Origin of the sequence: Paenimyroides marinum (genome assembly GCF_900108395.1) — a bacterium.
Classification (GTDB): Bacteria; Bacteroidota; Bacteroidia; order Flavobacteriales; family Flavobacteriaceae; genus Flavobacterium; species Flavobacterium marinum.
The window spans coordinates 1-57,671 of record NZ_FNXE01000008.1 but is presented as its reverse complement, the minus strand read 5'-3'; the positions used below and the strand labels follow the sequence as shown (position 1 = coordinate 57,671).

Genomic DNA, 57,671 nt, shown 5'->3' with positions numbered 1-57,671 from the left:
ACATCCGGAAATAGATGCGGTTTTACCAACAATGGGTGGACAAACAGCGTTGAACCTGTGTTTAGAGGCCGATGAAAAAGGTATTTGGCAAGATTTTAATGTAAAATTAATTGGTGTTGACATCAATGCCATTAACGTAACAGAAGACCGAGAACAATTTAAGCAGTTATTGTCGAAAATCGAAATTCCTTTTGCCCCTGCAAAAACAGCTACATCTTTTCTAGAAGGAAAAGAAGTTGCACAGGAATTCGGCTTTCCGTTAGTAATCCGCCCTTCGTTTACTTTAGGAGGCACAGGAGCTGCTTTTGTTCATAAAGAAGAAGAATTTGATGCCTTATTAACTTATGGTTTAGAAGCCTCTCCTATCCACGAAGTGTTGATTGACAAAGCTTTGTTAGGTTGGAAAGAATATGAATTGGAACTGTTACGAGATAAAAACGACAACGTGGTTATTATCTGTACCATTGAAAACATGGATGCCATGGGAATCCATACAGGAGATTCAATCACTGTAGCTCCGGCAATGACCTTATCAGACCGTACATTCCAACGCATGCGTGATATGGCAATTAAAATGATGCGTTCAATTGGTAATTTTGCCGGTGGATGTAACGTTCAGTTTGCCGTTTCTCCAGATGAAAAAGAAGATATTGTGGCAATTGAAATCAATCCGCGTGTTTCTCGTTCTTCTGCTCTGGCATCAAAAGCAACGGGTTATCCTATTGCTAAAATCGCTACAAAACTGGCGTTAGGTTATACATTAGACGAATTACAAAACCAAATTACCAAATCTACTTCGGCTTTATTTGAACCTACTTTAGATTATGTTATCGTAAAAATCCCTCGTTGGAATTTCGATAAATTTGAAGGTGCAGACCGTACCTTAGGTTTACAAATGAAATCGGTTGGTGAAGTAATGGGGATTGGACGTTCGTTCCAGGAAGCACTTCAAAAAGCAACACAATCATTAGAAATAAAACGTAACGGAATTGGTGCCGACGGAAAAGGTTACACCAATTATGACCAGATTTTAGATAAATTAGAAAACGCTTCGTGGGATCGTGTATTTGTGATTTATGATGCCATTGCATTGGGAATTCCATTAAGCACTATCCACGAAATTACTAAAATAGATATGTGGTTCTTAAAGCAATACGAAGAAATGTATGCTTTAGAAAAAGAAGTACGTACGCATAAATTAGATACTTTACCAAAAGATTTGTTGTTAGAAGCGAAACAACGTGGTTTTGCCGACCGACAAATTGCACATATGTTAAATTGCTTAGAAAGTGAAGTGCACAAATTGCGCGAACAAATGAACATTAACCGTGTGTATAAACTGGTTGATACCTGTGCCGCAGAATTCGTTGCACAAACACCTTACTACTACTCTACTTTTGAAGCAGACATTGAGAAAGCAGACGGTACGGTTTATTCTGCCAACGAATCGGTTCGTTCTGATAAAAAGAAAATAGTTGTTTTAGGTTCAGGTCCCAACCGTATCGGTCAGGGAATTGAGTTTGATTACTCTTGTGTTCACGGGGTTTTGGCTGCATCAGAATGTGGTTATGAAACCATTATGATTAACTGTAATCCTGAAACGGTTTCTACCGATTTTGATACGGCAGACAAATTGTATTTTGAACCGGTTTACTGGGAACATATTTATGACATCATCCGTCATGAAAATCCGGAAGGAGTTATTGTACAGTTAGGTGGACAAACCGCTTTGAAATTAGCCGAAAAATTAGATAAATACGGAATTAACATTATTGGAACAAGCTACGAAGCTTTGGATTTAGCTGAAGACCGCGGACGTTTCTCTGAATTATTGACCGAATTAAATATACCGTTCCCTAAATTTGGTGTGGCAACTACTGCCGATGAAGCTTCTAAATTAGCTGATCAGTTAGACTTCCCTCTTTTAGTACGCCCGTCGTATGTTTTAGGAGGTCAGGGAATGAAAATCGTTATCAATAAAAAAGAACTGGAAGAACACGTTATTGATTTATTAAAATCAATTCCGGGTAATAAATTATTGTTAGACCATTATTTAGCCGGTGCTGTTGAAGCGGAGGCTGATGCAATTTGTGATGGAGAAAACGTGTATATCATTGGAATTATGGAGCATATTGAACCTTGTGGTGTACACTCGGGCGATTCTAATGCTACATTACCACCATTCAATTTAGGTGAATTCGTTTTACAGCAAATTAAAGATCACACCAAGAAAATTGCAGTCGCTTTAAAAACAAAAGGTTTAATCAATATTCAGTTTGCTATTAAAGACGATACGGTTTATATTATCGAAGCCAACCCACGTGCATCTCGTACCGTTCCGTTTATTGCCAAGGCATACGGCGAACCTTATGTAAATTATGCTACCAAAGTAATGCTGGGCGCAAAAGTGACCGATTTTACTTTCAATCCGCAGTTAAAAGGATATGCGATCAAACAACCGGTATTTTCTTTCAATAAATTCCCAAAAGTAAACAAAGCATTAGGTCCTGAAATGAAATCAACCGGAGAAAGCATTTTGTTTATTGATAGTTTAAAAGATGATGCATTCTACGATTTATATACTCGCAGAAAAATGTATTTAAGTAAGTAATACTTTATCCACCTACCTAAAAATCTCACTTCGTTTGAAGTGAGATTTTTTATACAAATAATTTATGTATTTAATCACCTGAAAAGTAAATACAATTTCTCACTTTTTTGTATCTTGCACTTCCACAGGATGATTTCTCTCCTAATAAGTAGGAATGGCTTATTTTAAACGTAAACTAAAATCTTATGAATAGTTTATTAACAAGTAACGATGCAATTGCATTAGAAGAAAAATACGGAGCACATAATTATCACCCGCTTCCGGTTGTACTTACAAAGGGTGAAGGCGTTTTTGTTTGGGATGTAGAAGGTAAAAAATATTACGATTTTTTATCAGCTTATTCAGCAGTTAATCAAGGACACTGTCATCCAAAATTAGTAAAAGCATTAACAGATCAGGCACAACAGCTTACGTTAACTTCACGTGCGTTTTACAACGACAAATTAGGTGTTTACGAAGAAAAAGTTGCGAAACTGTTTGGTTTTGACAAAGTTTTACCAATGAATTCGGGAGCCGAAGCTGTTGAAACAGCTATTAAGCTTACCAGAAAATGGGCATATGAAGTAAAAAATCTGCCTGAAGAACAAGCGGTAATTATTGTATGTGAAAACAATTTCCACGGACGTACCACAACCATTATTTCTTTTTCTAACGATCCTGACGCACGCAAAAATTACGGTCCATATACCGAAGGTTTTGTTCGTATTCCTTACAACAACATTCAGGCATTAAAAGAAGTTATCAGCGGTAAAAACGTTGCAGGGTTCCTGGTTGAACCCATTCAGGGCGAAGCCGGGGTATATGTTCCTGATAATGGATATTTGAATGAGGCTTACCAATTATGTAAGGAAAATAATGTGCTGTTTATTGCAGACGAGGTTCAAACAGGAATTGCCCGTACAGGGAAATTATTGGCAGTTGATCATGAAAATGTTAAACCCGATGTGTTGATTTTAGGAAAAGCATTGTCTGGCGGAATGTATCCGGTTTCGGCCGTTTTGGCAAATAATGAAATCATGAACGTAATAAAACCGGGACAGCATGGTTCAACTTTTGGAGGAAATCCTTTAGCAGCAGCAGTGGCAATGGCTGCTTTAGATGTTGTTATCGATGAAAATCTTGCAGAAAACGCAGAAAAACAAGGTCGTTTATTCAGAGAAAAATTAAACGAGTACATTCAGAATTCTACTATTTGTACAACGGTTCGCGGTAAAGGTTTGTTAAACGCCATTCTAATTAATGATTCAGAAGACAGCGATACTGCATGGAATATCTGTCTGCGTTTACGCGATAACGGATTGCTTGCAAAACCTACACATGGAAATATTATTCGTTTTGCTCCGCCTTTAGTGATGAACGAAGAACAATTGTTAGATTGTGTTCGCATCATTACTGATACTTTAAAAGAGTTTGAAAAATAAAATAGTTAAAAACGCCCCGATAAATTGGGGCGTTTTTTTATATCATCTACTCTGTACCATTTTAAAAATGAAAATTTATATATTTTAGCTAACTTTAGCCCTTAAAAATATATTTGATATGTTTAAAGAAATTCCTATTATATATGTTGTCGCCCTTTTATTTTTAATGTACTTAATAGCTTATTTTGTAAAATTTAAAAATAAAAACGTTGATGCCTTTGAAAAAATGAAACTTTCATTAATTCTTTTCGGAATTTATTCTGTGGTTTTATGGCTTTGCGTTCCGTTAACACCTACATTGGAAACATTTGGGTACCCTGAAACGGTTAACGATATTAAAACCGATGCCCAAATTTTAAACCTGTTGCAAGAATATAATAAAGCCATTGTACGCACAACCGATATTTTAAAATGGTTCTTGTTTGGATTTATCTGGTTTTTTATGACCAATATCTATCTTTACACCACGCATCGTGAAAACGAATTTAATCCTAAAAATAAAAACTAACTTTTCCTGACTAAAAATGAGCTTCAAATCAAAAGCAAATATTGTTCGCAGAAAAATAATGCATTCGCTAACACATAATATCGGTAAAAAATCAATTAGCGAAATGCAGAAAAAAACCGCTAATTTTAAAGTAAACCGCGTGTTAATCAGTCGTCCAAATCACCGTTTGGGAAATATGCTTTTAATTACGCCCCTTGTTCAGGAAATCATCAACACGTTTCCCAACTGCACCATCGATTTATTTGTAAAAGGAAAAATTACCCCAATTATTTTTAAAAATTATCCGCAGGTTAAAAACATTATCGAATTACCAAAAAAACCAATGAAAGATTTTTCAGAATATCTAAAAGTTTGGTTTTCGTTAAAACGCACAAAATACGATTTGGTTATTAATGTAGAAAAAGGATCCTCATCGGGAAGGATCTCAACAATCATTCCGTCAGCTGATTTTAAATTTTATGGTGATGATTTTGAAGAATTGAAGAATAAATACGACGATTTTGATCATATTTCAAAATATCCGGTATATAATTTCCGTAAATTTATGGAAATCCTTCATCAACAACCGCAAAATGGTGGTGTTCCTGTGTTAGATTTAAAATTGTCGGCAGAAGAGAAAGAGAAAGGAAAAAATGATTTATTGGCTGTAACCAAAGGTGATCAAAGAAAAACCATCGCTTTTTTTACGTACGCCACAGGTGCAAAATGTTATCCGGTAGAATGGTGGTCGGCATTTTATGAAAAGTTCTATCCAAAATACGTAACCGATTTTAATTTAATTGAAATTTTACCGGTTGAAGATATTTCTCAATTAGAACGAAAATTACCTACCTATTACAGTAAAGACATTCGTGAAATAGCTTCTTTAATGGCAAATTGTGAAATGGTTGTAGCTGCCGATTCGGGCATGATGCATTTAAGCAGTGCCGCATTAACACCAACCATTGGGTTGTTTTCGGTTACCCGAACAGAGGTTTATGCACCTTATGGCAACAACAGCACGTTTATTAACACCAACTATCAATCGCAAGATGATATTATTGCTAAGATGGAGGAAATATTAAAAAAATAAAAACACTTTTAGTACCTTTAAAAGAAAAAAATGAAATTAAAAGACTTATCAGACCAGCTGAACATATCGTTAGAAAGTTTACAAAATTTTATTTATGATTTCAATATCGATTTAGGATTTTGTATCGATGAACAATTTAATGTTACAGAAGATTTTCATCAGTTTACGCTGAAAAATATCGATTTTTTAAAAAAATATGCCGAAGATCGTTCTAAAGAAAAAACCATTGCTGATATTGCAAAAACCATCAATGTAAAAGAAGAAGATGTTTTAAATTTCTTTGTATCAAACGGAATTCCGGCAGAAGTTGCTCAAAACATAAAAACCAATTTGTCAAGTTATTTGATTCATTTATATATCGGTGGTGAATACAAATTTATCGACGAAGCTTTTCCGGAAACAGATAACTATGCCAACAAACGTTTAGTGGGATACACCGATTTGTATTTTCATTTAAACGATATGCTTGATCCGTTTATAAACAAAGATCAGTCAACTATCTGGGGGATTTCTAAACCGGCAGGAATTGTTTTATATGGTCCGCCGGGAAGTGGTAAAATATTCTGGGCACGTAAAATTGCCCAAATGATTGGATACGATTTTGTCCACGTTTATAAGGATTATCTTGCCGGAAATTTAAAAACAAACAAAAACTCCTTCACACATTTTTTAAATTCAAAAATGCAACATCCCAAAACGCTGCTTTTCATCGATTCGTTAGATGAATTGTTGAGTAAAAAAGGGGAACAGAATTTTTTTGCAGAAAATATTGAGTTAATCAACACCATTTTACGACACACTCAAAAAGACATTCATCAGGAATTGTTAATGGTAGGATCAGCCGAAATTTTAAATTTATTTAATGATGAAGTTTTAGCTCCGGGTAGATTTGATATGCAAATACCTATATTTCCGCCAAATTCTGACGAACGTACTCAATTAATCATTTATCATTTAACCGAAAATTTGGTTGAAAACTCTCCTTTACTTGAAATTTTGAAAAAGCATAACGCTTTATCAAAAACCTTTTGGGAACCAATTGCTGCTGAAATGAGATTGTTTTCAAATACCATGATTATTGATTTTACGCAATCGTTAAAAAAGCGTTTATATGCATTGCACCGAAAAGATGAAACTAAAAATATCGAATTAAGCGACAAAGTTTTAAGAGCGTCATTTAACGAAGCAAAAGCCAAATTAACTGCCGAATATTTAAAACGTTGTGCCATTTTTCTAATAGAAGCAAAACAAAGCGTAGGACAAGATTTTCCCCACAGAGTTTTAGAATTAGAAGCGGATTTAGAATCATATCAGGCAAAAAAAGTACCGATTAATAAAATTGGTTTTAAACAAGAAAACGAAGAAAAACCAAACACCGCAGAAAGTACAAATGAAAACGATCCGTTAGATTTAATGGTTTAATACAACAATGAATACAACACAGGAACATAACGAACGAATTGCTAAAATGACCTTTGCTTCCGTTTACCCGCATTATATTACGAAGGTTGAACGCAAAGGCAGAACAAAAGAAGAGTTACATCAGGTAATTGAATGGCTTACAGGATTTGACGAAAAGAAACTGCAAAAGTTTATAAACGATAAAGCAACATTTGAAACATTTTTTGAAAAAGCAACATTAAACCCTAATGCACATTTAATAAAAGGTGTAATTTGTGGCTATCGGATTGAAGAAATCGAAAATCAGTTAACAAAGCAAGTAAGATATTTAGATAAGCTGATTGACGAGCTTGCAAAAGGTAAAAAAATCGAAAAAATTTTAAGAGCATAAAACCGCTCAACATCCTCAAAATTAGATATTTTTTGTTTTATTCGTTTATAAAACAACAATATTTCATTTTCCTTAGGCAAATTAAAACAAGTTTTATATTTTTGTACATCTAAAAAACAATAGGTAATGAATTTACACGAATTTCAAGGTAAACAAATACTTGCTAGTTACGGCGTACGTGTACAACGCGGTCATGTAGCTAATACAGCAGAAGAAGCAGTAACAGCAGCAAAACAGTTAACAGAAGAAACAGGTACAGGCTGGCATGTGGTTAAAGCACAAATTCATGCTGGTGGTCGTGGTAAAGGCGGCGGTGTTAAATTGGCAAAAAATTTAGACCAGGTAAAAGAAATTGCAGGTCAAATTATTGGAATGGATTTAATTACTCCACAAACACCTCCAACCGGTAAAAGAGTAAATAAAGTATTAATTGCAGAAGATGTTTATTACCCTGGTGATAGCGAAACTTCTGAATTCTATATGTCTGTTTTATTAAACAGAGCAACCGGGAAAAATATGATTATGTATTCTACCGAAGGTGGAATGGATATTGAAGAAGTTGCAGAAAAAACACCTCACTTAATTTTTACAGAAGAAATTGAACCATCTGTAGGGTTACAAGGTTTCCAAGCAAGAAAAATTGCTTTCAACTTAGGTTTGTCAGGTGCTGCCTTCAAAGAAATGGTTAAATTCGTTGATGCACTATACAAAGCTTATGTTGGTTGTGATGCTTCAATGTTTGAAATCAACCCGGTATTAAAATCATCAGATGATAAAATCATTGCTGTTGATGCAAAAGTTACATTAGATGACAACGCATTATACCGCCATGCAGATTACGCAGAAATGCGCGATACTACGGAAGAACGTCCAATTGAAGTGGAAGCTAAAGCAGCAGGTTTAAACTATGTTGATTTAGACGGAACTGTTGGTTGTATGGTAAATGGTGCAGGTTTAGCAATGGCTACTATGGATTTAATTAAGTATGCAGGTTTTGAACCGGCTAACTTCTTAGACGTAGGTGGTACTGCAGATGCTAAACGTGTTGAAATCGCTTTCCGTATTATTTTAAAAGATCCAAACGTAAAAGCAATCTTAATCAATATTTTTGGTGGTATTGTTCGTTGTGACCGTGTAGCTCAAGGTATTGTTGATGCATATAAAAACATGGGCGACGATATTAAAGTGCCAATTATTGTACGTTTACAAGGAACAAATGCCGATTTAGCAAAACAAATTATCGACGAGTCTGGTATGCCAATTTTATCGGCTATCGAATTCCAAGAAGCATCAGATCGCGTTAAAGAAGCGTTATCATAATTCAGATAATTCTAATCAAATATATAGTAAGTCCGATATAATATCGGGCTTATTTTTTTATTAAATAGTTTAAAATATTTTATCTTCAATAATATTATTTAAATTTTTACGTTATTTTCATAAAACTTTCTAAATAATGCGTAAAATTATAATTTATTCAATACTGCTTTTAGCTTCAACATCGTCGGCTTATTCTCAATCAAAATATAAATTTGGTGCACGAGCAGGTATAGATCTACTTTTAACCAAAAACGAACCAAATATTTTTGATATTGCAATATACCCTGCAATACCTTTAAAAGCAGGTTTCTTTATACGACGTGAACATGAATCAATAGATTTGCAGGTTTCTTTAACTTACAGTCGTCAAAAATTTTCAAAATCTTATAATTTAAATTATAAAGAATTTGAGGATTATAAATTTGACGAATTTTATACCGATAGTTACTGGGATTTAGAATTTAATATTATAAAAAAGTTAAATAATAATTTTAGACCTTTTTTTGGGATAGGTACTGTTTATAAAAGAAATCCAGGTTATTATGCACCATTTATATATGAAAATAAAGATGGGATTAAGATACTTTCGACAGAAGAAATTAGCAATGACAAAAGATTTAATTTTTATATAAATACAGGTGTAAGTTATTTGTTCAAATCAAAAACAATAAATATAGAACCTAGATTATCTTTAGGGTATACATTTGCAAACAGAGATATCACACATATTCAATTTTACGATAACAGCAATGCTACATTATCTTACAGAAAGTTATTTTATTCTTTTAGTTTTAATTTTATATTAAATTAATTAGTATAAAATATTTCAAATAAGTCCAGTAAATAAACTGGACTTATTTTTTTATATCAACTCAAAAAAATAATTCAAACCTCGCAGAATAATAAAAAACTTCTTATATTAGTTAATATCAAAACAACTGACAAAAAAAATTAAGGTACAGATTTTGATATGTTAAAGTAACAAACCCTAAATATTATAAAAATGGACGATAATTTTTCACCAAGAGTAAAGGAAGTAATTACCTTTAGTAGAGATGAAGCTTTACGTTTAGGGCACGATTATATTGGTACAGAGCATATCATGCTTGGTATTTTGCGCGAAAGCCAGGGCGAAGCAATCACGATATTACAAAACTTATCAATTGATTTAGATTTTCTGAAAAACCGCTTTGAAGCATTGATTCCGGAAAACCCTAATAAAATTATAAACACCGAAAAAAAGAACATTCATCTTACAAAACAAGCCGAAAATGCCTTAAAAAGAGCTTTTTTGGAAAAAAAATTATATAAAACCGATATGATCAACACAGGTCATATCTTAATGTCGATTCTTCGTAATACCGAAGATCCAACCACAATTCTATTAAATCGTTGCAAAGTTGATTACGACAACGCAAAACAAGAATTTGTAAGCTTGCTTTCAAATTCCGAATCGCTGAGTGAACAACCACTAAACAGTGCTTTTGATGATGATGAAAGAGGTGACAGTATGTCAGATAATTTCAACAATCCGTCAGCAGGTAACAAAGCGGGTAAAAAATCTAAAACTCCGGTATTAGACAACTTTGGTCGTGATTTAACAGAGCTTGCCGAAGAAGGCAAATTAGATCCTGTTGTGGGTCGTGAAAAAGAAATTGAACGCGTATCACAGATTTTATCGCGCCGCAAAAAAAACAATCCGTTGTTAATTGGTGAACCAGGTGTTGGTAAATCTGCCATTGCCGAAGGTCTGGCTTTGCGAATCATTCAAAAGAAAGTGTCGCGCATTTTGTTCAACAAACGTGTAGTTACCTTAGATTTAGCAAGCTTAGTAGCCGGTACCAAATACCGCGGTCAGTTTGAAGAGCGAATGAAAGCCGTGATGAACGAATTGGAAAAGAACGATGATATCATTCTTTTTATTGATGAAATTCACACCATTGTTGGTGCTGGCGGTGCAACCGGTTCGTTAGATGCCTCAAACATGTTTAAACCGGCATTGGCTCGTGGCGAAATTCAATGTGTTGGTGCAACCACTTTAGATGAATACCGTCAATATATCGAGAAAGACGGTGCGTTGGAACGTAGATTCCAAAAGGTAATTGTTGAACCTACTTCTGAAGAGGAAACCATTATTATTTTAAACAACATCAAACCTAAATACGAAGATCATCACAATGTAATTTATACACCAGAAGCCATTGAAGCTTGCGTAAAATTAACAAGCAGATATATGACTGACCGTTTTTTACCGGACAAGGCCATTGATGCGTTAGACGAAGCAGGATCGCGTGTACATATTACGAATATTGAAGTTCCGGACGATATTTTAAAACTTGAAAAAGAATTAGAAGAAGTCCGCGACAAAAAAACCGATGCCGTTAAACGTCAGAAATACGAAGAAGCCGCTGCTTTACGCGATGATGAAAAACGCATTGAAAAAGACTTAGCCGTGGCGCAGGAACGTTGGGAAGAAGATTCTAAAAACAATAAAATTACTGTTACCGAAGAACACGTTGCCGATGTTGTTTCAATGATGACAGGTATTCCGGTGAATAAAATTGCACAAGCTGAAAGTAAAAAACTGGCTACTTTACCCGATGCCATTAAAGGAAAAGTTATTGGTCAGGACGAAGCGGTGGCTAAAATCGCCAAATCAATCCAAAGAAACCGTGCCGGATTAAAGGATCCTAACAAACCCATTGGCTCATTCATTTTCTTAGGTCAAACCGGTGTTGGTAAAACACAGTTAGCTAAAGTAATTGCTAAAGAAATTTTCGATTCTGAAGATGCTTTAATACGTATTGATATGAGCGAATATATGGAAAAATTTGCGATTTCACGCTTAGTTGGTGCACCTCCGGGATATGTTGGATATGAAGAAGGCGGTCAGCTAACCGAAAAAGTGCGTAGAAAACCGTATTCGGTGATCTTGTTAGACGAGGTTGAAAAAGCGCATCCTGATGTGTTCAATATGTTGTTACAGGTTTTAGACGACGGACATTTAACCGATAGTTTAGGCAGAAAAATCGATTTTAGAAACACCATCATCATTATGACTTCTAACATTGGTGCACGCCAGTTGAAAGATTTTGGTACCGGAGTTGGTTTCGGAACCAAATCAAAACAAGAACAACAAGAAGAATTGTCTAAATCGGTTATTGAAAATGCTTTGAAAAAAGCGTTTGCACCTGAATTTTTAAACCGTATCGATGATGTAATTGTTTTTAATGCATTAGAAAAAGAAGACATTCACAAAATCATCAACATTGAAATTGAAAAATTGTACCAGCGTGTAAACAATTTGGGCTATCAATTAGAATTAACTGCTGAAGCCCTTGATTTCATTGCCGATAAAGGTTTTGATAAACAATATGGTGCACGACCTTTAAAACGTGCCATTCAAAAATATGTCGAAGATTTGTTAGCCGAAGAAATCATCAACGGAAACATTCACGAAAACGATGTATTGCTGATGGATAAAATAAAAGATGAAGATGAGTTGAAGGTAACGGTTAAAAACACCAATTCTTCTCTAAAAAATTAATATCACAAAACTTTAAGAAAGTAGTAAGAAATACCTTGCTACTTTTTTTATACCTTTTCATCAAGTAAAAAGCTATGAATCAAATCAGGAAAATTAAACGTATTGGCAGCGTAATCAGCATTTTATCAAAATATGGTTTTGATGATATTATTGCACGTACAAGTGCACAAAAATTTCTGCCAAAAGGTTTTGTAAGATCAAAACGCGGCGAAGAAATTTTTAAGTTGGGTGTTTATAAAAGAGTGCGGTTAGTATTAGAAGAATTAGGTCCTACGTATGTAAAATTAGGTCAGATGTTCAGCAACCGCGAAGACATTCTCCCGCCTGAAATGATTGCTGAATTAGCCGAATTACAAGACAATGTTCCACCAGAAGAACTGGATATTTATCAAAAACTGTCCGATGAACTTTTAATCGATCCCAAAGAACATTTTGAATACATCAATCCCACTCCCATCGCTTCCGCATCGATTTCCCAGGTTTATATGGCGCGGCTAATCAATGGTGAAAAGGTCGTTATCAAGGTAAAACGTTCCACGATCGATGAAATCATTCGGTCTGATATTATGATTATGAAGGATCTGGCATCCATCCTTGAAAAAAATTACGATGCTGCCCGAAGAATGAGTTTAAAACAGCTAATCAATTCATTCGAAAACAATATGAACCGGGAATTATCATTAACCAACGAATTTCACAATATTGAGAAATTCCGTAAAAATTTTGATTCCCGACCTGAAGTTTACGTACCTGAAACCTACAAAGATTTATCAAACAATAACGTGTTGACAATGGAATTTATTGATGGTTTTAAGGTCAACAACAAAGAAAAAATCATTGAAAACGGAATGTTGCCAAAAGATGTCGCTCAATTAGGCATTGTTTTGTTTATGAAAATGGTTTTAGAAGATGGTTTTTTCCATGCCGATCCCCATCCGGGAAATGTCTTTATAATGACTAACCAAAAGGTTTGTTTCATTGATTTTGGTTCGATGGGACAAATTATGAAAGGGGATATGGAACTGCTAGAAGGAATTATTGAAAGCTTTTTAATGCAGGATGCTAAAAAAATTATCCGTTTAACAAAACGCCTGGCAATTGAGTATCATATTGAAGATGAAAAAACATTGGAACGTGATATTTATGATATTTTCCACATGCTGGAACATTCATCGCTAAATGAAATCAATGTAAACGATATTGTAGCAAAAATAAAATCGATTATGGCAAATAACCGGGTGTTGATGCCCGAATTTATTTATTTGTTACTGCGTGGCATATCCATTATTGAAGGCATTGGCAAGCAGTTAGATCCCGATTTAAACGTTATGGAAAGCATGCGTCCGTATGCCAATGAGCTGGCTTTAAAAAAATACGGTCCCAAACAAATTGCCCAAAAATCAATAAAACACCTGAAAATACTGGCATCAAATCTTCAAAATTTACCTGATGATTTAACCATGTTGTTAGAGAAGATAAAAGACGATAAATTAAAAGTGAATTTTGAAGTAGAAGGTTTGGAAGATATGCGTAAAACGCTGCAGAATGCATCGAACCGTTTAACCTATGCTATTATTATTGCTGCTTTATCCATTGGTTCTTCTATCTTAATGATGGCAAAAATTCCACCTCTTTTCTTCGGAAATTCGTTTTTGGGTCTGATAGGATTTTTAATTTCGGGGATTTTAGGGATCGCCATTATTTATTCTATCTGGAAAAAAGACAAATAATTTTACAAAACACGAACTTTTACTACATTTGCAACATGCAAAAAAGTATAAACATATTAAACAAACGCGCTAAGTTTGAATACGAATTTATTGAAAAATATACTGCGGGAATTGTTTTGGCAGGAACCGAAATTAAATCTATCCGTTTAGGGAAAGCTTCCATTGCTGATAGTTTCTGCGAATTTCAAAACGGTGAATTGTTTATGATTAATTCGCACGTTGAAGAATATTCTTTTGGAACGCATTACAACCATAAGGCAAAAAGCGAACGAAAACTGTTGCTTAATAAAAAAGAATTAAAATCTTTACACAAAAGCGTACAAAATAAAGGTTTAACCATTGTTCCCCTGCGTTTGTTTACTAACGAAAAAGGTCTGGCAAAAGTGGAAATTGCACTGGCAAAAGGTAAAAAACTCTACGATAAGCGCGAAACCATTAAAGACCGTGAAAATAAAATTAACTTAGACCGATTGAAAAAAGCTTATTAGAAAAACTAATAAAGCTTTTTTTATTTTTTACGAAAAAAATGTGGTTCTCTGTATTTTTCTTGAAAATATAAGATTTACAATTCGTTCTTCTGTATTTTTTCATCTAAATACGAAAACAGCTCTTCTGACATTTTTTCTATTTTTCGACGTATTTTTTTCAAATCTTTAACTTCTTTCAAACGATGCATTTTATTAGGGTGTACACCAATAGGCAGGTCCGATAATTCTTTTTGTTGATTTAAAAACACATCTTTTTGTTGATTTAATTTAGCTAATTCTGATCTCAAAATGGCATTTTCTGCTTTCAATTTTTCAAAATCATAGTAATTAGAAAGTATCGTTTGTTTTGTTGTTTCAAAAATATCAAATAGTTCTTTTTTAGAATTTGCTAAAGAATTAATTGCCGCTACTCTTTTATCAAGCTGAATATTGTATTTTTTCCAATTGATAATTTTTTGGTAGGCTGTGCCTATCGAAATCACATTTTTTATATTCTTAATTTCCAATTCAGAATATTCCTCAGTATTTTCTACAACATAACTTTTTAGATTGATGTAATGTTTTAGATTAACTTCCAAATCAATTAATGTCTTTTCATCATTAGAAGCAATAATACTATTCTTAATCTTGTATAATATCTCCAGCTCGTTCATCAAAATTTAGTGTTTCAAACATTTTTTCAAAAATATAATTTTTTGCATTAACATTAAGGCTTTTACAATGTTTGGTAAGTTCGTTAATTTTAGAAAATTCTTTTTTTGGAAGAATTAATTTACAAAATTCTTTAAACAAAATAGCTTCATTTATCTGGCTTTCCAATTCTTTCTCAATATATCTTTTTTCAATTTCTAAATCATTAATGATATTTTCTTTTTTAGAATTATAATAATCGGTAATTTGCGTATATGATATATTTTGTAAAGCTAATGCTTTTTCTAAAGACGTAATAACCTTCTTTTTTTCATATTCATCATTACAAAAATGTATGATCTGATGTAATTCTGATTTTAAAAAAGCTATTTCTAAATAGATGCTCGTTAACTTTTCTATAGAAATAGAAACTAATAAATAATTTTGAAAGTCGGTTAATTTATCATTTATTTCATCAAATGTCATTTTAATACTCTTTATTAAATTTACGGAAACAATTGTTAATTATATTTTCTTTGTTAAATAAATTCTACCGCTCGTCTTTAGAAATATAATATAAACAACCTGTGGTGCAACGGGGTATAAATAGTGCAATTTAAACTTTTTTTATAACAGTACACGACAAAAAAATAAGCCACAGATTATCCTGTTTTTTAGCCACAGATACACAAATGAAATTTGATCCTTACAATCAAAAATGAACACAAATAAATGCTTTGCACTTAATTCTGAAGTCTTTAAAATTTCGACTCGTCGAAATTATCTGTGTACATTATAGTAATTTTAAAGAAATTAAAAATATAAATCTGTGCATCTGTGGCAATTATAATTTTTATCGTGTACTAAACCTTTTATTTATACTCAAAAATCACTTATTCTTATCTTCCAGCATGGGAACAAAACGAAAATCTCCAAATTCGTGTTGTTCAAAATGTGTTTCAGAAGTACGAATCAGCAACGTCATAATCTGTTTCTCTTCGCCCACGGGAATCACCAACCTGCCTCCTATTCTCAATTGTGCCATTAAAGGCTGCGGAATGTTTGGAGCACCAGCAGTAACAATGATACCGTCAAACGGTGCATCGGCAGGCAATCCTTTATAACCATCGCCAAACATCATAACACGCGGCCGATAACCCAACTTTGGCAATAAAACCGATGTTTTTCTGTACAGCTCATTTTGGCGCTCAATGGTAAACACTTTGGCACCCATTTTACACAAAACCGCCGTTTGGTAGCCTGATCCCGTTCCTATTTCTAAGATTTTATCATCGGGTTTTAACTGTAACAACTGTGTTTGAAATGCCACTGTATAAGGTTGTGAAATGGTTTGCCCGGCACCAATGGGAAACGCCTTGTCTTGATACGCAAAATCTTCAAAACCCGATTCTAAAAATAAATGACGGGGAATTTGCGACATTGCCTGTAATACATTTTTATCGTAAATACCTTTTTGAGCTAATATTTGAACCAATTGATTTCTTAATCCTTGATGTTTTGCCGTATCTTTCACTTTTATCTACTTACTTTTAAAACCAAAATTACGCAATATTTCAGAGTTTACATACGCTTTTAAACGTATTATTTTTAACTTTCGGGTAACTTTCACGTTATAAAGCCCTTCGATTTTCAAATATATTTTAACTTTGTAAAAAACATTCATTATGTTAAAAATTGGCGTTTTAGGCGCAGGTCATTTAGGAAAAATCCATTTACGGTTATTAAACCAATCGTCAAAATACGAATTGGTTGGTTTTTATGATGCTATCAACGAGAATGCTGAGAAAGTTTCTGAAGAATTTGGATACAAAGCATTTAATACCATCGAAGAATTAATTGCTGCAGTTGATGTGGTTGATATTGTTACCCCCACCCTTTCTCATTACCATTGTGCAGTTCAGGCAGTGAAGTCCGGAAAACATATCTTTTTAGAAAAACCCATTTCAAATACGGTAGAAGAAGCCGAACACATTATACGGTTGACTAAAGAATATAATGTAAAAGGACAGGTGGGACACGTAGAACGATTCAACCCGGCATTTAAGGCAGTTAAGGATAAAATCAAAAATCCGATGTTTATTGAAACACACCGCCTGGCAGAATTTAATCCAAGAGGAACTGATGTACCTGTGGTTTTAGATTTGATGATTCATGATATTGACGCCATTCTATCTGTTGTTCAATCAAAAGTAAAAGATATCCACGCTACAGGAACGGCAGTTATCAGCGATTCCCCCGATATTGCCAATGCACGTATCGAATTTGAAAACGGCTGTGTTGCCAACGTAACTTCGAGTCGGATTTCGATGAAAAATATGCGCAAAGCACGTTTCTTTCAAAAAGATGCTTATATTTCGGTAGATTATCTGGATAAAATCTGTGAAGTAGTAAAAATGAAAGATGCTCCTGAAATTCCAGGAGATTTTGATTTAATCCTTCAAAATGCCGAAGGCGTAAAAAAACAGATTTATTTTGACAATCCAAAAGTGGAAACCAACAATGCTATTTTAGAAGAATTAGAAACTTTTGCCGATGCCATCAATAACAACACAACTCCGATTGTTACATTAGAACACGGCACAGAAGCATTGAGAATTGCCCACAGAATTATTGATTGTTTTGGAAAATAAAACCTTCACAATTGAGGTTAGATACAAATAATTAAACAAGATTCTAACGAAGTCAATCACAAATTAAACAAATAAAATTCAAACTAAAATAAATGAAAACAATAGCAGTTATAGGAGCCGGAACCATGGGAAATGGAATTGCCCATACGTTTGCTCAAAGCGGATTCACCGTTAAATTAATCGATATTTCAGACGCTTCTTTAGAACGCGGAATGAAAACCATTGCAACAAACCTGGATCGCATGGTTGCTAAAGGAACAATTTCTGAAGATGACAAACACAAAACCATTGGAAACATCATTACTTATACCGATATGAAAGACGGTGTAGCGGGTGCTGATTTAGTGGTAGAAGCAGCTACTGAAAACATCAATTTAAAGCTAAAAATCTTTGAACAGTTAGAAGAACTGACTAACAGCAATGTAATTTTAGCTACCAACACCTCTTCTATTTCCATTACGCAGATTGCTGCAGTCACTAAAAGAGCAGATAAAGTAATTGGTATGCACTTTATGAATCCGGTGCCAATTATGAAACTGGTTGAAATCATCAAAGGATATTCTACTTCAAAAGAAACATTTGACACCATTTACAATTTAAGCAAAACCCTTGGGAAAGTTCCTGTTGAAGTAAACGATTACCCGGGATTTGTGGCAAACCGCATTTTAATGCCTATGATCAACGAAGCCATTGAAACGCTTTATAACGGAGTTGCCGGGGTGGAAGAAATTGATACGGTAATGAAATTGGGAATGGCACACCCTATGGGACCGCTTCAGTTAGCCGATTTTATTGGGTTAGATGTTTGTCTTTCTATCTTAAACGTAATGTACGACGGCTTTAAAAATCCTAAATATGCACCAAACCCATTGTTAGTAAATATGGTAATGGCAGGAAAATTAGGTGTAAAATCGGGCGAAGGTTTCTACGATTACGCAGAAAGCAAGAAAGCAGACAAAGTTTCGAAACAATTCAAGTCTTAAAGTTCAAATGACAAACGTCTTAAAGTCGGTTATTGTATTATTACAAACTTTAGATTTTAAGACGTTTACATAAAAAATCAAATATCATAAAGTCAAATATTATTGTCATTATAAACTTTCGACCTTAAGACTTTTTACTATAAAAACATCATGGCAGAAATAATTCCTTTTAAAGCGGTACGTCCATCGGCAGATAAAGTAGCATTGGTGACTACCCGTCCGTATGACGAATATTCCGCAGCAGAATTGGCTTCGTGGTTAGATTTTAATCCGTTTTCATTTTTACACATTGTAAATTTTGCATACATCAATCAGGAAAAAATCGATCCTATTCGTCGTTATCAAATGGTAGCAACAAAATATTCTGATTTTAAACGCGACGGAATTTTGCTTCAAGACGAAAAACCTGCTATGTTTTTGTATCAAATCAAAACAAAAAAGAACAATTTTATAGGTATTTTAGCTGGAACTTCGCTGCAAGATTATCAAAATAACGTCATTAAAAAACACGAAAATACTTTACAATATCGTGTTGAAAATTTAAAGGATTATTTTAATGAAACACGTTTTAATACCGAACCGGTTTTAATGATGTATCCCGATTGTGAAGAATTACAACACTGGATGACAAAAAAAATGTTAGATACACCTTTGTATGATTTTTCGACCACCAATCGCGAACGCCATGTGGTTTGGAAAATTGATACTGAAGAGGAGCTGAATTTTTTAAAAGATACATTTGATAAATTTCCTAATTTGTACATAGCCGATGGGCATCACCGATCGGCTACTTCAGATTTGCTGCTAAAAGAAAACGGAGAACGAGCCAGCGACAATATGAATTATTTTATGAGTTATCTGATTTGCGAAACAAAGATCCAGATTAACGAATACAACAGATTGATTCATGATTTAAACGGAATGGAATCTGATGAATTTTTACATATTTTGAAAAAGGATTTTACTGTTGAAAAAGTACACGAATATTGGAAACCTCACAAAAAATATAGTTTTGGAATGTATTTAGACGGTATTTTTTATTCGTTAACATTGAAAAACATTCCCGATTCAGACAATGTGATCGAACATTTAGATGCCCAGATTTTATATGAAACCATTTTGCATCCATTGTTAAATATTAAAGATTTAAGAACCGACAGCAGAATTACCTATATTCCGGGTAACAAAAACATTGTGGAGTTAGTCAATAAAATTGATAATGGCGAATATAAAGTAGGTTTTATTTTGTATCCGTCATCTATCGAAGAAATTAAAACATTGGCAGACAACAATTTAACCATGCCCCCCAAAAGTACTTATATTGAACCCAAATTAAGAAACGGATTAATTATTTACGAATTTCAATAGCGATTAAATATGTCTATTAGCGAAAATTTATTACGTATTAAGAACAATTTACCTGAAAACGTCCATTTGGTTGCTGTTTCAAAAACCAAGCCTGTGGAAGATTTAATGGAAGCTTACCATGCCGGTCAGCGTATTTTTGGCGAGAACAAAATTCAGGAAATGACCGAAAAATGGGAACAAATGCCAAAAGATATTCAATGGCACATGATTGGTCACGTACAAACCAACAAGGTAAAATACATGGCACCTTATGTAAATTTAATTCACGGGGTTGACAGTTTAAAATTATTGATTGAAATAAACAAACAGGCAAAAAAATGGCGACGCGTAATTCCTTGTTTATTGCAAGTTTACATAGCCACCGAAGAAACAAAATTTGGACTGGCTCACGATGAATTGTTGCAACTGATTCATTCTGATGAATTCAAAGCATTAGAAAACATTAAAATTGTCGGATTAATGGGAATGGCTTCATTTACAGACAATAACGACAAAATACGGAGCGAATTTCAATCTTTAAAAGATATTTTCGATTATTTACAACCTTACCAATTGTCAAACTGCCATTTTCAACAACTTTCTATGGGAATGAGTGGCGATTACCAGATTGCCATTGAATGCGGAAGTACCATTGTACGAATTGGAAGCAGTATTTTTGGGAGTAGATAACCAATCCAAACCTCACAGGTTTTGAAAACCTGTGAGGTTTGGATATCTAATAATTTAGAAAAAGTATGAAATCAGATAATTTTGAATTAGATAATTTTTTGTACGGATTATTATTGTTGCTACTTTCATTCTCTATTTATTTTTTTAATAAATGGTGGATAAGGAAAATGAAAAGTAAAGGAGAGGAAATAGATAGCTATGATAAATCAATAGTTTCTAAGCGAATATTAGCTATATATGTATCCACTTTATTATCAATCGTTTTCTTTTTAAAAGCTTTTAAACTATGGGATTAAACCCTGCTGATTCAAGTGTAGTACTTGAAATAAAAAAACAAAACCGTTGCTTTCACAACGGTTTTAATATTATTCCCACTCAATTGTTGCCGGTGGTTTAGAGCTGATATCGTAAGCAACGCGGTTAATACCTTTAACTTCGTTTATGATTCGGTTCGAAACCAATTCTAAAAACTCATAAGGTAATTTACTCCAGGTTGCCGTCATAAAATCAATGGTATTTGCAGAACGAACAACTGCCGTATATTCATACGTACGTTCATCGCCCATTACCCCTACTGATTTTACAGGTAATAAAACCACGAAGGCTTGTGATACCTCATCATATAAATTGTGTGCATATAATTCATCGATAAAAATCTGATCGGCTTCTTGTAAAATTCGTACTTTTTCAGCATCAACTTCACCTAATACACGAATTCCCAATCCTGGTCCCGGGAACGGATGACGATAAACTAATTCTCTTGGAATTCCTAATTCAACCCCTACTTTACGGACTTCGTCTTTAAACAACTCACGTAATGGTTCTAACAACTGTAATTTCATATCTTCGGGCAATCCGCCTACATTGTGATGTGATTTAATAGTTGCCGACGGTCCTTTTACTGATTGTGATTCAATAACATCGGGATAAATAGTTCCCTGTGCCAAGAAAGAAGCATCGTCGAACTTTTTAGATTCTTCATCAAAAACCGCCACGAAATCACGTCCGATAGATTTTCGTTTTGCTTCCGGTTCGTCAATTCCTTTTAAATTAGTAAGAAAACGTTCAGAAGCATCGACCATTTTAATGTTCATATGGAAATGCTTACCATAATTTTCCATTACTTTTTTGCCTTCGTCTTTACGCAACAAACCTGTATCAACAAAAATACACGTTAGCTGATCGCCAATGGCGCGGTGAATTAAAACAGCTGCAACCGAAGAATCTACTCCGCCCGAAAGCCCTAAAATAACTTTTTTATCGCCAACAACATTTTTAATTCTTTGAATTTCGGTTTCGATAAAATCTTTTAAAACCCAATTTTTCTCTGCCTTACAAATATTAAAAACAAAGTTTTCTAACATTTTAGACCCAAATTCAGAATGTGTTACTTCTGGATGAAACTGAACAGCGTAAACTTTTTGCTCTTCGTTTGCCAAAGCGGCAATATCTATGTTTGATTTTCCAGAAACCACAAATCCTTCCGGAGCTTTTATTACTTCATCAAAATGACTCATCCAAACGGTTGATTTTTCAGCAATACCGTTAAATAAACTATTTTGTTTTAAGACTGTTAATTCAGATTTACCGTATTCACCTTTTACACCTTTCTTAACTTCACCGCCTAAAAGATGTGAAATCAGCTGCATTCCGTAGCAAATTCCTAAAACAGGCACACCCATTTCAAACAATTCTTTATCAACCAAAGCTGCATCGTCTCCAAAAACTGAAGAAGGTCCGCCTGATAAGATAATTCCTTTTGGATCATGTTTTTTAATTTCAGAAATCGGTGTATTGTAAGGGATGATTTCGGTGTAAACCCCGAATTCTCGGATCCGGCGCGCAATTAACTGATTGTACTGCGAACCAAAATCTAAAATAATTATTCCTTGTGTCATTGTGATGTTTATCTTTATGCAAAAGTAATTTAATTCTTGCATTTTTAAAACAGTAATAGTCTTTTTTACAATTATTTTTTTGATTTGTTAAAAAATGGAATTATTTTTGATAAGCACTTAATAACTTCTATCCATACTTACTATGAGAAAAAATATTCTTGTATTAAACATAATAACTGCGATTATCTTTTTTACAAGTTGCAAAAAAGACGATAAAGCTGTTGTTGTTATTGAACAATCGCTTTTAGATACTATTTTTTGTAATACCTATGAAGGGGTTATTCCTTGTCCTGATTGCCCAGGTATTGAAACTTCACTGAGAATTTATAAAGACAGTACGGTTTCAAGAACGATTTACTATCAGGAAAGAAATGAACTGCCCGAAACAAGAATTGGTACCTGGAAACGAAAAGACAGCGTGTTTATCGCAACGTTTGACCGCGAAAAGTTATTCTATAAAATAAAAAATCAGAACATTATTTTACGTGTAGGTAGTGATTTAAAAGAAGTAAAGGGAACTTTTGCTCCTGATTATATTCTATATAAAAAGAGTTCTTTTAAACCTGAAACCATTGAAAATGTTTACTTATCAGGCGACACCATAAATTTATACAACAAATTAGTTGTAAAACACGACAAAAAAGATACTTATAATTTGCTGTTGACCCATTTTAATAAGATGGATTCTCTTAGCAATTGTACCGTAAATTTAAAAGCTATGTTAGATAAAAGGTTTCAGTTAAATGCCGCATTAAATAAGACCGAAGGTAATTTAAGGGTTATTTTTACACAAAAAGAAGCCCACGTTTTATTTGAAAAAATTCCAAAAGATTCTGTACGGTTTAAATGCAATGACAGTTTAAAATTTGCTCCTTTTAACGGATCTTACAAAAAACAAACAGCACTTTAATTAAAGTGCTGTTTGTTTTAATATGATATAAATTTAAATTTTATTGTGCCTCCATATCCACTGTGGTTTCAGCAGCAATTTTTTTGTATGTACCATCGGTTAGTTTGCTACGGATTGCTTCAAATGCAGACAAAGTTTGATCGATGTCTTCAAATGTATGAGAAGCTGTTGGAATTACACGTAGTAAAATGATTCCTTTTGGAATAACCGGATATACAACGATTGATAAGAAGATTCCGTAATTTTCACGTAAATCGTTTACCATAATCATTGCTTCAGGAATAGATCCTTCCAAATAAACCGGCGTAACACAAGTATTGGTATCCCCTATGCTAAATCCGCGATCTTTTAAACCATTTTGTAAACGGTTTACATTTTCCCACAATTTATCTTTTAAACTTGGGTTTTCTCTTAACAACTGTAAACGTTTCAGCGCACCTTTTACTAAAATCATTGGCAATGATTTTGCAAACATTTGCGAACGCAAATTGTATTTTAAATAATCGATAATATCTTTATCAGCTGCAATAAACGCTCCGATAGATGCCATTGATTTTGCAAATGTAGAGAAATACACATCAATTCCATCCTGGCAACCTTGCTCCTCACCTGCTCCGGCACCAGTTTTACCTAACGTACCAAATCCATGTGCATCGTCAACCAATAAACGGAAATTATATTTTTCTTTTAATGCAATAATTTCTTTTATTTTTCCTTGTTGTCCGCGCATTCCAAAAACACCTTCGGTAATAACCAAAATACCACCGTTTTGTTCCTTAGCCATTTTGGTTGCACGTTGCAGGTTTTTTTCTAATGATTCAACATCATTGTGTTTATAAGTAAAACGTTTACCCATGTGTAAACGTACACCGTCGATAATACAAGCATGAGAATCAACATCATAAACAATCACATCGTTTTTAGTTACCAAAGCATCAATGGTTGAAACCATTCCCTGGTATCCAAAGTTTAATAAATAAGCTGCTTCTTTATGAACAAAAGCTGCTAATTCATCTTGTAATTTTTCGTGCCAGTCTGTGTGTCCGGACATCATACGGGCCCCCATGGGATAAGCGGCACCATATTCAGCGGCAGCATCAGCATCTGCTTTTAAAACTTCGGGATGCGTAGCTAAACCTAAATAGTCATTAATAGACCAGTTTAATACTTCTTTTCCCTGAAATTGCATTCTTGGTCCTAATTTTCCTTCTAATTTTGGAAATACAAAATAACCTTCTGCCTGAGAAGCCCATTTTCCTAACGGACCTTTATTATCGTGAATTCTTTCAAATAAATCTTTAACCATTTTTATTTGTTTTTTTAACGGTGCAAAGTTAATGTTTTTTTTTAATGTAAAAGGCTTAATTTATTAAGATTACAAACTGTTTCGTTACAATTATTTAAAACTTTAGATAATGTAAAACAGTGATTGCCAAAACTAAATAAGTGCACATTACAATAAATAGTATTATGTAAGCTTTTTTTTGCTCTTTGATGTTAGTTGATTTTATTGCAGTTTTTAACTGTTTGTAGCGCAACACGCAATAAATGGTTAAGCCAATAAATAACAGATATGTTATAAGCAAAGCAATTTGAAACCCGATCGAATGTCGCAAAGCAAACGCATCATTGCCTTTAAACATTTTTATACTATTTTTAAATGGATGCTGGTAAAGGTTTACCGCTTTTTTATCGATTAATTTATTAAGACTGCGGCTATGAATATAATCGAGTTCTTTTTCAATGATTTGTTTTTTAAACAAAGGTTCAAATCCTAAAATGGCGTAATGCTTGATTTCTTCCCTTCTTGATTGCAGCTTACCATCAACATCTAAATAATTTATCGTTACAGGAGTATATGTTTTTTCTAAAAAGTTAAACGGAGTAGAAACATTACTGGTTGCTCCTCTTTGAATAGACAACACCTCTAATTTTTGCCATTTTGGATGTGAAATTTTAAATTCTAATGATCTAAAAAAGGGAGAAAATGTATAAAACAAAGCAACTATTGAGGTAAAGGCAAAAAATAAATTCAAAAACTGGTGGTCGGATCTTTTTCTTGTTCCAAAAAAAGCACGATCAATAATTACAATCATAAAACTGATTATAAACCCGTAAATGAATAACCGCAAGCTGTTTAGCAATACAAAGACCAAAAACAGTATCCAAAGAATTATTTTAAACGGATTGTATTTCATTGTAAATTATAATTTATCAAATATAAAAAAAAGCACCTAAATAAGATGCTTTAAATAACAGAAACTATTTAATAGAATTTTAAAAAAATAAACAATCAATAAGTCTTTTATCTTTCGTCTATTTTCTTTTATCTGTTTAGTATAAACTTGGATATTTTGTTGGGTTTACCTCGTTCATTATGGCATAAACTTTTTCAAAAACATCTTCTACAGATGGTTTAGAGAAATAATCACCATCGGTTCCGTAAGCCGGTCTGTGTGGTTTTGCTGCCAATGTTTCAGGTTTGCTGTCTAAAAATTTGTATCCTTCTTGAACATCTACAATTTGTTGTAAAATATAAGCCGATGCACCACCCGGTACATCTTCATCTACCACCAACAAACGATTTGTTTTTTGAAGTGATTTTACACAGTCGTGATTTTTATCAAATGGCAATAATGATTGTACATCAATGATTTCCACATCAATACCAGTCTCTAACAATTCTTTTGCAGCTTGCTCTACCAATCGCAAAGTAGATCCATAAGAAACAATAGTTAAATCGGTTCCTTCTTTAATGGTTTCTACTACACCAATTGGCGTTGTAAATTCGCCAATGTTTGCCGGCATTTTTTCTTTTAAGCGGTAACCGTTTAAACATTCAATTACCAAAGCCGGTTCGTCAGCTTTTAATAAGGTATTGTAAAAACCTGCTGCTTTGGTCATGTTTCTTGGAACCAATACGTGCATACCACGAACGGCATTGATGATCATACCCATTGGCGATCCTGAATGCCAAATGCCTTCTAAACGGTGTCCACGGGTACGAACAATTAGCGGTGCTTTTTGTTTACCGGCCGTTCTGTACTGAACAGTAGCCAAATCATCGCTCATAATTTGTAAAGCGTACAATAAATAATCTAAATATTGAATTTCAGCAATTGGTCGTAAACCACGCATTGCCATACCAATACCCTGACCTAAAATACTTGCTTCGCGAATACCTGCATCAGCCACTCTGCTTTCTCCGTATTTTTCCTGTAAGCCTTCTAAACCTTGGTTTACATCGCCAATATTTCCAGAGTCTTCTCCGAAAATTAAGGCCTCGGGATAAGTTTCAAATATTTTATCAAAATTATCTCTGATGATTAATCGTGCATCTACATCTGTTGAATTTTCATCATAAACCGGTAAAATTTCAGTTATATTTTCTGATTTATTAGATGATTGCGACATTAAATGCGAACTGAATTTCGGCTGGATTTGGTAGATGTAATCTTTAATCCAATTTGCCAAAAGATCCTTACCGTTTTCCCCCACAACCATACGTAAGATTTTACGGGCTGTGGTTAAGTTGTCTTTGCGGATAGGTTCTTTAATAGCGTTTAAATCAGCAATCATTTTTTCAATGAACACTTTATTTGCCGATGAAGACGCTACCTGATTTAAAACAGCAATTAACGATGCTCTTTCTTCTTTGATAGGATTTAAATAAGCCTCCCAAGCTGCTTTTTTACCGTTTAAAACATCTTTTTTCAGCTCTGCATCCAGCGTATCTAATTCTTCGGCTGTTGCAATACTGCTTTCAATCATCCAGGAACGCATTTTTGCAATACAGTCAAACTCACTTTCCCATTGCAAACGCTCTGGTGATTTATAACGTTCATGCGAACCAGAAGTTGAATGTCCTTGTGGTTGTGTTAATTCTTTTACGTGAATTAAAACCGGTATGTGACTGGTACGAGCTATCTGCGATGCTTTTGCATAGGTATCGACCAAGGCAGGATAATCCCAACCGTGAACCGTTAAAATCTCGTATCCGTTGGTATCCTCTTCTTTCCGGAATCCTTTTAAAATTTCAGAAATATTTTCTTTGGTGGTTTGATGGCGTGCGTGAACTGAAATTCCGTACATATCGTCCCAAACACTCATTACCATTGGAACCTGCAATACACCAGCTGCGTTGATTGTTTCAAAAAACAGTCCTTCAGAAGTTGATGCGTTACCAATGGTTCCCCAAGCAACCTCGTTTCCGTTTATAGAAAACTTTTGATCTTTATCTGCATTCGGAAATTCGCGGTAAATTTTTGATGCTTGAGCCAAACCTAACAAACGAGGCATTTGACCTGCTGTTGGAGAGATATCTGAACTTGAATTTTTTTGTTGTGTAAGGTTTTTCCACTCGCCGTTTTCATCTAAACTGTGGGTTGCAAAATGTCCGCCCATTTGACGACCACCTGACATTGGATCCTGTTCAATATCCGGATGACCATACAATCCTGCAAAAAACTGTTGGATGTTTAACGCCCCGATTGCCATCATAAAGGTTTGATCACGATAATATCCTGAACGGAAATCACCGTTTTTAAATGCTTTTGCCATTGCCAGTTGCGGCACTTCTTTTCCGTCACCGAAAATACCGAATTTTGCTTTCCCGGTTAATACTTCTTTACGGCCTAATAAACTGCATTCTCGCGAAATGCGTGCTGTTTTATAATCGTTTAAAACTTCTTGTTTAAAATCTTCGAAAGTTAACGCTTCTTTTGTAGCTGTTTCACTCATAATATATAGAAACTGTTTTAATTCTGACTTGAAATAATTTACGAATTTAGGTATTTTTTCGGTGAAAAACTAATTTTATATAAAATCAAACGCCTTAATTTGATACTTTTTTAGTATATGTGTAAAAGAAAAAACCATCCAATAGGATGGTTTTTAGCTTGAGAAATCAGTTTTTACTATGCTTCTGCTTCCTGAGCTTCGCGGTGTAATCTTTCAATTTCTTTTTTATCTTTTCTTGGCATGGTATCAACCAAAATTGGCGTTGCAAGGAATAAAGATGAGTATGTTCCTACAACAATACCTACCAACATTGCAAATACAAATCCGCGGATTGATTCTCCACCAAAAATAAACATGATTAATAACACTAAAATTAATGTTAACGATGTATTGATGGTTCTTGACAACGTGGTGTTTACCGAATCGTTTACAATGTGGTTGAAATCTCCTTTTGTTTTTCCTAAAAGGAATTCCCGTACACGGTCAAATACAATTACGGTATCGTTCATTGAATATCCAATTACCGTTAAAATTGCCGCAATAAAGTGTTGGTCCATTTCCATGTGGAACGGCATAAACTTATATAGTAATGAATAAGTTCCCAATACAAAGATTACATCGTGAACTACTGCTGCAACAGCTCCTAATGAATATTGCCATTTGCGGAACGATACCATTAAGTAAATAAACACAACGATCATAGATCCCACTACTGCATAAACCGAGTCTGTTTTAATGTCTTCAGAAACCGTAGCACTTACTTTAGAGGCAGAAACAACGCCTAATGTTTTAGTCTCTGATGTTTTAATGAAATCATCATAAGTCATGTTGCCAGTGTAGTATTTCTTTAAACCTTTATATAATAATTCGTTTACTTCCTGATCAACTTTTGCAGACTCTTCATCAACTTTATATTTAGTGATAATACGCATTTGATTTGCACTACCAAACTGTTTTGCTTCTACGGTAACACCAAATGTAGCCGATAAATCCTCACCAATTTTTGAAGGATCAACCGGTTTTTCAAACTTAACCTGGAATGTACGTCCACCTACAAAATCTACCCCTTCGTCTAATCCGTTTACTGCAAATGAAACACAACTGACAATAACTACAAGTGCAGAAATTACATAAGTTACTTTTTTCATTTTTAAGAAATCGAAATGGAAGTTTGTAAACCAGTTTTTAGTAATTGATGTACAGAAATTTACAATTCTTCCTGCGGCTGCATCTTTGTCCAGGAAGATACGTGCAATGAAAATAGAGGTAAATAACGATGTAAAAATACCAATTAACAAAGTAGTCGCAAATCCTTTAATTGGTCCGATACCAAAAATGAATAAGATAATACCTGTTAAGATATGTGTTACGTTTGCATCTACAATAGCACGCATTGCTCCGTGCCAGCTATATGACGAAGTAATGGCTTCTTTTAATGTTTTACCATGACGCAATTCTTCTTTTGCCCGTTCGTAAATAATGATATTCGCATCAACCGCCGTACCCATTGTTAAAACGATACCGGCAATACCAGGTAATGTTAATACAGCACCTAAACTTGTTAATATTCCGAATAAGAACAATAAGTTTACCATTAAAGCAATGTTCGCATACCAACCTGCTTTTCCGTAATAGAAAACCATCCAGGCAGCTACTAAGATTAACCCTACAACAGATGAAAGTAATCCGGCATCAATTGCAGCCTGACCTAATGATGGTCCAATAACTTCTGAAGAAACAATATCAGCCGAAGCCGGTAATTTACCCGCTTTTAAGATATTTGCTAAATCTTTGGCTTCTTGAACGGTAAAATCACCTGAAATACTTGAGCTTCCTCCTGCAATACCACCTTGTTGAGTTACCCCAGGTGCAGAATAAACAATATTATCTAAAACAATTGCAATATTTGATTGTTGAGCGTTTGCTTTTCTAGTTAAATCCTCCCATATTTTAGCTCCGTTAGGATTCATTTGCATTGAAACTACTGCTTTGTTAAGATTATCATAATCTTGTCTTGCCTCAGTAATAACTGCTCCTGATAAAGGCGGAACGTTTTGCGCGTTACCTCTTAAAGCATATAATTCTACAATGTTTGCATCTTTTTTAGCTTTACCCCAGGCAAATTTCACATAGCGTAAATCTCCGTTTAACAAACTGCGAACCTGTGGATCTTTCAAATACGAATTAATTTGTGCCGTATCTTTTGTTGCAAAAAAGGCAATAATCGGCGATCCCTGATAGCCCGGAGCTTTGATTAAAGAAACAATTGGTCCTAAATCTTGTTGTGCATTTGCAGTGGTATCTTTAGAAACACCAGTTAATAATTTATCAACATCTGTTTCTGCTTTTTGTTCTTTAAGCGTATCTTTTGAAACCTCTGGTTGTTTTGTTTTTCTCTCTTTTAAAACATTATTGGCAGCCATTAAAAACTGTCCGACTTCTTCACCTTTAAAAGTTTCCCAAAATTCTAACTGAGCAGTTGATTGTAATAAGTTTTTGATACGGTCAATGTCTTTAGCACCAGGTAATTCTACCAAAATTCTACCCGACTCACCTACTTTTTGAATAGTTGGCGATGCTACACCAAATTTGTCGATACGTTCACTAATTACACGGAAAGCACTCTCTACAGATTCGGCAACTTTTTTATTTAAAATAGTTTTTACCTGTGCATCTGTCATTGAAGTGTTTACCTCTTGTAAGTTTCTGTTTGCAAAAATTTCTGAAGAAGATAATTTTACGCTGCCTTTAGACAATTTATCGAAAGTAACATAAAACGATTCTAAATACGATTGATTACCTTCCCGGTTCTTTTCAGCTTCAACTAAAGCTTGATTGAACACCGCATTTTTAGAATTGTTTGCCAATCCTTTTAAAATGTCTTTAACAGAAATTTGAAGCATCACGTTGATACCTCCTTCAAGATCCAACCCTTTTTGTACCTCTTTAGAACGTACTTCAGCAAAAGTTTGACCTAAATAAACCTTTTCGTTTGCAATTGAATCTAAATAACGAGCTTCTTTGGTTAAATCACCTTTAGCAAATTCTTTTGCTTTTTTCTCGTAATGATCCGTTACAAACGTAAAGGACAATTGGTAAATACTTACCAACGCAAAAATAATCGCAATAAACTTAACGAGTCCTTTATTCTGCATTTTTAAAAAATTAATAGTTTTTAAATGATTTTGTTTGATACTTTTTTGCGTCTTAAAAACGAAAAAATGTTATAAAACGGACAAATATATAACTTCACAAAAGATTTAACAATAAAAAAAGATGTTTATTTGAACATCTTTTTAGGTATTTGTTAACAATTGTTGCAAATAAAAAACCGACAAATTGTCGGTTTTTCTAGTATTTTTAAGCGTCAATTTTTGCATAAACTGCATTTTTCTCGATAAATTCTCTTCGTGGAGGTACTTCGTCACCCATTAACATAGAGAATACACGATCTGCTTCTGCCATATTATCTACAGTGATTTGACGAAGTGTTCTGTGTTCAGGATTCATTGTGGTTTCCCACAACTGCTCTGCGTTCATTTCCCCAAGACCTTTGTATCGTTGAACAGATGACCCCTGCCCCATTTGCTCCATTAGCTCAATACGTTCTTCATCAGTCCACGCATATTGCTTCTTAGTACCTTTTTTAACCATATATAATGGTGGGGTTGCGATATATACGTATCCTTTTTCAATGAGTTCACGCATATATCTAAAGAAGAATGTTAAAATTAATGTAGCAATGTGGCTACCGTCAACATCGGCATCACACATAATTACCACTTTGTGATAACGCAGTTTTGATAAGTTCAACGCCTTACTGTCCTCTTCTGTTCCAATGGTTACCCCCAAAGCTGTAAAAATATTGCGAATTTCTTCGTTTTCAAAAACTTTGTGTCCCATTGCTTTTTCAACATTCAATATTTTACCACGTAATGGCATAATTGCCTGAAAGTTACGGTCACGACCTTGTTTTGCGGTTCCACCTGCAGAATCTCCCTCAACAAAGAAAATTTCACATTTTTCAGGATCCTGTTCTGAACAATCTGATAATTTCCCCGGTAAACCGCCACCGCTCATAACTGTTTTACGTTGTACCATTTCACGAGCTTTTTTTGCAGCGTGACGTGCCTGTGCTGCTAAAATAACCTTTTGAACAATGGTTTTTGCATCAGTCGGATTTTCTTCCAGATAAGCCTCCAACATATCAGCAACCGCTTGTGATACGGGCGATACCACTTCACGGTTTCCTAATTTGGTTTTGGTCTGCCCTTCGAACTGAGGTTCCATTACTTTAACAGAAATAATTGCTGTTAAACCTTCACGGAAATCATCACCGGTAATTTCAAATTTCAGTTTATCTAACAAGCCCGAAGCATCGGCATATTTTTTCAGTGTACGGGTCAATCCCATACGGAATCCCTGTAAATGTGTACCTCCTTCGTGGGTATTGATATTATTAACGTATGAATAGATGTTTTCTGAATAGCTATCGTTATAAATCAACGCCACCTCTACGGGAATTTCACTTTTTTCATTCTCCATACTAATTACATGGCTGATAATCGGCACACGGTTTCCGTCTAAAAAGCGAACATACTCTTTTAAACCTTCGGTAGAATGAAAAGTTTCAGATTTTGCCTGACCGTTTTCGTCAATGTTACGCAAATCGGTCAATGTTATGGTAATTCCTTTATTTAAAAACGATAATTCACGTAAACGAGCCGCCAAGGTATCGTAAGAATATTCTAATGTTTGCGTAAAAATAGAAGCATCTGGCTTAAAAGTTACCTTGGTTCCGGTTACATTTGTTTCACCAATGCTGCGAACCGGGTACATTGCTTTACCTCGCTCATATTCCTGTTCCCAAATTTTACCTTCGTTGTGAACTTCGGCACGTAAATGGTCAGAAAGCGCGTTTACACAAGATACACCCACTCCGTGTAAACCACCGGAAACTTTATAAGAATCTTTATCGAATTTACCACCGGCACCAATTTTGGTCATTACCACTTCTAATGCCGATACACCTTCTTTTTTATGAATGCCTACCGGAATACCACGACCATTGTCCTGAACGGTAATAGAATTATCCTGATTTATGATTACCTGAATAGAATCGCAATAGCCTGCTAAAGCTTCATCGATTGAGTTATCAACAACTTCGTAAACCAAATGGTGCAATCCGCGAACGCCTACATCACCAATATACATTGACGGACGCATCCGAACATGCTCCATTCCCTCCAATGCCTGAATACTGTCGGCAGAATACGAATTTTTCTTTATTTCTTCACTCATAATAATATGTGTACTAAATAATAACTAAACTACAAATATACGAAATTTTAATGAATTTTTGATATTTAAACGCTTTTATTCCTTTTGAAGTTATCAACACTTAAAAGAGTGGAAACTAAAAAATTTCAAGGATTTTATAGGTTAAATTATTACAGTTGATTTCTGAATGGATTTCCTTGTTTAATATTTTTTGAATTAAAGGTGCTTGTGCAGATACACAAATAACGGTTTCATTTTGATATACAAACGATTGTATGGGTATGCTGATATAAAATACCGCATGGTTGGTTTTCACCACAGATCCTAAAGTAACCTTGTTTATCGTTTTTTCTTCTGGCAATTGTTTTGCGAATTGTTCTAACTGTAACAGTTGACTTAGCTTGTTATTGAGTTTTTCCTGTTCTAAATGCATCATTGCTAATCCGGTTTCATGCTTATCGCCTGCGGAACTTTTGGCATCGTTTTGTGCATCTTCTGCCAAAGCTGCAATTTGATTTTGTATATTAACTATCTGGCATTTTAAAGCCGTTAACACTTGCTGTTTTAATTCTTTTCTATTCATTGGTAGAAAAAAAATATTTTTAACTGTTAAACTTTTGGATGTAACCCAAAACAGATTTAACGCATTAGAAATTCGGACTTAAATTGTATTTTTTATAGAAACTGTCAATTATTGCTACCACTTCATCTGCTGTATCAACAATTTTAATCAAATTCATATCTTCAGGTGAGGCGTTGAAATATTTTTCCAATAAAACGGTTTTGATCCATTCAAACAAGCCTGACCAAAATTCGCTTCCTACTAAAATAATTGGAAATTTCCCTATCTTTCTGGTTTGAATAAGCGTGATTGCTTCAAACATCTCATCTAAAGTTCCAAAACCGCCGGGCATTACTACAAATCCTTGCGAATATTTTACAAACATTACCTTGCGGACAAAGAAATAATCGAACTGCAGGTTTTTATCGTGATCAATGTACGGATTAAAATGCTGTTCAAAAGGCAAATCGATATTTAGTCCTACCGATGCTCCACCACCTAAATGTGCGCCTTTATTAGCTGCTTCCATAATTCCGGGACCGCCACCAGAAATCACACCGTAACCAGATTTGCTTATCTTAAACGCAATCTCTTCTGCCAGTTTATAATACGGATTGTCGCTTTTTGTACGAGCCGATCCAAAAATAGAAACACACGGACCAATACGTCCCATTTTTTCATATCCATTGACAAATTCAGACATCACTTTAAAAATTGCCCACGAATCGTTTGATTTTATTTCGTTCCACGATTTTTGTGTAAAACTTTCTTTTATTCTGATATCTTCTTCTGATAAATTCTCCTCCATATTTTCTGTTTTATTTTCTGATTGCATGATATTTTTATTATTCAACTTTGAAATGAAAGTTGATTTTTCTACTAATTTAATTCATTTTTCAAAAAACGTGCCGTATGGCTCTTTTTACTTTTAGCAACTTGTTCGGGTGTTCCTTTTGCGACTATTTCTCCTCCGCCTTTTCCGCCTTCAGGACCAATATCAATGATATAATCAGCCATTTTTATCACATCAAGATTGTGTTCGATGATTAACACCGTGTTTCCTTTATCAACCAATTTTTGCAACACTTCCATCAATACCCTTATATCTTCAAAATGAAGTCCGGTTGTAGGTTCGTCTAATATATAAAAGGTATTTCCGGTATCTTTTTTAGATAATTCGGTTGCCAGTTTTATACGTTGTGCTTCTCCGCCCGATAGCGTTGTACTTTGCTGACCCAATGTTAAATAACCTAAGCCAACATCTTGAATGGTTTTTAATTTACGGTAAATTTTAGGGATGTTTTCAAAAAATGGTACACTTTCGTCAATCGTCATATCTAAAATATCTGCAATTGATTTTCCTTTGTAGCGAATTTCAAGCGTTTCCCTATTAAAACGCTTACCCTGACAGGTTTCACATTCCACATAAACATCTGGCAAAAAGCCCATTTCTATTGTTCTTAAACCCGATCCTTCGCAGGTTTCACAACGACCACCTTTCACGTTAAAACTGAAACGGCCGGGTTTGTAACCACGAATACTTGCCTCAGGTGTTTTGGTAAATAAGGTTCTTATTTCTGAAAAAACTTCGGTATATGTTGCCGGGTTTGATCTCGGTGTACGTCCAATCGGGCTTTGATCAATACCTATGACTTTATCAATGTGTTCTAAACCTATAATTTTATTGTAAGGCTGCGGAACTTTTACAGCGTGGAAAAAATGAGTATTGAGAATGGGATACAATGTTTCATTAATCAAGCTAGATTTGCCCGAACCCGATACGCCCGTCACACAAATCAACGTTCCTAAAGGAAATTCTGCCGAAACATTTTTAAGGTTATTACCTTTTGCACCGGTTAGTTTTAATAATTTTCCATTGCCTTTGCGTCGTTCTTCAGGTACCGGAATTTCTAATTGACCGTTTAAATATTTTGCTGTAATGGTATTGCTCTTCAATAATTCTTTTGGTGTAGAGGCACTAATAATTTGTCCTCCGTTGGCACCTGCTTCCGGACCGATGTCAATTACATAATCGGCTTCTTCAATCATGTCTTTATCGTGTTCAACCACTAAAACAGAATTACCTACATCGCGCAACTGCTTTAAAGAACGAATCAATTTTTCATTGTCTCGCTGATGTAATCCTATACTTGGTTCATCTAAAATATACAATACGCCAACCAATTGCGACCCTATCTGTGTTGCCAATCGAATGCGTTGCGCTTCACCACCCGACAAGGTTCTGGACGAACGGTTTAAAGTAAGGTAATTTAAGCCCACGTCTAACAGAAAGGACAAGCGAGTTGAAATTTCTTTAATTATCTCGTTTGCAATTGTTTTTTGTTTAACACTTAAATGATTACTTAAATCATTAAACCAATCGCTCAACTGGTCTAAATCCATCAAAGCAAGGTCGGAAATATTTTTATCATTAATTTTAAAATACAATGATTCCTTACGCAAACGGGAGCCATTACATTCAGGACAAACGATTTCATCCATGAAATCAGATGCCCAGCGTTTAATAGCAGATGTAGGTGCATCGTTGTATTGATTTTTGATAAAATTCGATATTCCTTCAAAATCAATTTTATACTCTTTGGTAATTCCTAAAACTTTAGAAGCTACCGAAAAACTGTCTTTTCCACCGTTTAAAATCATTTCCATCGCATCGTCAGGAATATCTTTTATGGCATCTGTCAGTTTAAAATGGTATCGTTGCGCAATGATTTCCAGCTGTTTAAAAATCCAGGTACTTTTTTGCTCACCAATGGGAACAATACCACCCGATTTTATGGATAATTCGTTATTTGGAATGATTTTTTTAAGATTGATTTCATTGATGGTACCTAAGCCGTTACACACCGGACAAGCTCCTTTTGGCGAGTTAAACGAAAAACTGTTGGGTTCGGGAATAGGGTAAGAAATTCCTGATCCCGGACACATTAAATGACGACTAAAAAAACGTGGTGTATCGTTGTCGTGCGGAATGACCATTAGAATATCTTCACCGTGATACATTGCTGTTTTAATGCTTTCTGCTAATCGTTTTTGTGTTTCTTCATTGCCGTCTATCGCCAAACGATCAATGACAATTTCAATATCATGCGTTTTATAACGATCTAATTTCATACCTGAAACCAAATCACGGATCTCTCCATCAACCCGAACTTTCACAAACCCTTGCTTAATAATTTGTTCAAATAATTCACGATAATGACCTTTACGAGAACGTATTACAGGTGACAGGATATTAATTCGTTGATCTTTATAATTTTCTGTAATAAGCTCTTGAATTTGCTCATCGGAATAACTGACCATTTTTTCGCCGGTTTCATACGAGTAAGCGTCCGCAGCACGGGCAAAAAGTAAACGGATAAAATCGTAAATTTCGGTAATGGTTCCTACGGTAGATCTCGGATTTTTGTTTACCGTTTTCTGTTCAATAGCAATTACCGGAGAAAGTCCGTCTATTTTATCAACATCGGGACGCTCCAAACCACCCAAAAACTGACGGGCATAGGAAGCAAATGTTTCAATATAGCGACGCTGTCCTTCAGCATAAATGGTATCAAACGCCAAAGACGATTTACCCGAGCCTGACAAACCGGTAATAACCACCAGTTTTTCACGCGGAATGGTAACGTCTATATTTTTTAGGTTGTGAACGCGTGCACCCAGAACCTGTATGTTATCATCGGTTTTTTGCATAGAAAAATTCAAAGTGCAAATATACGAATTGCTTTGTTTTTAAGAGCTTAAAGGTTTGGTAAAATAATTTATAGTATGATTATTTACTCAATCCTTAAATTCTTTAAATTCTCGCGATACACTTCTAAAATTTTCACTTTGGTAACAAATCCAATTAATTTGTCGTGTTGAGTTACTAAAAGTTCTGTTAAATGATTTTCGTCCATTAGCTGGACTACGTTTCCTGTATTTTCTGAAAGCGAAACCGATAGCGCAGGTTTCATTTCATTTGCGATTAAAGTGGTGTTTAACTTATAGTGATTGAACAATATATCGCGGACTTCTTTAAAATAAATGATTCCTAAAATACTTCGATCTTCATTAACAACAGGAATAAACGTTTGATCAGTTGTTAGAAACAGATTTTTAACATCGTACATAGAATTTTCTACTGTTACAGATTCAATAGAATTGTTGTAAATGGTATGCAATTCGATCTTATTAAGGATGTTTTTGTCTTTATCAGAGGTGAAAACCAGACCTTTATCGGCAATGGTGAAAATATCCATCGAATAATTGTCGTATCGTTTTGAAATAGCAAAACTTATCGAAGAAACAATAAGTAAAGGAACCATTAAACCGTAACCTCCGGTAATTTCGGCAATAAGGAAAATAGCCGTTAAAGGCGAATGAAACAAGCCACTTAACACAGCTGCCATCCCCACAACGGTAAAATTTTCGATAGGCAACTTTTTTAATCCTATCAATTCAATGAATTTAGCGATTACGTATCCTAAATAAGATCCTACAAAAAGCGAAGGTGCAAAATTTCCGCCATTTCCGCCTGATCCCAGCGTTAAGCCGGTTGCAATACTTTTTATAAAAGCGGTTAGTCCAACAAAAATCAGTACAATCCACGGATTCTGATTAAATTTTTCTAACAATGAGTTTTCAAGAATTGTAGCAGCATCGTTATTTGCCAACGATTTAATACTTTCGTATCCTTCACCAAAAAGTGTAGGAAAAAGAAAAATTAAAACAGCAAGCATTCCCGCTCCAACAAATGCCTTTTTGTAGATTTTATAAGGAAGATGCGAGGTAAAATGTTCTATTTTCCGAAACATCCTTGCGTGATAGATAGAGAAAAAACCAGCTGCAATTCCCACTAAAACGTAATAAATAATGTTAGAATAATCAAAAGTAAAATTACTTTTAAAGTTTAAAAGCACGCTTTCTTTCAAAACAACACCTGATACAATGGCTCCGGTTGCCGACGAAATCATTAAAGGGATAAACGCCGTAACGCTCATATCTGCCAGAATAACCTCGATAGCAAACAACACACCTGCAATGGGCGCGTTAAAAGCCGCTGCAATACCAGATGCCACGCCACAAGCAAGTAATAAGGTGCGGTCTTTATAATTAAAACGAAAATTTTGTGCAAAATTAGAACCAAACGCAGCACCAGTTATGGTAATTGGCGATTCTAAACCTGCAGATCCGCCCATACCCACAGTTAATGAACTCGTAATTATTTGTGCAAACATCTGTTTTCGAGGCATAAATCCCGAACGTTTGGCAACGGCAATCATAATTTGACTGGTGCCTTTTTCTATGGATCCATCTAAAAATTTCTTAATTACAAAAACCGTAAGTAAAATACCTATTATTGGTAAAATACTGTTAGAAAAAGGTAGTTTTAGAAGTGTATCAACATAGGTTGCAAACTGAAAAACAGAATGTGCAAAAGTTTTTAAAAGAATTACTGCCAAAGCCGATGAAACACCAACCAATACACATGAAACATACAAAAATTGCCGTTCAGAGATAATGGTTTTAAGCAAATACAAAATACCCTCCAGATAGCGAAAGGTCTTTTTTAATCTTTTGGTGTTATTTCTGGCTGTACTCATACCGCAAAAATAATGGACTAAATTTTAAAACCAATCATTTTTTCAGCTCTTTTTCGATACGTTTTTTTTCGGTTTCGGCGTGCACCATTAAATCTTTAAAAAACAAATGAAATTCCCGTTGAAACGCCTCGTAATGTTCATACAAATCTTCAACAGCTTCGTGCATATTAGATTTTATCGAAAACCTATAATCCATTTGTTTTAAGATTTGTTGTAAATCGGTCAAATTAGCATACCGAACCAACCAGTTTTGTTGGGTTATATACGGCAATAATTCTCGGGTTTTGATGTTTAGCTCGTCTTTATATTTTTCTAAATTCTGATAGAAATCTGCTGCAAAATCCTCTAGTTGATGGTGATGATATAAATGCCATTCTTTTGCCAAAAAATGGTCATAAAACATATCGACAATAATTCCTGAAAAATGATTGTATTTTGGAACCAGACGGTATTTTGACTGACGGAAAACGGGATGAAAATCGGTAAAACTATCAATAGACCGATGCAGTAACACGCCTGTTTGTATATCGGTATGATAATGTTTGTAATCTTTTCCACGAATGCCATCACCCATAAAATTCCCGATTTGTATGCGTGGATTGGTACCCGAAAGATAAATGTGTGCCAAAAAGTTCATAGTAGCTAATTTACTGAAAAAGATTTTAACCTTTAGAGCATTGATTATTTTTTATTTTTAAAGAAGAAAACAATCCATATAGATTGCAATATAAACACTTTATTTTTATAGATAATTCTAAAACACCAAAATAAATTCCAACCTTTTTTATAATGTATTTTTATTAAAGGATAACTTTTGATATTTTTACAAAAAAAATCATGTCAGCATCTATATTAAAACTCCATAACGCAACAATATATCAAGAATCAGAACCTATTTTAACCGATGTAAACATTGATGTTCAAAAAGGTGATTTTATTTATTTAATTGGGAAAACAGGTTCAGGAAAAAGTAGTTTAATGAAAACACTTTATGCCGATTTACAATTAAAACAAGGCGAAGGTATAATTGTTGACTATGATTTACGCACATTAAAAGAAAGCGATATTCCTTTTTTAAGAAGAAAGTTAGGTATTGTTTTTCAGGATTTTAAATTATTACCTGACAGAAATGTACATAAAAACCTACTTTTTGTTTTAAAAGCTACCGGATGGACTAATGAAACAGAGATGAACAACCGCATAGAAGATGTTCTAAACCGTGTGGGAATGTTGCAACACCTTAACAAAATGCCTCATCAGATTTCAGGTGGCGAACAACAACGGGTAGCTATCGCACGTGCATTGTTAAATGATCCGGAGTTAATTTTAGCTGATGAACCAACCGGAAATTTAGATCCGCAAACTAGTGTGGAAGTGATGGAAGTGTTACAAAAAATCAATGAAAATGGCAGAACCATTTTAATGGCTACTCATGATTATGCGTTATTGTTGAAATATCCTGCAAAAACATTAAAATGCGATGAAGGAAAAGTTTTTGAAGTAGTTCAAAAAACGGTGTAAAAACCAAAAATGGTATGAATGTACTTTGTATTGGATATTACGATAAGTTTTCGCGTTTTTTTCTTCAGATAAAAAAGAAATTAAAACAACAAAACCGTCTTTCAAAATTAACTATAGAAAGTACTTATTTTAGTGGTTTTTTGTATGGTTTTATTCGTTGGCAATCTTGTAAATGGATAAATATAAATGCATGGATTAAAGCTTGGAAGCATCATCGCTATTACCAAAATCATCTGTATAAAAATACTATTTACAAAGGTTTTAATATTGATGAATTATTTTTAAACCAACAGGCTACCAATCATTTAAAATGGCAAGCAATGGCTTATATTGACCTATTTGAGAAAAAGCTTCAAAATATTGATGTTTTACTTATGATTGGTGATTTACGTTTGCCTTTTGAAATCGCAAAAAAAATTGCATTTAAAAATAATATTCCGGTTTATTTTTTAGAACAAGGTCCGTTTGCTACAACTTTTATCGATACAAATGGAGTAAATGCCAATGCAAATATTAGAGGTTACAAACCCAATTCTGCATACAATAAAAACAAAAAAGATAAAGTAACCGCTTTTTTAAACCGTAGCAAACATAAAAAATATCATCGTTCTCCTGTTTACAGAGGCTTAGATTATTTGTTAGAATTATTGTTGAAGAAAACCTTATTTTTTCCGCCTGATTTAAAAATTGATCATCCGTTATTTAAGAATTCCAGTAAACAAATTGCTAAAAAAATATTTAAAGCAACCGAACATCCTAACAAAAATGTTTATTTATTAATTTGTCAGGTGCCTTATGATGTAAATATAACGCATCACAGCCCACATTACAATAATCATTTTGATATTCTGCGTGATGTTCATCAAAATCTGCCCAAAAACAGTATTTTAATTGTGCGGGAACATCCTGTTTATTCAGGAAAATATGAAGACAACTTTTATCAATATATAGTCAGTCATGAAAATATTTATGTAGATAGCAGTAAAAATTTTACTGATGTTCTAAATGCTGCAGATGCTGTTATTATCAATAATTCTACAGTTGGTTTAGAGGCTATTTCACACAACAAAAACGTATTGGTTTTGGCAAATTCTTATTATGATAATAGTGAAATCTGTTTAAAAATGAACAATCGAAATGAGTTAAAAGAATTACTAAAAGAGGTCCTAAATTATCAGCCTGATCAAAATAAAATTATTGATTTTTTACATCAATTTTTCACCAAACAAGTAGTTGAAGGTTTTATTACAGATAAAAAATTAATTGCTGCCGATACTGTTTTTCAGCGTATTTTTGAACATTATAAACACTAAAAGATGCCTTTTTTTTCTGTTGTTATTCCGTTATATAATAAAGAAAACTTTATTGCCAATACAATTGAAAATGTTTTACAGCAAAGTTTTCAAGATTTTGAGATTGTTATTGTAGATGACGGTTCAACCGACAACAGCTTTGCCATTGCACAAAGTTTTAATGATCACCGCATTAAGATATATCAACAACAAAATTCCGGACCATCCACAGCAAGAAATAAAGGAATTGAGCTTTCAGAAAGTAACTATATCGCTTTATTAGATGCGGATGATGTTTGGCAAAGAAATCATTTAGAAGAATTACATAAAAGCATCAGTACCTATCCTAACGGAGCTCTTTTTTGTAATGCGTACCAACTTAAATTGCAACAAAACTTCACACACAATGCTACTTATAATCTCCAAAATTTACGTGATATACAAATTGTAAAAGATTATTTTAGCGCCAGTATTATTCACCCTCTTGCATGGACCTCGGCAGTGGCATTTAACAAAAGTGACTTTTGGGATTTGGGTGGATTTGACACCAAAATACCATCAGGTCAGGATATTGATTTATGGATAAAATTTGGTTTGAACAAAACAATTGTATTCAACCCTGCTTACACAGCTTGCTATGACAAAACGGTTCCCGCAAGTCTTTCAAAAAAACATATCAGAGAAGTAAAGTATCAGTTTTTGAATCGTTATAAAAATAATGACGATAAACTTCCTGGGTTTAAACAATTTTTAGACATTAACCGATACGCCATTGCTATTCAGTGTAAATATTATAACGATGATGATTTATTGAGACTTATAAAAAAAGATATTCATCCATCGTCGCTGACAAGAAAACAACGATTTTTATTAAAAAGTCCGGCATTTTTGGTGAAATTGCTTAAAAAAGCACACACTTTTTTAATTAAAAAGAATATTTACCTCACTGCTTTTAGGTAAGTTCTTTTATAAGTTTTTCCCATTTCTCAGCAATGATTTTTTTGGAGAACTTTTGCACAGAAGATTGAGCATTAGTTTTACAACGATTATATAAAACATCATCATCAACCATACGGTTCATTGCTTCTGTCAGGGCATATATATTATTATTTTCAACTAATAAACCATTGATTTCATTTTGGATAATTTCTGCCGGTCCGCTTGAGCAATTTACCGAAACAACAGGAGTACCTATCGATAAAGATTCAATTAAAGCTCTGGGAAATCCTTCATATCTGCTTGTCAATACCAAAAATAAAGCTTGAGACAGATATTCCTCAACATTCGGCGTAAAATCTATTCGTATTATATGTTCAGACAAGCCTAAGGTTTGAATTTTTTTAGCAATGATTGTTTCGTCTGGTCCGCTTCCTATAATTTTTAATTTTATACCTGCTAAAGGTACTCTTGATTTTTTATAAGCGTTTAATAAAAGAGTAATATTTTTAACATTATCATCAATTCTTCCTAAAAAAACAATATACCTTTCTGTTTTATTTAAAATATCATTATTTGTTATATTAACTTCATCAATAGGGTTGTAAATAGTAACAACATTATCTATCTTATATCTTTCTTTTATTTTATTTGTAATCTCTTCTGAAACACCTACAAAACATTTTGTTCTTTTAAATATAATTTGTTGTACTGTTTTTGAACTTGAAGGAATATAATTATCAATAAAACAACTTCTTACAACATTTATAATATTTTGTTTTTTATACAAATACAGTAAATAATATAATTCTCGTAAAGCATTATTTTTGGGACGATTATCAATAATAAAATCAAATTTTTCCTTTTTGATATATGCTTTGAATTTTTTAAACCGACCTATTTTTTTCCAAAGATTATCTTTTTCCGTTTTAAATACGCCAAGGTTTAGTAATTTACCTTTGTAGGGATAACTTATCTCATTTGTAAGAATAATTAAATGAACATCCACGCCCAAATCGTATAAAATTTGTGAAAGTAAAGCAGTCGATCGTTCCGATCCACCCTTACCTAACGATAAATTTACCAAACAAATTTTTATTTTTGGCGTATGCTGCTTTATTTGCATTTAATTAAATACTTTTGAATACAAATATAAGCAAAACAGATGAAAATTTTACTTGTAGGCGAATACAGCAGACTGCATAATTCATTAAAAGAAGGTCTTGAAGCTATCGGGCATCAGGTAACGATTATTGCCAGTGGTGATTATTTCAAAAACTATCCTGCTGATATCAAACTTCATCGTTCTTTTGATAAAGGTTTGGGAAGAAAAATTAAAATCGCTGTTTACAAACTGTTTAAAAAGGACATTACTTCGATACTTTTAATCAAACAGGCTTTTAAATACAAAAATTTATTAAAAAACCACGATGTGGTACAACTTATTAATGAACGAGCATTGGGCGCACAACCTAAAGACGAACAGAAGCTTATTCGTTTTTTAAAAGAACATAATTCTAAACTTTTTTTACTTTGCTGCGGTACCGATTATCTAAGCGTAAAATATGCTTACGATAAAAATTTCCGATATTCAATTCTTACTCCTTTTTTTAAGGGTAAAGTAACCCCAAAAGAATACAACAATGTATTGAGTTATATAAAACCGACTTATTTAAACCATCATCAGTTTGTGTATAAAAATATCCAGGGCGTCATTGCTTCTGATATGGATTATCATTTGCCTATGAAAGATCATCCCAACTATTTAGGATTGATCCCTAACCCAATAAATACCGATAAAATAAGTTATACAGAAAATCCCGTTAATGATAAAATCATTATTTTTCATGGGATTAATAAAGCGAATTTTTACAAAAAAGGAAACGATTTTTTTGAAGAGGCCCTCAAAGTCATTAAAGACAAATATCCCAACAAAACAGAGATTATTATTTCTGAAAATGTACCTTATAATGAATATATAAATTCGTACAACAAAGCACATATTCTGTTAGATCAAATTTATGCGTATGACCAGGGATACAATGCGCTAGAAGCAATGGCAAAAGGAAAAGTGGTTTTTACCGGAGCCGAAACAGAATTTTTAGATTATTACCAATTAAAAGAAGATGAGGTTTGTGTCAACACGCTGCCAAACGTAGATTATCTGGTAGAAAAATTATCTTGGTTAATTGAAAATCCTGAAAAAATAACCGAAATAGGTAAAAACGCACGAAAGTTCATTGAAAAAAACCACGATTACCGTGAAGTGGCTCAATTATATATAGAAAAATACCGGTCTGAAATTTAAACATTCAGTTTTTTAAAACCAACAGCCGTTATAAAAAGATAAACAAGCAGCGATGCAATTAAAGCAAAATAACTGCCTTTTAATCCGTAAGTTGATATAAAAATAAACGATAAACCAATATACAATCCGGTAGATATAAACTCAAAAAAGATAAAATACCTTGTTTTTTGATGAACCACAAAGAAATAACCAAAAATAAGAGAGCACGTTTTTATAAGATCGGCAACTAATTGTAAGTAAAAAACCTCTGTTATTGCTAAAAAATCCTCATTATAAACAAATAAAACAATGTATTTTTGTAAAATAAAACAAAATAAGAGTCCTACTAAAACAATGGGGACAAACTTCACAAAATATTCAGTGACGACCTTTTTTTGACCATTGGGTTTTAAATCTTTAGAAAGTTTCGGAAAAAAGTACAAGCTACATAACGACGAAATAAACAACATATAGAACCCTGAAAGTCTTACAACTGAACTCCAAATTCCGGCTTCTGTTGTATCCAGATGATTCACAATAAAGCTTCTTATAAGTATGAATGAAACAGGTGTTAGCAACGAACTACATACATTCATTAATGAAAAATCCAGAAAGTTTTTGGCTATGCCTTTATCAAAATATTTGAGAGAGAAAATGGCATATCCTTTAAGGGATTTTCGAACGGCAAAAACCGACAAAAAAGCTATAAAAAAAGGTGTTATAATAATTTGTAACATGGCTCCTTTTAATCCACCGTTTATAATGAGCAGGAATGCTAAAATAATGTTGAGCAAATAACCTAAACAATTTATCAGTATAACTTTCTTAAAAAATTGTTTCCCTTGCAGATACCCTAATGTGACTGTTTGTATGGCAATAAACGGCAAAAATAAAAGATACAGCAAGATTAAATTTTCAAATTCATCAGACTGAAACAGGTAATTTTGTATTAAAGATCTGAATAAAAATATAAAAAAAGCAATTATAAAAGTTATTGCCCACATTAAAACTACTGAAGTAGTTAATATTCGTTGATTTTGTTGTTTATCAGACGATAAAGCAAAATTCTTTATGATACCGTTTTGTATTCCGCCTTGTGCAACAGCGTTAGATGCCGTGGTAAAGTTTCTAAAAAATTCTAATGTATTAATACCCTGAACCCCTAAATAAAACGAAACCAATTTGGTAGAAACAAGCCCCATTAGTATTTTTAATAACATACTAATACTGTTTAAACCTACAATTTTGAAAAAGGTATCTTTAAATTGAAAACGCATTTATCGGTGGTTATATAATTAAATAGTTAAGAGTTTATTATCTAAATTTCATAATTTTTATGTGGCTTTTAGTTTTTTAACTTCCGTCAGTTCGAGTAAAAATCTGAAAGGTTTTGTATCGAGAACTTCATTTATAAAACTTCTCGATACGGTTTTTTGCAAAAACCTACCCGAAGTGACGAGGCTAACTTCTAATTCGTAATTTCTATGCTTCTATGTGGTTAAATATTTTTGCGAGTACTTTTTAAATTCATCAAAATCACGAATGTAATCGTCCTCACTAAATTCTTCAGACGCTATGACCAAACAAACGGCACCTGCCGAAAAATTTCTAAGTTCGCGCCAGGTGTTTATGGGAACCAACAGACCTTCGTTTGGTTTAAACAACCTGTGTACTGTTTCTTTTTTTCCGTTATTCAAAACTACATCAAAACTTCCGGCAACAGCAATAATAAACTGTTGTAACTCTTTATGTGCATGACCACCACGTTCTGCTCCACTGGGTACATCATATAAAAAATACACTCTTTTTATGGCAAACGGAATGATGTTTCCTTCAATAACCGATAAATTGCCACGCGGATCTTCAATCTTTGGAAGTGTTATTATGTTTGTTTTCATTCTATTTTTATATTAACATATACATATCTACAACCATTTACAAAATAAGCCTGTTTGTTACCAGTTATTTATCTTTTCTATTATAAAATCTTGCTCATCAATAGTTAACGACGGATTTAACGGAATACTAACAATTTGTTGATGAATTAATTCTGAAACAGGTAACTGTAATTGGTTAAATTCTGTCATTGCTTCTTGTTTGTGTGGTGCAATGGGATAATGGATCAGTGTTTGAATTTCATTCTCCATTAAATATTGTTGAAATTCACCCCTGTTTTCAACCCGAACCGGAAAAATATGAAACACGTGTGCTTCATAATCAATTACAAACGGCAATACCACCAACGGATTGTTTATTTCTGCAATATACCGCTTGGCAATACCTTGGCGGGTTTTATTGTCAAAATCTAAATCGGGCAATTTTAAACGTAAAAACGCTGCCTGAATTTCATCTAAACGGGAATTTATTCCTTTATAAATATTGTGGTATTTCAACTCAGAACCATAATTCCGTAAGCTTCTGATACAATTAGCCAATTGAGTGCTGCTAGTAGTAATCGCTCCGCCATCGCCTATACAGCCTAAATTTTTTCCAGGATAAAAACTAAATCCGGCGGCATCACCAATATTTCCTGCTCTCATGTGATCTGCCACGGCTCCGTGAGCTTGTGCGGCATCTTCGATTAGTAATAAACCAAAATCTTTACAAAATGTTTTTATTGCTAAAGCATCGGTAACCTGTCCGTATAAATGAACCATTAATATGCCTTTTGTGTGCTGGGTAACTTGTTGTTGTAACACCTCAATTGTTAAATTGTAATTCAACAAATTAGTATCGACCAGTCTTGGCGCCAATCCGGCATGTATGATTCCTAAAATACTTGCAATGTAAGTATTTGCAGGGACTAAAATTTCGTCGCCTTCTTTTAAAATTCCAAGTTCAATATACGCTTTAAAAATTAAAACCAAAGCATCTAAGCCATTACCAACACCAATACAATGTGAAACATTACAATAATTCGCAAATTCATTTTCAAACTGCAGCACTTCGTCTCCCAAAATATAGTGCCCTTTTTCAAAAAATTGGTTAGTTTTCTGAATAAAAGCTTCCTGATAAGGCTGGTTTAGTTTTTTTAAGTTTAAATAAGGAATCATCTAAAAATATTTTCTAAATATGAATAATTTCCTGTTTGTACTCTATAAAAATCTTGTGAAACCATACGGGCTCCAAAACTTTCTTTCCAATACATTAATCCTTTATTAATAACCAATCCATTCTTTTCACTGCTGCTCCCTAAACTTATAAATGGCTTTGTTTGATATTTTTTCATAATATGGGTAAACAATAGATCTAAGGCTCCGGAATCCCTGTGTTCATCACCAGAACTGTACTGAAAATGTGCTACTCTTTTTGATATAAACATGACCACTCCTGCCTTTATTTTATCATTTTCATAGACACTATAAAATTTGATATTATCAGGAAAAAGTTGCTTTAATTTTTCAATTTCTTCCTTTGTGTGTACAGGCATCGCTTCAAATCTCTTTTGCAGATTAGGTATCAATAATGTATCCCAAAACACTTCTAATGAGCCCTCTGTAGTTATATCAAAATTATATTGGTGTGCTTTTTTTAATGCTCTTTTTCTATTTCTATTCAAACTAAATTCATCAGAAGGTAACATATAATACGCATCTTTTCTAACTAACTCAGCTTTTAATAAAAACAAAGCATATTGCATTTCATGAGATCGATCCAAATTGTAAAAATCGGGTAAGAGTTTTAAATGAACATATTTAATTTTTGATTGATGATAAAAATATAGAGAATGCTTTACAACATTGAAAAAATCAATAAGTGATAATTTGCTCTTAATTATAAATCCCCCATAACTTAATCCCTCATGCGAAAACACTTCATTGTTTCTAATATTTGCCGGAAAAACAGCTATTAATTTATCATTTTTAAATAGCAACAACGAAAAATCTTCAAAACGATCTTTGTGGTATTCCATAAAATCTCTGCGAAACAAAAAGGTACTGTTTTTTGCCTCGTTTACAAACTTGTCCCAATCATTTTTATAGCGGTTTTCGTATCGAACAACCTTCAAAGAAATATCCTTAGTCATTGTAGCAACGAAATAACACAAAAACTACAACATTTCATAATGAAACCTTACTATTTTTTGTTAACCTAAAATAATTCTTTAGTATATTTGCCTGATAAAATTTCAATAGTAAGATGATTAAAATAACATTACCAGATGGTTCGGTGCGCGAATACGCTTCAGGTATAACTCCGCACGATGTCGCTTTAAGCATAAGCGAAGGTTTAGCACGTAACGTAATTTCAGCAAACTTTAACGGTACCACCGTTGAAACCGTTACGCCATTAACCACCGATGGTAGTTTAGTTTTATATACATGGAACGATGCCGAAGGTAAAAAAGCTTTTTGGCATTCTACCTCTCACGTAATGGCACAAGCGTTACAAGAGCTATATCCCGGAATTAAATTAACCATTGGTCCGGCAATTGATAATGGTTTTTATTATGATGTTGATTTTGGAGAAAATAAAATTTCTGACAATGACTTTAAAGCTATTGAAGACCGTATTTTAGCCATTTCAAAAGAAAAGCACGAGTTTAAAATGCGTAATGCCACAAAAGCAGAAGCATTAGAATTATATAAAGACAACGAATACAAAACAGAATTGATCCAAAATTTAGAAGATGGAACCATTACATTTTGCGATCATTCAACATTTACCGATTTATGTCGCGGTGGACACATCCCAAATACCGGCATTATTAAAGCGGTAAAAATTCTTTCTGTTGCTGGAGCTTATTGGCGAGGCGACGAGAAAAACAAACAGTTAACCCGCGTTTACGGAATTTCGTTCCCTAAACAAAAAGATTTAACGGAATATCTGGCTTTATTAGAAGAAGCTAAAAAACGTGATCACAGAAAATTAGGTAAAGAGTTAGATTTATTTACTTTTTCTCAAAAAGTGGGTCAAGGGTTGCCTTTATGGTTACCAAAAGGTGCCGCTTTGCGCGAGCGTTTAGAGCAATTTTTAAAGAAAGCACAAAAAAAAGCCGGTTACGAACAAGTAGTAACCCCTCACATTGGTCATAAAGAATTGTATGTAACATCAGGTCACTATGCAAAATACGGTGCCGATTCATTCCAGCCTATTCATACACCGGTAGAAGGAGAAGAATATTTGTTAAAACCAATGAACTGTCCGCACCACTGTGAAATTTATAACGCGAAACCGTGGTCGTACAAAGATTTACCAAAACGTTATGCCGAATTTGGAACTGTTTACCGTTACGAACAATCAGGTGAATTGCATGGATTAACACGTGTTCGTTGCTTTACTCAAGACGATGCCCATATTTTTTGTACTCCGGATCAGTTAGACGAAGAATTCAAAAAAGTAATTGACCTTGTATTGTACGTGTTTGGATCGTTAGGTTTTGAAAATTTCACGGCACAAGTTTCTGTACGCGATTTAAATAATCCTGATAAATACATTGGTTCCGTAGAAAATTGGGGAAAAGCAGAGAATGCCATCATCAGTGCGGCAAAAGACAAAGGCTTAAATTACGTTGTAGAATCTGGCGAAGCTGCCTTTTATGGTCCTAAGTTAGACTTTATGGTGAAAGATGCTCTAGGTCGCAGTTGGCAATTAGGAACCATTCAGGTTGATTACAATTTACCAGAGCGTTTCGATTTGTCCTATAAAGGATCTGACGACAAGTTGCACCGCCCCGTAATGATTCACCGTGCACCATTTGGATCAATGGAACGTTTTGTTGCTATTTTGTTAGAAAATACAGCCGGTCATTTCCCTTTATGGTTGATGCCAGAACAAGTTATTATCCTGTCTTTGAGCGAGAAATACGAAAAATATGCGAAAAAAGTTTTAAATTTGTTGGAAAATAACGAAATTCGCGCCAAACTTGATGACAGAAACGAAACCATTGGTAAAAAAATACGCGAGGCAGAGTTACAAAAATTCCCATTTATGTTGATTATTGGCGAAGATGAAGAACAAAATGGTACAGTTTCTGTTAGAAAACAAGGAGAATCAGGAAAAACAAATACTTCTATGAAAATTGAAGATTTCATATCTTTGATAGAAGAAGAAGTAAATAAAACGTTAAAACAATTTTAAGTTTAACCGCTTGGCAACAAGCATAAATTCATATACCCATAGCAGTACATCACAGAAGAGGTTTTAAACCTCTAGAAAAAAAGGAAGATGCGCACAGAATAAACGAGAAAATTCGTGTGCCCGAAGTTCGTCTAGTAGGCGATAATGTTGAACCCGGAGTTTATAAAACAACCGAAGCAATGGCTATGGCCGATGCCCAAGGTTTAGATTTGGTAGAAATTTCACCAAATGCAGCACCTCCTGTTTGTAAAATTATCGATTACAAAAAATTTCTTTACGAGCAAAAGAAACGTGATAAAATGTTGAAAGCTAAAACAGCTCAAATTACTGTTAAAGAAATTCGTTTTGGTCCTCAAACAGACGAACATGATTACGAATTTAAAAAGAAAAATGCCATGAAGTTCTTAAAAGAAGGTTCAAAGTTAAAAGCATTTGTATTTTTTAAAGGACGATCAATCATTTATAAAGAACAAGGTCAGATTTTGTTGTTGCGTTTAGCTCAGGATCTTGAAGAATTTGGTAAGGTAGAAGCCATGCCTGTTCTTGAAGGTAAAAGAATGACAATGTATATTGCACCTAAAAAGAAAAATTAGTATTTTTGCAAAATATTGTTAAGTAAGATAACATAAATACCTAGGAACAAATGCCTAAAATGAAAACTAAATCTAGTGCTAAGAAACGTTTCACCGTTACTGGTTCTGGAAAAATTAAAAGAAAACACGCTTTTAAAAGCCACATCTTAACAAAGAAGTCTAAAAAGCGTAAATTAGCTTTAACTCATTCTGGTTTAGTACATCAGTCTGACGAAAGAAGCATCAAAGAACAATTAAGAATCATTTAATCTTAATTAATCTTTCGGTTAAAACAATTTAATAACCCTGGAGTGGGCTGATCATTAAACCATTAGATCGCAAGTGATGTACACACATCCGCCCTACTACAAAAAATTTAAGAATTATGCCAAAAGCAAATAATGCAGTAGCATCAAGAGCAAGAAGAAAAAGAATTTTGAAGCAAGCCAAAGGTTTCTTCGGAAGACGTAAAAACGTTTGGACAGTAGCTAAAAACGCGGTAGAAAAAGCAATGCAATATGCTTACCGTGACAGAAAACAAAAGAAAAGAAATTTCCGTGCGTTATGGATCATGCGTATTAACGCTGGTGCACGTTTACATGGAATGTCTTATTCTCAATTCATGGGGAAAATCAAAGCTAACAACATTGAATTAAACCGTAAGGTTTTAGCTGATTTAGCAATGAACCACCCTGAAGCTTTCACAGCTATCGTTAATAAAATTAAATAAAACGTTTTGTAAAACCCGTTTATCTTACTTACATATAAAAGAAAACCTGCTCTATAGAGCAGGTTTTCTTGTTTTAATAAAAAACTGCAAAGCTTAAAAACTTTGCAGTAGATAATTTTAACTTAAATTACTTTAAATGTGTCATAAAATAATCGGCTATTTTAGCATTTAAATGAACGCGATCTTTACCTAAAACATTGTGTTCATGGGTTGGGTACAAGAAATAATCAACTTGTTTGCCTGCTTTTATACAGGTTTCTATAAATTCCATACTGTGCTGCTGAACCACTACCGGATCTTGAGCACCGTGTATCATTAACAAACGACCTTTTAGATTTTGTACTTTATTTAAAGTAGATACTTTTTCGTAACCTTCGGGGTTTTCTTCAGGAGTATCCATATAACGTTCACCGTACATTACTTCGTACCATTTCCAATCAATCACAGGACCACCTGCTACACCTACTTTAAACGTTTCGGGATAATTCAGCATTAAACTTGTTGTCATAAAGCCACCAAAAGACCATCCGTATACCCCTATTCTATCAGCATCAACAAATTTTTTAGATTTTAAAAAAGCCACTCCTTCCATTTGGTCAGCCATTTCATTTTGTCCCAGTTGTCTGTGAATTATGTGTTCAAAATCGCGACCACGGTTTTCGCTTCCCCTGTTATCCAATGTAAAAACCACAAAACCTTGCTGAGCCATATAATAGTCAAATCCGCCAGCACCTCCGCCAAATCGGTTGGTAACCAGTTGTGCATGTGGACCGCCATAAACGTAAACCATTACCGGATATTTTTTATTTTCATCGAAATTGGTAGGATACAACAATCGTCCGTTTAAATTGGTTTTTCCATCGGCAGCTTTAATCGTTACCATTTCTATTTTTGGCAACACCGTTTTTCCTTCATACGGATTAGGTGCATTCAACAATTCTACCGTAGATTTACCGTTTACCGCATTTAAAGAAATATTGTTAGGTGTGGTTAAATTAGTGTATTGCGAGTAATACCACGTCTTATCCTTATTCATTTCAACGGTGTAAGTTGCCGAAGTTTTAGTTACAGGCTGGGTTTTGCCTGATTTTAAATCTACTTTATACAGCAACTTATCCATTCCTTTGTTTGCTGTACCCATATAGTAGATTTCTTTTGACGAAACATCTACAAAATCTTTAAAAACCACATCGTTATATACATAACTGTTCATTTGTTTGCCATTGGTATTGTAACGATACATGTGGCGGTAACCGTCTTTTTCAGAAATATAGATAAATTCTTTATCGTTCAGGAATTTAAGCGGTGTGTTAGGTTCCACGTACGTTTTGCTTTTTTCTTCAAAAAGCTGTTTATCTAATTTTCCGCTTGTTGCAAAATATCTTTGTAATTTTAAATGATCTTGTCCGCGGTTTAAAACACCTACATAGACTGTTTCGCTGTCAGGAGACCACGTTGGCATGGTTAAGAATTGTTCTTTATCTCCTTCAATATTCAGTTGGGTTGTAGTTTTGGAATCGATGTCATAAATATGCAATGAAACTTCCTCAGATTTCATTCCTGCCATTGGATATTTGATTGGTTTTTCTACGGCGATCCTTGTACCAAAATCAATCAACGGATAATCGGCAACCATTCGTTCATCTTTTTTATAAAACAAAATTTTCTTCCCATCAGGACTGATCCATAGTCCACGATCTATACCAAACTCATTTCTATGTGTGTTACTGCTTCCGTTCACCACGTGTTCCGGATCATTTGTCACCTTAACCACATTTCCATTCTCAAAAGCTATTTCAACATTGTTTTTATTCAAATAAACAATATAATTTTTGGCTGGGGCGATAATTTCTTCTGTTGATGTGGCACTAAACTTAATCGTTTTTGATACTTTCTTGGTTTCAATATTATAAATTACATAATATTTATCGCTTTCACCCTGATAAGTGAAAGAAAGTTCTTTTTCGTTTTCCCAATGATAATCAAAAGGAATCATTCTTAAAGAAACTTTTTCATTAATTGCTGTGGCTATTGCAGCCTCTAAATCGGCTGTTGTTACAAGGGTTTCATCCGCTGTACCGTTTGTATCCTTTGCAATTAAAGCGTTGTAAGGTGCATCAATATACGTTAATTCATTGTTAGTACGCCATTGCGCACTGTAAAAAGATTTGATACCAAACCCTTTTTGGGCAGCCAAAGTGGCTTCTTCTATTGTTAAATTATTTTGTGCCTGCGATAAAAATCCGGCAAGCATAAAAGCAAATAGGGAGATTTTTTTCATAAAAAATGATTTTCGCTAATGTAGTGTTTCTAATAAAAAAGAACAATTATTGCTTAAGTTTTGTCAAAGTAATTTTTGTAATTGGTTTTCTAAATCGGTTAGGTTTTTGAAATATTCAAGTTCCAGATTGATGTTATGCTTTTTCAATTCTTTAATCAATTCAGAGATTACATCTAACGGATCGGCTTCAATTCCTTCTATTTTTTCATTGAAATCAATACCAACAATAAAACTTTCGTTGTAGATATTTACTAAATAGTCTTCAATAAATGTGGCAATACAAACCTCATTTGGTTTATAATTTTTCCAGATTTCATTACAACATTTCATTGCCTGTTCTTTATCTGACCAAAAACAAACTACATTTACCGGCTTATTTGCATCGGTTTTAAATAACAACGACTCTGCAATGGCAATTTCATCTTTATATTCAATTATATAAACACTATCGTTCTTAATTATTTTCTTTATAAAATTTTTTATCACTTTGTTCAATTATTAAATTACAAATTTCCCATCGCTCATCACCAGTTTTCTGTCAGCCAAATCTGCTAATTCTTCATTATGGGTAACAATAACAAAGGTTTGACCAAAATTATCGCGGAGTTTAAAAAACAATTCATGTAAATTTTCGGCAGAGTTGGTATCTAAATTTCCCGAAGGCTCATCGGCAAAAATTACAGCTGGCTTGTTGATTAAAGCGCGTGCAACGGCAACTCTTTGTTGTTCTCCTCCCGATAATTCAGACGGAAAATGATGTATTCTGTGACTTAATCCTAAATAATCTAATAGTTCTTTTGCCTCTTTTTCGGCTTCTGTTTTTGATTTTCCCGCAATGAAAGCTGGAATACACACATTTTCTATCGCATTAAATTCAGGCAATAATTGATGAAACTGAAAAATAAAGCCTAAATTTTTATTTCTAAAAGTTGCCAACTGCTGATCTTTAAGATTTAAAACATCGGTTTCATTAATTATCAATCGTACGTGGTGTTCTTTTTCAGGGGCATCTAAAGTACCTAAAATTTGCAGCAAGGTAGTTTTTCCAGCTCCGGATGCACCGACAATAGCAACAATTTCGCCTTTATCAATTGATAACGAAACATTTTTTAAAACCGCTAAACCATTAAATTGTTTGCTTATATTTTCAGCTTTAATCATACTTGTAAATTTACTGACGAATTTACTTAAACTTTTATTAAATAACATTAGTGATTCAGCTTTTTAATCGTAATTTTAATTGATAAAATTATTCATTATGAATTCAGACAACAATGAAACTGCAATTTTTGCAAATGGTTGTTTTTGGTGCTCAGAAGCCATCTTTCAAAAAATTAACGGAGTAAAAGAAGTTTTACCCGGATATATTGGCGGAATAACAGAAAACCCTACTTACGAGGAAGTTTGTTCTGGAACTACGAACCATGCCGAAGCCATTAAGATTGTTTTTGACTACAAACAGGTTAGTTATCAGCAACTATTAGAAGTTTTCTTTGCTACACATGATCCAACTACTTTAAACAGACAGGGAAACGATATTGGTACCCAATACCGGAGCGAAATTTTTTATACCACTCCGCATCAAAAAGAACAGGCAGAACTATTTGTAAAAGTGTTAAATGAGGAACTTATTTTTGATAAACCTGTTGTTACCAAGGTAAGCAAAGCTACTCCTTTTTATTTTGCCGAAAACTATCATCAAAACTATTTCAACAATCATCCCGATAAAACGTATTGTGCAATGGTTATCTCTCCTAAAGTTAATAAATTCGAAAAGTTTTTCCAAGAATACGTTACTAAATAATGGCACGTAGTTTGTTAGTATTTAATGTGTTAAAAACTAATTAAAATGAACGAAATTGTTATTCAGCAAAAAGAAAGAACAACCGATAAAAGTAAATATCGTGTGTTATTTTTAAGTGTTTTATTTGATTTTATAGGAACACTTTCTTTTGCTGTTCCGTTGTTGGGTGAATTTTCAGATGTTATCTGGGCACCTATTTCGGCATTATTATTAAAGACACTTTATAAAGGAAAAACAGGAACAATTGGCGGAATTGTATCGTTTGTAGAAGAAGCTTTACCAGGATTGGATTTTATACCAACCTTTACCTTAACATGGGTCTATACTTACGTAATTAAGAAAAATAACTAAAAAAAGAGGCTGTCCCAAAAGGGCAGCTTCTTT

49 protein-coding genes (1 of these 49 running past the window's edge) are annotated in these 57,671 nt (G+C 33.8%); 27 read left to right on the top strand and 22 right to left on the bottom strand.

Annotated features, from left to right (window positions below):
• The 11 genes from carB to smpB form a co-directional block, all read left to right on the top strand.
• Positions 1–2,611: the 3' portion of a carbamoyl-phosphate synthase large subunit gene (gene carB / locus BLW20_RS04355; protein WP_091096742.1), read on the top strand. The gene continues 239 nt to the left of window position 1, outside the view; only the last 2,611 of its 2,850 coding nucleotides appear in the window; the start codon falls outside the window, past its left edge; its stop codon occupies positions 2,609–2,611.
• A 185-nt stretch (positions 2,612–2,796) separates the two neighbouring features.
• Positions 2,797–4,032, top strand: a complete 1,236-nt coding sequence (gene rocD, locus BLW20_RS04350) for an ornithine--oxo-acid transaminase (RefSeq protein ID WP_091096740.1) — start codon at positions 2,797–2,799, stop codon at positions 4,030–4,032.
• Positions 4,033–4,258: 226 nt separating this feature from the next.
• Positions 4,259–4,540, top strand: coding sequence for a hypothetical protein (locus BLW20_RS04345; RefSeq protein WP_143037734.1), 282 nt, complete (start codon positions 4,259–4,261; stop codon positions 4,538–4,540).
• 16 nt (positions 4,541–4,556) lie between these two features.
• Entirely contained in the window at positions 4,557–5,612 is a 1,056-nt protein-coding gene (locus BLW20_RS04340; protein ID WP_091096735.1) for a glycosyltransferase family 9 protein, read from the top strand.
• A 30-nt stretch (positions 5,613–5,642) separates the two neighbouring features.
• Positions 5,643–7,034 (top strand): AAA family ATPase, encoded by a 1,392-nt coding sequence (locus tag BLW20_RS04335; protein WP_091096733.1) that lies wholly within the window; start codon positions 5,643–5,645, stop codon positions 7,032–7,034.
• Positions 7,035–7,041: 7 nt separating this feature from the next.
• Positions 7,042–7,404, top strand: a complete 363-nt coding sequence (locus BLW20_RS04330) for a DUF2200 domain-containing protein (protein WP_091096731.1) — start codon at positions 7,042–7,044, stop codon at positions 7,402–7,404.
• A gap of 126 nt (positions 7,405–7,530) precedes the next feature.
• On the top strand, positions 7,531–8,724 hold the full coding sequence (gene sucC / locus BLW20_RS04325; protein ID WP_091096729.1) for an ADP-forming succinate--CoA ligase subunit beta: 1,194 nt from the start codon (positions 7,531–7,533) through the stop codon (positions 8,722–8,724).
• A gap of 136 nt (positions 8,725–8,860) precedes the next feature.
• Positions 8,861–9,535: a hypothetical protein gene (locus BLW20_RS04320; RefSeq protein ID WP_091096727.1), complete on the top strand. Its 675-nt coding sequence runs from the start codon at positions 8,861–8,863 to the stop codon at positions 9,533–9,535.
• 192 nt (positions 9,536–9,727) lie between these two features.
• Positions 9,728–12,271, top strand: a complete 2,544-nt coding sequence (locus tag BLW20_RS04315; protein WP_091096725.1) for an ATP-dependent Clp protease ATP-binding subunit — start codon at positions 9,728–9,730, stop codon at positions 12,269–12,271.
• Between the two features lie 74 nt (positions 12,272–12,345).
• Positions 12,346–14,001, top strand: a complete 1,656-nt coding sequence (locus BLW20_RS04310; RefSeq protein WP_091096723.1) for an ABC1 kinase family protein — start codon at positions 12,346–12,348, stop codon at positions 13,999–14,001.
• Positions 14,002–14,036: 35 nt separating this feature from the next.
• On the top strand, positions 14,037–14,489 hold the full coding sequence (gene smpB / locus BLW20_RS04305) for an SsrA-binding protein SmpB (protein ID WP_091096721.1): 453 nt from the start codon (positions 14,037–14,039) through the stop codon (positions 14,487–14,489).
• Positions 14,490–14,563: 74 nt separating this feature from the next.
• Here the strand turns inward: smpB and BLW20_RS04300 are convergent, their stop codons facing one another.
• From BLW20_RS04300 to BLW20_RS04290, 3 genes are all read right to left on the bottom strand, one after another.
• Positions 14,564–15,142 carry a hypothetical protein gene (locus BLW20_RS04300; RefSeq protein WP_091096719.1) on the bottom strand — a complete coding sequence of 193 codons (579 nt, stop codon included), beginning with the start codon at positions 15,140–15,142 and terminating at the stop codon, positions 14,564–14,566.
• Complete coding sequence (locus BLW20_RS04295) at positions 15,111–15,605, bottom strand: hypothetical protein (protein WP_091096717.1); 495 nt, start codon at positions 15,603–15,605, stop codon at positions 15,111–15,113. Before BLW20_RS04295 ends, BLW20_RS04300 begins: the two co-directional genes overlap by 32 nt.
• Positions 15,606–16,008: 403 nt before the next feature.
• Positions 16,009–16,653 (bottom strand): protein-L-isoaspartate(D-aspartate) O-methyltransferase, encoded by a 645-nt coding sequence (locus BLW20_RS04290; RefSeq protein ID WP_091096715.1) that lies wholly within the window; start codon positions 16,651–16,653, stop codon positions 16,009–16,011.
• 151 nt (positions 16,654–16,804) lie between these two features.
• On the opposite strand from BLW20_RS04290, the gene BLW20_RS04285 reads away from it, so the two are divergent.
• The 5 genes from BLW20_RS04285 (at position 16,805) to BLW20_RS04265 (ending at position 21,086) form a co-directional block, all read left to right on the top strand.
• Positions 16,805–17,770 carry a Gfo/Idh/MocA family protein gene (locus BLW20_RS04285; protein WP_091096713.1) on the top strand — a complete coding sequence of 322 codons (966 nt, stop codon included), beginning with the start codon at positions 16,805–16,807 and terminating at the stop codon, positions 17,768–17,770.
• 92 nt (positions 17,771–17,862) lie between these two features.
• A complete protein-coding gene (locus tag BLW20_RS04280; protein WP_091096711.1) occupies positions 17,863–18,753 on the top strand; it encodes a 3-hydroxyacyl-CoA dehydrogenase family protein in 891 nt (296 codons plus the stop codon).
• Positions 18,754–18,903: 150 nt separating this feature from the next.
• Entirely contained in the window at positions 18,904–20,121 is a 1,218-nt protein-coding gene (locus tag BLW20_RS04275) for a DUF1015 domain-containing protein (RefSeq protein WP_091096709.1), read from the top strand.
• A 9-nt stretch (positions 20,122–20,130) separates the two neighbouring features.
• The gene (locus BLW20_RS04270; RefSeq protein WP_091096707.1) at positions 20,131–20,790 is read left to right on the top strand and encodes a YggS family pyridoxal phosphate-dependent enzyme; all 660 of its coding nucleotides are present in this window, start codon (positions 20,131–20,133) and stop codon (positions 20,788–20,790) included.
• Between the two features lie 65 nt (positions 20,791–20,855).
• On the top strand, positions 20,856–21,086 hold the full coding sequence (locus tag BLW20_RS04265; RefSeq protein WP_091096705.1) for a hypothetical protein: 231 nt from the start codon (positions 20,856–20,858) through the stop codon (positions 21,084–21,086).
• 69 nt (positions 21,087–21,155) lie between these two features.
• Here the strand turns inward: BLW20_RS04265 and guaA are convergent, their stop codons facing one another.
• Positions 21,156–22,688: a glutamine-hydrolyzing GMP synthase gene (guaA, locus tag BLW20_RS04260; RefSeq protein WP_091096703.1), complete on the bottom strand. Its 1,533-nt coding sequence runs from the start codon at positions 22,686–22,688 to the stop codon at positions 21,156–21,158.
• Between the two features lie 142 nt (positions 22,689–22,830).
• Between guaA and BLW20_RS04255 the strand changes: the two genes are divergently transcribed.
• Complete coding sequence (locus BLW20_RS04255; protein WP_091096701.1) at positions 22,831–23,598, top strand: copper resistance protein NlpE; 768 nt, start codon at positions 22,831–22,833, stop codon at positions 23,596–23,598.
• 40 nt (positions 23,599–23,638) lie between these two features.
• Here the strand turns inward: BLW20_RS04255 and BLW20_RS04250 are convergent, their stop codons facing one another.
• The 10 genes from BLW20_RS04250 to BLW20_RS04205 form a co-directional block, all read right to left on the bottom strand.
• Positions 23,639–24,904, bottom strand: coding sequence for an aminotransferase class I/II-fold pyridoxal phosphate-dependent enzyme (locus BLW20_RS04250; protein ID WP_091096700.1), 1,266 nt, complete (start codon positions 24,902–24,904; stop codon positions 23,639–23,641).
• A 94-nt stretch (positions 24,905–24,998) separates the two neighbouring features.
• Positions 24,999–25,694 (bottom strand): hypothetical protein, encoded by a 696-nt coding sequence (locus tag BLW20_RS04245; protein ID WP_143037733.1) that lies wholly within the window; start codon positions 25,692–25,694, stop codon positions 24,999–25,001.
• A gap of 238 nt (positions 25,695–25,932) precedes the next feature.
• Positions 25,933–28,338: an alpha-ketoacid dehydrogenase subunit alpha/beta gene (locus tag BLW20_RS04240; RefSeq protein ID WP_091096696.1), complete on the bottom strand. Its 2,406-nt coding sequence runs from the start codon at positions 28,336–28,338 to the stop codon at positions 25,933–25,935.
• A gap of 176 nt (positions 28,339–28,514) precedes the next feature.
• The gene (secDF, locus tag BLW20_RS04235; RefSeq protein ID WP_091096693.1) at positions 28,515–31,493 is read right to left on the bottom strand and encodes a protein translocase subunit SecDF; all 2,979 of its coding nucleotides are present in this window, start codon (positions 31,491–31,493) and stop codon (positions 28,515–28,517) included.
• A 205-nt stretch (positions 31,494–31,698) separates the two neighbouring features.
• Positions 31,699–33,639 (bottom strand): DNA topoisomerase (ATP-hydrolyzing) subunit B, encoded by a 1,941-nt coding sequence (gene gyrB, locus BLW20_RS04230; RefSeq protein ID WP_091096691.1) that lies wholly within the window; start codon positions 33,637–33,639, stop codon positions 31,699–31,701.
• Between the two features lie 115 nt (positions 33,640–33,754).
• Positions 33,755–34,201 carry a hypothetical protein gene (locus BLW20_RS04225; RefSeq protein ID WP_091096689.1) on the bottom strand — a complete coding sequence of 149 codons (447 nt, stop codon included), beginning with the start codon at positions 34,199–34,201 and terminating at the stop codon, positions 33,755–33,757.
• A 64-nt stretch (positions 34,202–34,265) separates the two neighbouring features.
• A complete protein-coding gene (locus tag BLW20_RS04220) occupies positions 34,266–34,988 on the bottom strand; it encodes an LOG family protein (RefSeq protein WP_091096790.1) in 723 nt (240 codons plus the stop codon).
• 71 nt (positions 34,989–35,059) lie between these two features.
• Positions 35,060–37,891 carry an excinuclease ABC subunit UvrA gene (uvrA, locus tag BLW20_RS04215; protein ID WP_091096688.1) on the bottom strand — a complete coding sequence of 944 codons (2,832 nt, stop codon included), beginning with the start codon at positions 37,889–37,891 and terminating at the stop codon, positions 35,060–35,062.
• Positions 37,892–37,974: 83 nt separating this feature from the next.
• On the bottom strand, positions 37,975–39,783 hold the full coding sequence (locus BLW20_RS04210) for a chloride channel protein (protein WP_091096686.1): 1,809 nt from the start codon (positions 39,781–39,783) through the stop codon (positions 37,975–37,977).
• A 34-nt stretch (positions 39,784–39,817) separates the two neighbouring features.
• Entirely contained in the window at positions 39,818–40,420 is a 603-nt protein-coding gene (locus tag BLW20_RS04205; RefSeq protein ID WP_091096684.1) for an acyl carrier protein phosphodiesterase, read from the bottom strand.
• 200 nt (positions 40,421–40,620) lie between these two features.
• On the opposite strand from BLW20_RS04205, the gene BLW20_RS04200 reads away from it, so the two are divergent.
• Genes BLW20_RS04200 through BLW20_RS04190 form a run of 3 tightly spaced genes read left to right on the top strand, consistent with a single transcriptional unit; the run spans position 40,621 to position 43,556 of the window.
• On the top strand, positions 40,621–41,304 hold the full coding sequence (locus tag BLW20_RS04200) for a cell division ATP-binding protein FtsE (protein ID WP_091096682.1): 684 nt from the start codon (positions 40,621–40,623) through the stop codon (positions 41,302–41,304).
• A gap of 14 nt (positions 41,305–41,318) precedes the next feature.
• Positions 41,319–42,617, top strand: coding sequence for a capsular polysaccharide export protein, LipB/KpsS family (locus BLW20_RS04195; RefSeq protein WP_091096680.1), 1,299 nt, complete (start codon positions 41,319–41,321; stop codon positions 42,615–42,617).
• Between the two features lie 3 nt (positions 42,618–42,620).
• The gene (locus tag BLW20_RS04190; protein WP_091096678.1) at positions 42,621–43,556 is read left to right on the top strand and encodes a glycosyltransferase family 2 protein; all 936 of its coding nucleotides are present in this window, start codon (positions 42,621–42,623) and stop codon (positions 43,554–43,556) included.
• Here the strand turns inward: BLW20_RS04190 and BLW20_RS04185 are convergent.
• Complete coding sequence (locus tag BLW20_RS04185; protein WP_091096676.1) at positions 43,549–44,658, bottom strand: glycosyltransferase; 1,110 nt, start codon at positions 44,656–44,658, stop codon at positions 43,549–43,551. The two genes, BLW20_RS04190 and BLW20_RS04185, sit on opposite strands and share 8 nt — an antisense overlap.
• Positions 44,659–44,697: 39 nt before the next feature.
• Between BLW20_RS04185 and BLW20_RS04180 the strand changes: the two genes are divergently transcribed.
• On the top strand, positions 44,698–45,840 hold the full coding sequence (locus BLW20_RS04180; RefSeq protein ID WP_091096674.1) for a glycosyltransferase: 1,143 nt from the start codon (positions 44,698–44,700) through the stop codon (positions 45,838–45,840).
• Here the strand turns inward: BLW20_RS04180 and BLW20_RS04175 are convergent.
• From BLW20_RS04175 to BLW20_RS04160, 4 genes are all read right to left on the bottom strand, one after another.
• Positions 45,837–47,096: an oligosaccharide flippase family protein gene (locus tag BLW20_RS04175; RefSeq protein ID WP_091096672.1), complete on the bottom strand. Its 1,260-nt coding sequence runs from the start codon at positions 47,094–47,096 to the stop codon at positions 45,837–45,839. The genes BLW20_RS04180 and BLW20_RS04175 overlap by 4 nt on opposite strands.
• A 213-nt stretch (positions 47,097–47,309) precedes the next feature.
• The gene (locus BLW20_RS04170; RefSeq protein WP_091096670.1) at positions 47,310–47,717 is read right to left on the bottom strand and encodes a sugar 3,4-ketoisomerase; all 408 of its coding nucleotides are present in this window, start codon (positions 47,715–47,717) and stop codon (positions 47,310–47,312) included.
• Between the two features lie 57 nt (positions 47,718–47,774).
• A complete protein-coding gene (locus BLW20_RS04165; protein ID WP_091096668.1) occupies positions 47,775–48,872 on the bottom strand; it encodes a DegT/DnrJ/EryC1/StrS family aminotransferase in 1,098 nt (365 codons plus the stop codon).
• The gene (locus tag BLW20_RS04160; protein WP_177165027.1) at positions 48,869–49,732 is read right to left on the bottom strand and encodes a GNAT family N-acetyltransferase; all 864 of its coding nucleotides are present in this window, start codon (positions 49,730–49,732) and stop codon (positions 48,869–48,871) included. Before BLW20_RS04160 ends, BLW20_RS04165 begins: the two co-directional genes overlap by 4 nt.
• 227 nt (positions 49,733–49,959) lie before the next feature.
• Here BLW20_RS04160 and thrS point away from each other — a divergent pair, with 227 nt between their 5' ends.
• The 4 genes from thrS (at position 49,960) to rplT (ending at position 53,202) form a co-directional block, all read left to right on the top strand.
• The gene (gene thrS, locus BLW20_RS04155) at positions 49,960–51,900 is read left to right on the top strand and encodes a threonine--tRNA ligase (protein ID WP_091096663.1); all 1,941 of its coding nucleotides are present in this window, start codon (positions 49,960–49,962) and stop codon (positions 51,898–51,900) included.
• Positions 51,901–51,938: 38 nt separating this feature from the next.
• Entirely contained in the window at positions 51,939–52,493 is a 555-nt protein-coding gene (infC, locus tag BLW20_RS04150; RefSeq protein WP_091096661.1) for a translation initiation factor IF-3, read from the top strand.
• A gap of 50 nt (positions 52,494–52,543) precedes the next feature.
• Positions 52,544–52,741, top strand: coding sequence for a 50S ribosomal protein L35 (rpmI, locus tag BLW20_RS04145; RefSeq protein ID WP_091096659.1), 198 nt, complete (start codon positions 52,544–52,546; stop codon positions 52,739–52,741).
• Between the two features lie 116 nt (positions 52,742–52,857).
• A complete protein-coding gene (rplT, locus tag BLW20_RS04140) occupies positions 52,858–53,202 on the top strand; it encodes a 50S ribosomal protein L20 (RefSeq protein ID WP_091096657.1) in 345 nt (114 codons plus the stop codon).
• A gap of 127 nt (positions 53,203–53,329) precedes the next feature.
• Here the strand turns inward: rplT and BLW20_RS04135 are convergent, their stop codons facing one another.
• From BLW20_RS04135 to BLW20_RS04125, 3 genes are all read right to left on the bottom strand, one after another.
• Positions 53,330–55,483, bottom strand: a complete 2,154-nt coding sequence (locus tag BLW20_RS04135) for a S9 family peptidase (RefSeq protein ID WP_091096655.1) — start codon at positions 55,481–55,483, stop codon at positions 53,330–53,332.
• A 63-nt stretch (positions 55,484–55,546) separates the two neighbouring features.
• Positions 55,547–55,969 carry a DUF2750 domain-containing protein gene (locus BLW20_RS04130; protein WP_177165026.1) on the bottom strand — a complete coding sequence of 141 codons (423 nt, stop codon included), beginning with the start codon at positions 55,967–55,969 and terminating at the stop codon, positions 55,547–55,549.
• Between the two features lie 12 nt (positions 55,970–55,981).
• The gene (locus BLW20_RS04125; protein WP_091096650.1) at positions 55,982–56,644 is read right to left on the bottom strand and encodes an ABC transporter ATP-binding protein; all 663 of its coding nucleotides are present in this window, start codon (positions 56,642–56,644) and stop codon (positions 55,982–55,984) included.
• Between the two features lie 97 nt (positions 56,645–56,741).
• Here BLW20_RS04125 and msrA point away from each other — a divergent pair, with 97 nt between their 5' ends.
• Both msrA and BLW20_RS04115 read left to right on the top strand, forming a co-directional pair.
• Positions 56,742–57,287 carry a peptide-methionine (S)-S-oxide reductase MsrA gene (gene msrA / locus BLW20_RS04120; protein ID WP_091096649.1) on the top strand — a complete coding sequence of 182 codons (546 nt, stop codon included), beginning with the start codon at positions 56,742–56,744 and terminating at the stop codon, positions 57,285–57,287.
• A gap of 45 nt (positions 57,288–57,332) precedes the next feature.
• Positions 57,333–57,638 carry a hypothetical protein gene (locus tag BLW20_RS04115; RefSeq protein WP_177165025.1) on the top strand — a complete coding sequence of 102 codons (306 nt, stop codon included), beginning with the start codon at positions 57,333–57,335 and terminating at the stop codon, positions 57,636–57,638.
• The last annotated feature ends 33 nt before the right edge of the window (positions 57,639–57,671 follow it).

Coding starts and splice junctions, on each gene's coding strand:
- rocD (WP_091096740.1), top strand. CDS start 2,797: ATGAATAGTTTATTAACAAGTAACGATGCAATTGCATTAGAAGAAAAA.
- BLW20_RS04345 (WP_143037734.1), top strand. CDS start 4,259: ATGAAACTTTCATTAATTCTTTTCGGAATTTATTCTGTGGTTTTATGG.
- BLW20_RS04195 (WP_091096680.1), top strand. CDS start 41,319: ATGAATGTACTTTGTATTGGATATTACGATAAGTTTTCGCGTTTTTTT.
- BLW20_RS04220 (WP_091096790.1), bottom strand. CDS start 34,988: ATGGAGGAGAATTTATCAGAAGAAGATATCAGAATAAAAGAAAGTTTT.
- secDF (WP_091096693.1), bottom strand. CDS start 31,493: ATGCAGAATAAAGGACTCGTTAAGTTTATTGCGATTATTTTTGCGTTG.
- BLW20_RS04295 (WP_091096717.1), bottom strand. CDS start 15,605: ATGACATTTGATGAAATAAATGATAAATTAACCGACTTTCAAAATTAT.
- guaA (WP_091096703.1), bottom strand. CDS start 22,688: ATGACACAAGGAATAATTATTTTAGATTTTGGTTCGCAGTACAATCAG.
- BLW20_RS04275 (WP_091096709.1), top strand. CDS start 18,904: ATGGCAGAAATAATTCCTTTTAAAGCGGTACGTCCATCGGCAGATAAA.
- BLW20_RS04210 (WP_091096686.1), bottom strand. CDS start 39,783: ATGAGTACAGCCAGAAATAACACCAAAAGATTAAAAAAGACCTTTCGC.
- BLW20_RS04255 (WP_091096701.1), top strand. CDS start 22,831: ATGAGAAAAAATATTCTTGTATTAAACATAATAACTGCGATTATCTTT.
- BLW20_RS04300 (WP_091096719.1), bottom strand. CDS start 15,142: ATGAACGAGCTGGAGATATTATACAAGATTAAGAATAGTATTATTGCT.
- BLW20_RS04115 (WP_177165025.1), top strand. CDS start 57,333: ATGAACGAAATTGTTATTCAGCAAAAAGAAAGAACAACCGATAAAAGT.
- BLW20_RS04240 (WP_091096696.1), bottom strand. CDS start 28,338: ATGAGTGAAACAGCTACAAAAGAAGCGTTAACTTTCGAAGATTTTAAA.
- uvrA (WP_091096688.1), bottom strand. CDS start 37,891: ATGCAAAAAACCGATGATAACATACAGGTTCTGGGTGCACGCGTTCAC.
- BLW20_RS04340 (WP_091096735.1), top strand. CDS start 4,557: ATGAGCTTCAAATCAAAAGCAAATATTGTTCGCAGAAAAATAATGCAT.
- BLW20_RS04245 (WP_143037733.1), bottom strand. CDS start 25,694: ATGATTGTAATTATTGATCGTGCTTTTTTTGGAACAAGAAAAAGATCC.
- BLW20_RS04135 (WP_091096655.1), bottom strand. CDS start 55,483: ATGAAAAAAATCTCCCTATTTGCTTTTATGCTTGCCGGATTTTTATCG.
- BLW20_RS04125 (WP_091096650.1), bottom strand. CDS start 56,644: ATGATTAAAGCTGAAAATATAAGCAAACAATTTAATGGTTTAGCGGTT.
- BLW20_RS04170 (WP_091096670.1), bottom strand. CDS start 47,717: ATGAAAACAAACATAATAACACTTCCAAAGATTGAAGATCCGCGTGGC.
- BLW20_RS04280 (WP_091096711.1), top strand. CDS start 17,863: ATGAAAACAATAGCAGTTATAGGAGCCGGAACCATGGGAAATGGAATT.
- BLW20_RS04190 (WP_091096678.1), top strand. CDS start 42,621: ATGCCTTTTTTTTCTGTTGTTATTCCGTTATATAATAAAGAAAACTTT.
- BLW20_RS04225 (WP_091096689.1), bottom strand. CDS start 34,201: ATGAATAGAAAAGAATTAAAACAGCAAGTGTTAACGGCTTTAAAATGC.
- thrS (WP_091096663.1), top strand. CDS start 49,960: ATGATTAAAATAACATTACCAGATGGTTCGGTGCGCGAATACGCTTCA.
- sucC (WP_091096729.1), top strand. CDS start 7,531: ATGAATTTACACGAATTTCAAGGTAAACAAATACTTGCTAGTTACGGC.
- smpB (WP_091096721.1), top strand. CDS start 14,037: ATGCAAAAAAGTATAAACATATTAAACAAACGCGCTAAGTTTGAATAC.
- BLW20_RS04265 (WP_091096705.1), top strand. CDS start 20,856: ATGAAATCAGATAATTTTGAATTAGATAATTTTTTGTACGGATTATTA.
- BLW20_RS04160 (WP_177165027.1), bottom strand. CDS start 49,732: ATGGAATACCACAAAGATCGTTTTGAAGATTTTTCGTTGTTGCTATTT.
- BLW20_RS04200 (WP_091096682.1), top strand. CDS start 40,621: ATGTCAGCATCTATATTAAAACTCCATAACGCAACAATATATCAAGAA.
- BLW20_RS04205 (WP_091096684.1), bottom strand. CDS start 40,420: ATGAACTTTTTGGCACACATTTATCTTTCGGGTACCAATCCACGCATA.
- rpmI (WP_091096659.1), top strand. CDS start 52,544: ATGCCTAAAATGAAAACTAAATCTAGTGCTAAGAAACGTTTCACCGTT.
- BLW20_RS04320 (WP_091096727.1), top strand. CDS start 8,861: ATGCGTAAAATTATAATTTATTCAATACTGCTTTTAGCTTCAACATCG.
- BLW20_RS04285 (WP_091096713.1), top strand. CDS start 16,805: ATGTTAAAAATTGGCGTTTTAGGCGCAGGTCATTTAGGAAAAATCCAT.
- gyrB (WP_091096691.1), bottom strand. CDS start 33,639: ATGAGTGAAGAAATAAAGAAAAATTCGTATTCTGCCGACAGTATTCAG.
- BLW20_RS04175 (WP_091096672.1), bottom strand. CDS start 47,096: ATGCGTTTTCAATTTAAAGATACCTTTTTCAAAATTGTAGGTTTAAAC.
- BLW20_RS04335 (WP_091096733.1), top strand. CDS start 5,643: ATGAAATTAAAAGACTTATCAGACCAGCTGAACATATCGTTAGAAAGT.
- BLW20_RS04310 (WP_091096723.1), top strand. CDS start 12,346: ATGAATCAAATCAGGAAAATTAAACGTATTGGCAGCGTAATCAGCATT.
- BLW20_RS04165 (WP_091096668.1), bottom strand. CDS start 48,872: ATGATTCCTTATTTAAACTTAAAAAAACTAAACCAGCCTTATCAGGAA.
- BLW20_RS04185 (WP_091096676.1), bottom strand. CDS start 44,658: ATGCAAATAAAGCAGCATACGCCAAAAATAAAAATTTGTTTGGTAAAT.
- BLW20_RS04250 (WP_091096700.1), bottom strand. CDS start 24,904: ATGGTTAAAGATTTATTTGAAAGAATTCACGATAATAAAGGTCCGTTA.
- BLW20_RS04180 (WP_091096674.1), top strand. CDS start 44,698: ATGAAAATTTTACTTGTAGGCGAATACAGCAGACTGCATAATTCATTA.
- BLW20_RS04270 (WP_091096707.1), top strand. CDS start 20,131: ATGTCTATTAGCGAAAATTTATTACGTATTAAGAACAATTTACCTGAA.
- BLW20_RS04330 (WP_091096731.1), top strand. CDS start 7,042: ATGAATACAACACAGGAACATAACGAACGAATTGCTAAAATGACCTTT.
- BLW20_RS04315 (WP_091096725.1), top strand. CDS start 9,728: ATGGACGATAATTTTTCACCAAGAGTAAAGGAAGTAATTACCTTTAGT.
- msrA (WP_091096649.1), top strand. CDS start 56,742: ATGAATTCAGACAACAATGAAACTGCAATTTTTGCAAATGGTTGTTTT.
- rplT (WP_091096657.1), top strand. CDS start 52,858: ATGCCAAAAGCAAATAATGCAGTAGCATCAAGAGCAAGAAGAAAAAGA.